General features: G+C 63.2%; 49 protein-coding genes and 1 tRNA gene (2 of these 50 only partly in view). 24 read left to right on the top strand and 26 right to left on the bottom strand.

The window, feature by feature from the left end; all coding sequences use genetic code 11:
- From AB5Y64_RS18145 to AB5Y64_RS18105, 9 genes are all read left to right on the top strand, one after another.
- Window positions 1–117, top strand: the end of a protein-coding gene (locus AB5Y64_RS18145; protein ID WP_010676060.1) for a glutamine synthetase family protein. It extends 1215 nt beyond the left edge of the window; 117 of the gene's 1332 nt are visible here — the last part of the coding sequence; its start codon lies beyond the left edge, outside the window; its stop codon occupies window positions 115–117.
- A 291-nt stretch (window positions 118–408) separates the two neighbouring features.
- A complete protein-coding gene (locus AB5Y64_RS18140) occupies window positions 409–1770 on the top strand; it encodes an aspartate aminotransferase family protein (protein ID WP_039039664.1) in 1362 nt (453 codons plus the stop codon).
- A 54-nt stretch (window positions 1771–1824) separates the two neighbouring features.
- Window positions 1825–2922, top strand: coding sequence for a polyamine ABC transporter substrate-binding protein (locus AB5Y64_RS18135; RefSeq protein ID WP_039039663.1), 1098 nt, complete (start codon window positions 1825–1827; stop codon window positions 2920–2922).
- A 117-nt stretch (window positions 2923–3039) separates the two neighbouring features.
- Window positions 3040–4125, top strand: a complete 1086-nt coding sequence (locus AB5Y64_RS18130) for a polyamine ABC transporter substrate-binding protein (RefSeq protein WP_029314871.1) — start codon at window positions 3040–3042, stop codon at window positions 4123–4125.
- A 76-nt stretch (window positions 4126–4201) separates the two neighbouring features.
- Window positions 4202–5356 carry a polyamine ABC transporter ATP-binding protein gene (gene potA, locus AB5Y64_RS18125; protein ID WP_010676056.1) on the top strand — a complete coding sequence of 385 codons (1155 nt, stop codon included), beginning with the start codon at window positions 4202–4204 and terminating at the stop codon, window positions 5354–5356.
- Window positions 5353–6258 carry an ABC transporter permease subunit gene (locus AB5Y64_RS18120; protein ID WP_010676055.1) on the top strand — a complete coding sequence of 302 codons (906 nt, stop codon included), beginning with the start codon at window positions 5353–5355 and terminating at the stop codon, window positions 6256–6258. Before potA ends, AB5Y64_RS18120 begins: the two co-directional genes overlap by 4 nt.
- Complete coding sequence (locus tag AB5Y64_RS18115; RefSeq protein WP_010676054.1) at window positions 6255–7097, top strand: ABC transporter permease subunit; 843 nt, start codon at window positions 6255–6257, stop codon at window positions 7095–7097. The genes AB5Y64_RS18120 and AB5Y64_RS18115 overlap by 4 nt, the downstream gene beginning before the upstream one ends.
- 48 nt (window positions 7098–7145) lie before the next feature.
- Entirely contained in the window at window positions 7146–7871 is a 726-nt protein-coding gene (locus tag AB5Y64_RS18110) for an MOSC domain-containing protein (RefSeq protein WP_039039662.1), read from the top strand.
- A gap of 140 nt (window positions 7872–8011) precedes the next feature.
- Window positions 8012–8088, top strand: a tRNA-Pro gene (locus AB5Y64_RS18105).
- Window positions 8089–8335: 247 nt separating this feature from the next.
- Here AB5Y64_RS18105 and AB5Y64_RS18100 read toward each other — a convergent pair.
- Window positions 8336–8863: a hypothetical protein gene (locus AB5Y64_RS18100; RefSeq protein WP_010676052.1), complete on the bottom strand. Its 528-nt coding sequence runs from the start codon at window positions 8861–8863 to the stop codon at window positions 8336–8338.
- A gap of 123 nt (window positions 8864–8986) precedes the next feature.
- Window positions 8987–9451, bottom strand: a complete 465-nt coding sequence (locus AB5Y64_RS18095) for a thioesterase family protein (RefSeq protein ID WP_039039661.1) — start codon at window positions 9449–9451, stop codon at window positions 8987–8989.
- Between the two features lie 131 nt (window positions 9452–9582).
- Between AB5Y64_RS18095 and recQ the strand changes: the two genes are divergently transcribed.
- A complete protein-coding gene (gene recQ, locus AB5Y64_RS18090) occupies window positions 9583–11418 on the top strand; it encodes an ATP-dependent DNA helicase RecQ (RefSeq protein WP_039039660.1) in 1836 nt (611 codons plus the stop codon).
- 48 nt (window positions 11419–11466) lie between these two features.
- Here recQ and AB5Y64_RS18085 read toward each other — a convergent pair whose 3' ends face one another.
- Window positions 11467–11769, bottom strand: coding sequence for a cytochrome c (locus tag AB5Y64_RS18085; RefSeq protein WP_039039659.1), 303 nt, complete (start codon window positions 11767–11769; stop codon window positions 11467–11469).
- A gap of 104 nt (window positions 11770–11873) precedes the next feature.
- Here AB5Y64_RS18085 and AB5Y64_RS18080 point away from each other — a divergent pair, with 104 nt between their 5' ends.
- The 3 genes from AB5Y64_RS18080 to AB5Y64_RS18070 all read left to right on the top strand — a co-directional run bounded on the left by AB5Y64_RS18080 (window position 11874) and on the right by AB5Y64_RS18070 (window position 14418).
- On the top strand, window positions 11874–13301 hold the full coding sequence (locus tag AB5Y64_RS18080; protein ID WP_039039658.1) for a YdiU family protein: 1428 nt from the start codon (window positions 11874–11876) through the stop codon (window positions 13299–13301).
- A 10-nt stretch (window positions 13302–13311) separates the two neighbouring features.
- The gene (locus AB5Y64_RS18075; protein ID WP_039039657.1) at window positions 13312–13599 is read left to right on the top strand and encodes a DUF3630 family protein; all 288 of its coding nucleotides are present in this window, start codon (window positions 13312–13314) and stop codon (window positions 13597–13599) included.
- Between the two features lie 144 nt (window positions 13600–13743).
- On the top strand, window positions 13744–14418 hold the full coding sequence (locus tag AB5Y64_RS18070; RefSeq protein WP_039039656.1) for a 7-cyano-7-deazaguanine/7-aminomethyl-7-deazaguanine transporter: 675 nt from the start codon (window positions 13744–13746) through the stop codon (window positions 14416–14418).
- A 272-nt stretch (window positions 14419–14690) separates the two neighbouring features.
- Here the strand turns inward: AB5Y64_RS18070 and rraA are convergent, their stop codons facing one another.
- The 12 genes from rraA to AB5Y64_RS18010 all read right to left on the bottom strand — a co-directional run bounded on the left by rraA (window position 14691) and on the right by AB5Y64_RS18010 (window position 29298).
- On the bottom strand, window positions 14691–15176 hold the full coding sequence (gene rraA, locus AB5Y64_RS18065; protein ID WP_010676045.1) for a ribonuclease E activity regulator RraA: 486 nt from the start codon (window positions 15174–15176) through the stop codon (window positions 14691–14693).
- Window positions 15177–15330: 154 nt separating this feature from the next.
- Window positions 15331–16755: a magnesium transporter gene (mgtE, locus tag AB5Y64_RS18060; protein WP_039039655.1), complete on the bottom strand. Its 1425-nt coding sequence runs from the start codon at window positions 16753–16755 to the stop codon at window positions 15331–15333.
- Window positions 16756–16886: 131 nt separating this feature from the next.
- Window positions 16887–18293 (bottom strand): siroheme synthase CysG, encoded by a 1407-nt coding sequence (cysG, locus tag AB5Y64_RS18055; protein WP_039039654.1) that lies wholly within the window; start codon window positions 18291–18293, stop codon window positions 16887–16889.
- Window positions 18294–18305: 12 nt separating this feature from the next.
- Window positions 18306–19118, bottom strand: coding sequence for a nitrite transporter NirC (gene nirC / locus AB5Y64_RS18050; protein WP_039039653.1), 813 nt, complete (start codon window positions 19116–19118; stop codon window positions 18306–18308).
- A 136-nt stretch (window positions 19119–19254) separates the two neighbouring features.
- Window positions 19255–19572, bottom strand: a complete 318-nt coding sequence (gene nirD, locus AB5Y64_RS18045) for a nitrite reductase small subunit NirD (protein WP_039039697.1) — start codon at window positions 19570–19572, stop codon at window positions 19255–19257.
- Window positions 19572–22118, bottom strand: coding sequence for a nitrite reductase large subunit NirB (gene nirB / locus AB5Y64_RS18040; RefSeq protein ID WP_039039652.1), 2547 nt, complete (start codon window positions 22116–22118; stop codon window positions 19572–19574). The genes nirD and nirB overlap by 1 nt, the downstream gene beginning before the upstream one ends.
- Before the next feature lie 306 nt (window positions 22119–22424).
- Window positions 22425–23525 carry an ABC transporter permease gene (locus tag AB5Y64_RS18035; protein WP_039039651.1) on the bottom strand — a complete coding sequence of 367 codons (1101 nt, stop codon included), beginning with the start codon at window positions 23523–23525 and terminating at the stop codon, window positions 22425–22427.
- 3 nt (window positions 23526–23528) lie between these two features.
- Window positions 23529–24638 carry an ABC transporter permease gene (locus AB5Y64_RS18030; RefSeq protein WP_039039650.1) on the bottom strand — a complete coding sequence of 370 codons (1110 nt, stop codon included), beginning with the start codon at window positions 24636–24638 and terminating at the stop codon, window positions 23529–23531.
- Window positions 24635–26404, bottom strand: coding sequence for an ATP-binding cassette domain-containing protein (locus AB5Y64_RS18025; RefSeq protein ID WP_039039649.1), 1770 nt, complete (start codon window positions 26402–26404; stop codon window positions 24635–24637). Before AB5Y64_RS18025 ends, AB5Y64_RS18030 begins: the two co-directional genes overlap by 4 nt.
- Window positions 26401–27369: a secretion protein HlyD gene (gene hlyD, locus AB5Y64_RS18020; RefSeq protein WP_039039648.1), complete on the bottom strand. Its 969-nt coding sequence runs from the start codon at window positions 27367–27369 to the stop codon at window positions 26401–26403. The genes AB5Y64_RS18025 and hlyD overlap by 4 nt, the downstream gene beginning before the upstream one ends.
- 94 nt (window positions 27370–27463) lie before the next feature.
- Window positions 27464–28105, bottom strand: a complete 642-nt coding sequence (locus AB5Y64_RS18015) for a TetR/AcrR family transcriptional regulator (RefSeq protein ID WP_039039647.1) — start codon at window positions 28103–28105, stop codon at window positions 27464–27466.
- Window positions 28106–28377: 272 nt separating this feature from the next.
- On the bottom strand, window positions 28378–29298 hold the full coding sequence (locus tag AB5Y64_RS18010; RefSeq protein WP_039039646.1) for a LysR family transcriptional regulator: 921 nt from the start codon (window positions 29296–29298) through the stop codon (window positions 28378–28380).
- Window positions 29299–29466: 168 nt separating this feature from the next.
- Here AB5Y64_RS18010 and AB5Y64_RS18005 point away from each other — a divergent pair, with 168 nt between their 5' ends.
- Window positions 29467–30891 carry an MFS transporter gene (locus tag AB5Y64_RS18005; RefSeq protein WP_039039645.1) on the top strand — a complete coding sequence of 475 codons (1425 nt, stop codon included), beginning with the start codon at window positions 29467–29469 and terminating at the stop codon, window positions 30889–30891.
- Window positions 30892–30979: 88 nt separating this feature from the next.
- Here AB5Y64_RS18005 and hslU read toward each other — a convergent pair whose 3' ends face one another.
- From hslU to argS, 4 genes are all read right to left on the bottom strand, one after another.
- Window positions 30980–32308, bottom strand: coding sequence for an HslU--HslV peptidase ATPase subunit (gene hslU, locus AB5Y64_RS18000; RefSeq protein WP_010676031.1), 1329 nt, complete (start codon window positions 32306–32308; stop codon window positions 30980–30982).
- A 92-nt stretch (window positions 32309–32400) separates the two neighbouring features.
- A complete protein-coding gene (hslV, locus tag AB5Y64_RS17995) occupies window positions 32401–32934 on the bottom strand; it encodes an ATP-dependent protease subunit HslV (protein WP_005306539.1) in 534 nt (177 codons plus the stop codon).
- 186 nt (window positions 32935–33120) lie between these two features.
- On the bottom strand, window positions 33121–33969 hold the full coding sequence (locus tag AB5Y64_RS17990) for an SPOR domain-containing protein (protein WP_010676029.1): 849 nt from the start codon (window positions 33967–33969) through the stop codon (window positions 33121–33123).
- 3 nt (window positions 33970–33972) lie between these two features.
- Window positions 33973–35718, bottom strand: coding sequence for an arginine--tRNA ligase (argS, locus tag AB5Y64_RS17985; RefSeq protein WP_039039644.1), 1746 nt, complete (start codon window positions 35716–35718; stop codon window positions 33973–33975).
- 314 nt (window positions 35719–36032) lie between these two features.
- Between argS and AB5Y64_RS17980 the strand changes: the two genes are divergently transcribed.
- From AB5Y64_RS17980 to AB5Y64_RS17970, 3 genes are all read left to right on the top strand, one after another.
- Window positions 36033–36599, top strand: coding sequence for an LON peptidase substrate-binding domain-containing protein (locus AB5Y64_RS17980; RefSeq protein WP_039039643.1), 567 nt, complete (start codon window positions 36033–36035; stop codon window positions 36597–36599).
- Window positions 36600–36723: 124 nt separating this feature from the next.
- The gene (locus tag AB5Y64_RS17975) at window positions 36724–37293 is read left to right on the top strand and encodes a sigma-70 family RNA polymerase sigma factor (protein WP_010676026.1); all 570 of its coding nucleotides are present in this window, start codon (window positions 36724–36726) and stop codon (window positions 37291–37293) included.
- A complete protein-coding gene (locus tag AB5Y64_RS17970; RefSeq protein ID WP_039039642.1) occupies window positions 37286–37951 on the top strand; it encodes a ChrR family anti-sigma-E factor in 666 nt (221 codons plus the stop codon). The genes AB5Y64_RS17975 and AB5Y64_RS17970 overlap by 8 nt, the downstream gene beginning before the upstream one ends.
- Before the next feature lie 111 nt (window positions 37952–38062).
- Here the strand turns inward: AB5Y64_RS17970 and bacA are convergent, their stop codons facing one another.
- From bacA to galE, 6 genes are all read right to left on the bottom strand, one after another.
- On the bottom strand, window positions 38063–38878 hold the full coding sequence (gene bacA, locus AB5Y64_RS17965) for an undecaprenyl-diphosphate phosphatase (RefSeq protein WP_010676024.1): 816 nt from the start codon (window positions 38876–38878) through the stop codon (window positions 38063–38065).
- A 254-nt stretch (window positions 38879–39132) separates the two neighbouring features.
- Window positions 39133–40128 (bottom strand): aldo/keto reductase, encoded by a 996-nt coding sequence (locus AB5Y64_RS17960; protein ID WP_039039641.1) that lies wholly within the window; start codon window positions 40126–40128, stop codon window positions 39133–39135.
- Between the two features lie 148 nt (window positions 40129–40276).
- Window positions 40277–41344 (bottom strand): galactose-1-epimerase, encoded by a 1068-nt coding sequence (locus AB5Y64_RS17955; protein WP_267882643.1) that lies wholly within the window; start codon window positions 41342–41344, stop codon window positions 40277–40279.
- A gap of 27 nt (window positions 41345–41371) precedes the next feature.
- Window positions 41372–42520, bottom strand: a complete 1149-nt coding sequence (gene galK, locus AB5Y64_RS17950; protein WP_039039639.1) for a galactokinase — start codon at window positions 42518–42520, stop codon at window positions 41372–41374.
- The gene (locus AB5Y64_RS17945; RefSeq protein WP_039039638.1) at window positions 42517–43575 is read right to left on the bottom strand and encodes a UDP-glucose--hexose-1-phosphate uridylyltransferase; all 1059 of its coding nucleotides are present in this window, start codon (window positions 43573–43575) and stop codon (window positions 42517–42519) included. The genes galK and AB5Y64_RS17945 overlap by 4 nt, the downstream gene beginning before the upstream one ends.
- Window positions 43576–43624: 49 nt before the next feature.
- Window positions 43625–44638 (bottom strand): UDP-glucose 4-epimerase GalE, encoded by a 1014-nt coding sequence (gene galE / locus AB5Y64_RS17940; RefSeq protein WP_039039637.1) that lies wholly within the window; start codon window positions 44636–44638, stop codon window positions 43625–43627.
- 216 nt (window positions 44639–44854) lie between these two features.
- Here galE and AB5Y64_RS17935 point away from each other — a divergent pair, with 216 nt between their 5' ends.
- From AB5Y64_RS17935 to AB5Y64_RS17910, 6 genes are all read left to right on the top strand, one after another.
- Window positions 44855–45859: a substrate-binding domain-containing protein gene (locus tag AB5Y64_RS17935; RefSeq protein ID WP_010676018.1), complete on the top strand. Its 1005-nt coding sequence runs from the start codon at window positions 44855–44857 to the stop codon at window positions 45857–45859.
- A gap of 623 nt (window positions 45860–46482) precedes the next feature.
- Complete coding sequence (locus tag AB5Y64_RS17930) at window positions 46483–49557, top strand: beta-galactosidase (RefSeq protein ID WP_039039636.1); 3075 nt, start codon at window positions 46483–46485, stop codon at window positions 49555–49557.
- Between the two features lie 219 nt (window positions 49558–49776).
- Entirely contained in the window at window positions 49777–50763 is a 987-nt protein-coding gene (gene mglB / locus AB5Y64_RS17925; RefSeq protein WP_010676016.1) for a galactose/glucose ABC transporter substrate-binding protein MglB, read from the top strand.
- Between the two features lie 53 nt (window positions 50764–50816).
- Window positions 50817–52337 carry a galactose/methyl galactoside ABC transporter ATP-binding protein MglA gene (gene mglA, locus AB5Y64_RS17920; RefSeq protein ID WP_010676015.1) on the top strand — a complete coding sequence of 507 codons (1521 nt, stop codon included), beginning with the start codon at window positions 50817–50819 and terminating at the stop codon, window positions 52335–52337.
- 15 nt (window positions 52338–52352) lie between these two features.
- Entirely contained in the window at window positions 52353–53363 is a 1011-nt protein-coding gene (gene mglC, locus AB5Y64_RS17915) for a galactose/methyl galactoside ABC transporter permease MglC (protein WP_010676014.1), read from the top strand.
- Window positions 53364–53420: 57 nt separating this feature from the next.
- Window positions 53421–55154, top strand: coding sequence for a methyl-accepting chemotaxis protein (locus tag AB5Y64_RS17910; protein WP_368204310.1), 1734 nt, complete (start codon window positions 53421–53423; stop codon window positions 55152–55154).
- A 742-nt stretch (window positions 55155–55896) separates the two neighbouring features.
- Here the strand turns inward: AB5Y64_RS17910 and AB5Y64_RS17905 are convergent.
- A complete protein-coding gene (locus AB5Y64_RS17905) occupies window positions 55897–56073 on the bottom strand; it encodes a hypothetical protein (RefSeq protein ID WP_102983722.1) in 177 nt (58 codons plus the stop codon).
- A gap of 746 nt (window positions 56074–56819) precedes the next feature.
- Between AB5Y64_RS17905 and arcA the strand changes: the two genes are divergently transcribed.
- Window positions 56820–57289, top strand: the 5' end (the start) of a protein-coding gene (gene arcA / locus AB5Y64_RS17900) for an arginine deiminase (RefSeq protein ID WP_010676011.1). 751 nt of this gene lie beyond the right edge of the window; 470 of the gene's 1221 nt are visible here — the first part of the coding sequence; it begins with the start codon at window positions 56820–56822; its stop codon lies off the right edge, out of view.

The raw sequence follows: 57289 nt of genomic DNA, 5'->3' as shown, positions 1-57289 counted from the left end.
GACATGCTGGGGGAGCGTTTCATCCGCGCCTTCGTGGCCGTCAAACGCAAGGAGTACGAGACCTATTTCGGCGTGATCAGCCGCTGGGAACGGGAATTCCTGCTGCTGAACGTCTGATCTGTCCCCGGGGGAGGCGAGGTCTCTCCCCGTCATATCGCAAGCAAGGGGCCGAAGGCCCGTCTCGCGGCGGCGCCCGCGACCCGGAAGGCACCGAGTAAAGGTGAGGCCCGCTCCCGCAATGGAGAGGGGCGTCACCTGCAATCAACTGGCGACGATGTTCGCCCCATGGAAAGGCATCGAGCAGGCAAGAGAGTGCCAGCCCCGTGAATGGCAGTGACCGGGCAGGCCATCCGAGCCCTCATGAATGGCGACAAGATTCGCCGAATCGAAGGAACCGAGGAGCAAGCAATGCAGCACACCACCCGTGAGTGGCAGCAACTGGAAGCCAGCCATCATCTGCATCCGTTTACCGATTTTCAGGCCCTGAACAAGAAGGGCAGTCGCATCATCACCAAGGCCGAAGGCGTCTATCTGGAAGACTCCGAAGGCAAGCGCATTCTGGACGGGATGGCGGGTCTGTGGTGCGTCAACATGGGCTACGGCCGTCAGGAGCTGGTGGATGCCGCCACTCGCCAGATGCAGCAACTGCCCTACTACAACCTCTTCTTCCAGACCAGCCACCCCCCTGCTGCCGAGCTGGCCACCCTACTGGCCGAGATCACCCCTTCCCACCTCAACCACGTCTTCTTCACCGGCTCGGGTTCCGAGTGCAACGACACCGTGCTGCGCATGGTGCGCCACTACTGGGCCAGCAAGGGACAACCTGACAAGCAGGTGATCATCAGCCGCCACAATGCCTATCACGGCTCCACCGTGGCGGGGGCCAGTCTGGGCGGCATGAAGGGGATGCACGCCCAGGGCGGCTTGCCCATTCCCGGCATAGTACACATCGACCAGCCCTATCACTTCGGTGAGGGAGAGGGCATGAGCGCCCACGAGTTCGGTCTGGCCCGGGCCCGCCAGCTGGAAGAGAAGATCCTGGCACTGGGGGTGGACAAGGTAGCCGCCTTCATCGGCGAGCCTATCCAGGGTGCGGGGGGGGTCATCATTCCGCCCGAGAGCTACTGGCCCGAGATCCAGCGCATCTGCGACCACTACGGCATCCTGCTCATCGCCGACGAGGTGATCTGCGGCTTTGGCCGCACCGGCCACTGGTTTGCCAGTGAAGGTTTTGGCATCAAACCGGACCTCATGTGCCTGGCCAAGGGCATTACCTCCGGCTATCTGCCGATGGGCGCCGTGATGGTGGGGGACAGGGTAGCCAGGGTGCTGGTGGAAGAGGGGGGGGAGTTCAACCATGGCTTCACCTATTCCGGCCATCCTGTCGCCTGCGCCGTGGCCATTGCCAACATCCAGCTTATGCAAAGGGAGAGCATAGTTAAGCGAGTTCATGATAGTATCGGCCCCTATTTGCAGCGCCGCTGGGCTGAGCTGGCGGACCATCCGCTGGTGGGGGAAACCCGTGGAAAAGGCCTGGTCGCCGCGCTGGAAATAGTGCAGGACAAGCAGACGAAACGTCGCTTCCCGGCCGAGCTCCATGCCGGGATGACCTGTCGGGAGTTCTGTTTTAACAATGGCTTGGTGATGAGGGCTGTCGGCGATACCATGATCATATCGCCCCCCTTGGTGATCACCGAGGAACAGGTGGATGAATTGGTCAAACTGGCCAGGCTCAGTCTGGACCTGACGGCTGCAAAGCTGCGGGAATAGGCGGGAACCGGGCAGGTTGGCTTACGCATACAATTTGCTTAGGAGACAAGGACTATGTCTTTTAAAAAGGGAATGATGGCTGCTTCCGTGGCGCTGGTCATGATGAGTACCGGGGCGATGGCCGACGAGAAGGTGCTGCACGTCTACAACTGGAGCGACTATATCGCGCCGGATACGCTGGAAAACTTCCAGAAGGAGACGGGCATCAAGGTGGTCTACGACGTGTTCGACAGCAACGAAGTGCTGGAAGCCAAGTTGCTGGCAGGCAAGTCGGGCTATGACATCGTCGTACCGTCCAACCCCTTCCTGGCCAAGCAGATCAAGGCAGGTGTCTTCCAGAAGCTGGACAAGTCCAAACTCTCCAACTGGCAGAACCTGGACGTCGACCTGCTCAAGGCGCTCGAACCGAGCGATCCGGGCAACCAATACTCCATCCCTTACCTGTGGGGCACCATCGGCTATGCCTACAACGCCGAGAAGGTGAAGGCCGTGCTGGGGGCCGATGCCCCGGTGGACTCCTGGGATCTGGTGTTCAAGCCGGAGAACATGGCCAAGCTGAAGGAGTGCGGTGTCTCCTTCCTCGACTCGCCGACCGAAATGCTGCCGGCCGCCCTGCAATACCTGGGCTTCAAGCCGGACAGCCAGAAGCCGGACGAGCTGAAGAAGGCAGAGGAGCTGTTCCTCTCCATCCGTCCCTATACCGCCTATTTCCACTCCTCCAAGTACATTTCGGATCTGGCCAACGGCAACCTGTGCGTGGCAGTGGGTTACTCCGGTGACCTGCAGCAGTCCAAGGCGCGTGCCGCCGAGGCCAAGAACGGTGTCAGCCTGACTTACACCATTCCGAAAGAGGGGGCAGGCAGCTTCTTCGACATGATCGCCATCCCGGCGGATGCCAAGAACGTCGAGGCGGCCCACACCTTCATCAATTACCTGATGAAGCCGGACGTGATCGCGAACATCACCAACGTGGTGCAGTTCCCGAACGGCAACAAGGCGGCCACGCCGCTGGTGGACGAGGCGATCCGTACCGACCCGGGTATCTACCCGACGCCGGATACCCTCAAGAAGATCTACACCTTCCCGGATCTGCCGGCCAAGGTGCAGCGTCTGATGACCCGCAGCTGGACCAAGATCAAGTCAGGCAAGTAAGAGTGACGAGTACCCCTCCCGGTCCGCAGTTCGGCCGGGAGGGTGGTGACCACCCGACAGGTTGGACGGCGCGTATGGATGCGCGACTGGCAAAATCACACAAATGAGGACTGATAAGTGCACATGACCAAGATGGCAACGCTGGCCCTGACCCTGGGGTTTGCAAATCTGACCCAGGCAGCCCCTGTGGTTCATTTTTACAACTGGTCCGATTATATCGGCGAGACCACCCTCAGTGACTTTCAGCAGAAGACCGGGATCAAGACCGTCTACGACGTGTTTGACTCCAACGAGACGCTGGAAGGCAAGCTGCTGACCGGACGCACCGGCTACGATCTGGTCGTGCCCTCCAACAATTTCCTGGCCAAGCAGATCAAGGCGGGGGCCTTCCAGAAGCTGGACCTCACCCTGCTGCCAAACCTGAGCAACCTGGATCCCTTGCTGCTCAAGCAGCTCGAGAAGGTGGATCCGGGCCATCAGTACGCCGTGCCCTACCTCTGGGGCACCAACGGCATCGGTTACAACGTCGACAAGATCAAGGAAGTACTGGGTGTCGACAAGATTGACTCCTGGGCGACCATTTTCGAGCCGGAAAACATGAAGAAGCTCTCCCATTGCGGCGTAGCCTTCCTCGATTCGGCGGATGAGATGATCCCGGCTGCCCTCAACTACCTGGGGCTTAACCCCAACAGCCATGAGCCGGCGGACATCAAGCGGGCCGAAGAGCAGCTGCTCAAGGTGCGCCCCTATGTGGCCTACTTCCACTCCTCCAAGTACATTGGTGACCTCGCCAACGGCAACATCTGCGTGGCGGCCGGGTTCTCCGGCGACATCCTGCAGGCGGCGTCCCGGGCCGAGGAGGCGGGCAAGGGGATCAAGATTGCCTACAGCATCCCCAAGGAGGGTGGCAATCTCTGGTTCGACATGATGGCGATCCCGGCCGATGCCACCAACGTGAAAGAGGCTCACGCCCTGATCAACTACATTCTCGAACCGCAGGTCATCGCCAAGGTGAGCGACTATGTGGGTTACGCGAACCCGAACATCAAGGCGGGAGAGTTCATGGACAAGGCCGTGCGCGAGGACGAGTCAGTCTATCCCCCCCAGGCGGTGCTTGAGCGTCTGTATGTGCAGGAAGCACATCCCCGCTCAGTGCAGCGCCTGATCACCCGGAGTTGGACCAAGATCAAATCCGGAACCTAACCTTGGCGCCCATCCCGGGGCGCCAGATTGTATTGATGGATCGGCCCAGGCCGGAATCACCTTTGGGAGTTTGGTAATGGCGATAGCCTCCAGTGCCTACAAGAAAGCCCTCGAGGGCAGCCAGCAGCGTAAAGAAGTGCTGGTCAAAATAGACAGGGTAAGCAAGCAGTTCGACGAAACGCTGGCGGTCGACAACGTGTCTCTCAACATCCACAAGGGCGAGATCTTCGCCCTGCTGGGTGGGTCCGGCTCCGGCAAGTCCACCTTGCTGCGGATGCTGGCCGGGTTCGAGCGACCCACGGAAGGACGGCTGTTCCTCGACGGCGTCGACATTACCGACATGCCGCCCTATGAACGCCCCATCAACATGATGTTCCAGTCCTACGCCCTGTTCCCCCACATGACGGTGGCCCAGAACATCGCCTTCGGCCTCAAGCAGGATGGCCTGCCCAAGGCGGAGATCGATGCCCGGGTGGAAGAGATGCTCAAGCTGGTGCAGATGACCCAGTACGCCCGCCGCAAGCCGCACCAGCTCTCCGGTGGTCAGCGTCAGCGGGTGGCCCTGGCCCGTTCCCTGGCCAAGCGTCCCAAGCTGCTGTTGCTGGACGAGCCCATGGGGGCGCTGGACAAGAAGCTGCGCTCCACCATGCAGCTCGAGCTGGTCGAGATCATCGAGCGGGTCGGCGTGACCTGCGTCATGGTGACCCACGATCAGGAAGAAGCCATGACCATGGCCGAGCGGATCGCCATCATGCACCTCGGTTGCATCGAGCAGATCGGCAGCCCGATGGACATCTACGAAACCCCGGCCAGCCGGCTGGTGTGCGAGTTCATCGGCAACGTCAACCTGTTTGACGGCCTGCTGGTGGAGGATGAGCAGGACCACGCCATCATCGCCTGTGCGGATCTGGAGCAGCCCATCTATGTGGGTCACGGCATCAGCTCCCGGGCGGAGAACAAGAAGGTCACCTATGCCCTGCGTCCGGAAAAACTGCTGATGAGCCTGCAAAAGCCGGAAGAGATCGAGCATCCGGACTTCAACTGGACCAAGGGCGAGGTTTATGACATCGCCTATCTGGGCGGCCATTCCGTGTATCACATCCAGTTGCCCTCGGGCAAAATCGTTCAGGCTTTCATCGCCAATGCCGAACGCCACGGCAAACGGCCGACCTGGGATGACCAGGTGTTCCTCTACTGGGAAGATGACAGCGGCGTGGTGCTGCAATCATGAAGGCATTGAGACGACTCAAACAGGTGGGAGGGCGGCAGCTGGTCATCGGCATCCCCTTCTTCTGGCTGTTCCTCTTCTTCCTGCTGCCCTTCATCATCGTCGTGAAGATCAGCTTCGCCGAAGCGGACGTGGCCATCCCGCCCTACACGGACGTGGTGAGCTGGGCAGACAATCAGCTCACCATACTGCTCAACCTGGGCAACTACCTGCTGCTGCAGGAGGATGAGCTCTACATCGCGGCTTATCTGGGGTCCCTCAAGATAGCCCTGGTCAGCACCCTGCTCTGCCTGCTGATCGGCTATCCCATGGCTTACGCCATTTCGCGGGCCAACAAGGAGACCCAGACCGTTCTGCTGCTGCTCATCATGATGCCGACCTGGACGGCGATCCTGATCCGGGTATACGCCTGGATGGGGATCCTCAGCAACAACGGCCTGCTCAACAGTGTCCTGCTAGGCATCGGGGTGATCGACGAACCGCTGCAGATCCTCAATACCAACCTGGCGGTCTATATCGGCATCGTTTACTCCTACCTGCCGTTCATGGTGCTGCCGCTCTACGCCAACCTGGTCAAGCACGACCAGAGCCTGCTGGAGGCGGCCTCCGATCTGGGTGCCCGCAACCTGACCCGGTTCTGGCAGATCACGGTGCCACTCTCCAAGAACGGCATCATCGCCGGTTGCATGCTGGTCTTCATCCCGGTGGTGGGCGAGTTCGTCATCCCCGAGATGCTGGGTGGTCCGGAGACCCTGATGATCGGCAAGGTGTTGTGGCAGGAGTTCTTCAACAACCGTGACTGGCCGGTGGCCTCCGCCCTGGCGGTGGTGATGCTGGCGGTGCTGATCATTCCCATCATCCTGTTCAACCGCAACCAGGCCAAAGAGCTGGAGGGCAAGGCATGAGACGTTTCGGTTTTGCCAAGCTGATGCTGTGGCTGGGTCTGCTGTTCATCTACCTGCCCATGATCATCATGGTCATCTACTCCTTCAACGCCTCCAAGCTGGTGACGGTGTGGGGAGGCTGGTCGCTCAAGTGGTACTTCGGCCTGCTCGACAACAAACAGTTGATCGGGTCCGTGTTCCGCTCCCTGGAGATCGCCTTCTACACCGCCATCGCGGCGGTGGCGCTGGGGACGGTGGCGGCCTTCGTGCTGACCCGGATCCCTCACTTCCGTGGCCGGACCCTGTTCGGCGGCATGGTGACGGCGCCGCTGGTGATGCCCGAGGTGATCACCGGTCTTTCCCTGCTGCTGCTGTTCGTGGCCATGGCCCAGCTGGTGGGTTGGCCCGCAGAGCGGGGCATGCTGACCATCTGGATAGCACATACCACCTTCTGTACCGCCTATGTGGCGATCGTGGTGTCGGCGCGGCTGCGGGAGCTGGATCTCTCCATCGAGGAGGCGGCCATGGACCTGGGAGCCAAGCCCTGGAAGGTGTTCTTCCTGATCACCATCCCGATGATCGCCCCGTCGCTGGCGGCGGGCGGCATGATGTCGTTTGCCCTGTCGCTGGATGATCTGGTGCTGGCGAGCTTCGTCTCCGGCCCGGGTTCGACCACCTTGCCGATGGAAGTGTTCTCGGCGGTGCGTCTCGGCGTGAAGCCCGAGATCAACGCCATCGCGAGTCTGATCCTGCTGTCGGTATCCCTGTTCACCTTCGGTAGCTGGTATCTGATGGCCCGGGCGGAGAAACGCCGTCGCGCCGAGATCGCCATGACCACCCAGATGCAGGCAGTTGCCTGACCTGCCCCGTGATAAGATCCGCATTCCCCCATCCGTCAGGAGAATGGAATGCGGATCTCCCTCTTCATCGGCCAGAGCGCCGAACTGAACCCAGAGCAGGCCCCCGGCCTCATCAGTGCCATCCACAAGCAGCCTGCCGACGCCCCTCTGTGGTGCGATTTCTTCGGCCTTCGCGGGGATGAGCAGAGCGACAGACGCCATCATGGCGGCCCGGATCGGGCCCTGCACCATTACCCTGCGGAGCACTACGCCTGGTGGAAAACCTGGCAAACCGCGCTGGGACTACCTGTACCACGCACACCCTGGCAGCCTGCCGCCTTTGGCGAGAATCTCTCTGGTTCGGGGCTGACGGAGGCGCAGGCCTGCATCGGCGATGTCTATCGACTTGGGGAGGCGCTGATCCAGATAAGCCAGCCCAGATCCCCCTGTTTCAAGCTCAACCAGCGCTTTGGCTATGGCCAGCTCTCCCAGGTGATGCAGCTGAATGGCCGCTGTGGCTGGCTGCTGCGGGTGCTGGAAGAGGGAAGGGTGGATCCGCAGGGGGAGCTGACACTGGTGGACAGACCCTACCCTGAGCTGACGGTGAAGCGCACCGCCGACATCCTGTTCAACCAGGCCCGCAACGAGGAAGAGCTGCAACTGCTGCTGGAGAACCCGGCGCTCTCTCCCAACTGGCGCCAGCATGCGGCCCATTGGCTGGAACATGGAGTGGTGGCGGATTGGAGCCGGCGTTTGCTGGGGCCGACCGAGTTCAGGTTGCCTCGACAGGACTGAAGGCAGGCGGAAAGATACCTTGTGGCGATTTTTGCTGCGACTCGCTGAATTATTGAGCGTAAAGCCATTTTTTTAGAGTGAATGCAAAAAAAGGCTTGTGTCGGGTCGGGGCTTTCGGTAAATTCTCGCCCCGCAGACATCGGTGTGTAGCGCAGCTTGGTAGCGCACTTCGTTCGGGACGAAGGGGTCGGAGGTTCGAATCCTCTCACACCGACCACATTTGAAAAGGCCGCTCAATGAGCGGCCTTTTCGCATTTGGTCTGTTGAAGAAAAACTGACATTTCCATTGTCGATTGCTGCTCCTGCTCCTGCTCCTGCTCCGATCCCCCTCATTTGCCCAACTAAAAGGGCCACCGCTCGGTGGCCCCACTGGTGGAGTCTGATCCTGACTCCGGCACTCTAGATTGTGACAATCTCGTTATGGGTCTTGTCGATGGTGCCCTCCTTGCGCCCCAGGCGCTCATTCAGATATGCCAGTGTTGATGCCGCAATGCCTTGAAACCGTGTTGGGTTTGCAGGGCCGCATGCTTGGGGTACTCACTAATGAAATGTGCTATTCCCTCCATCAGTTGTGAACGCAGCGAAGACACGGGCTCATGCCAGGCTTGCAGGCAGAGATGACCAGGGATCAGCTGCTCTCGATACGCTTCCAGCAGTGATTCCGGCCAGGGCTCGATATGGGAATCGTGACGCAGTAAATAGTGGGCGGCGGGTTCACGGGCATAGATGAACTGAACTTGGGCCAGGTCGCGTTGGCTTAGCGTTTGGCTGCCGATATGGCAAGTCAGATATTTCCCCGTCTTCAGATTCAGGAAGTGACCGCGTTGCCGACAGGCAATGATGCGATACCAGGGCAGGGGTGAACAGAGAGAATACCCCTCCAGCTCCTGTTCCAACCAGTGACGGCACTCTGGGGTCTGCACTTCTTCGCGCATGGCCTCAAGTCGTGTCAGCAAGGCTCTGGATGGTTGGGTAGCCAGTATCGCGCTCATCGTCTGCAATCCTCCCTCTGCACAGAATCCCGACTTTCAGTATGGACCCTGAGCGGAAGAGGGGGTGAGAATTCTAATGATTAAAATCAGCTTAGAAGCGCACTTTTTATGCAATAAAAACCATTAGCCGACGAGGTAGGTCCCCGTGCCGAAGGCGATGTGAGTGCCCTCTTCGTTGTGCAGCTCCATGCGGGCGACTGCGACCTTGCTGCCTGCCCGGATGATGTGGGCGGTGGCGATGAACTCGTTGCCGCGACCGGGACGAAGATAGTCCACCCGCAGATCGATGGTGCCAAGTCGCGAGAAGCGCTCCTTGAGATAGCTGGGGGAGAAGTCCTCCAGCTCGTCGATGCAGGAGGCTGCGACTATCATGCCGCCCGCCACGTCGAGCAGGCTGGCGGTGACGCCGCCGTGCAGTATGTTGTGGAAAGGGTTGCCGATGAGCTTCTGTTCCATCTTGATGCGCAGCTCCACTTTATCGAAGTCGTAGTGGGTGACTTGCATGCCGATCAGCTTGTTGAAGGGCATCTTTTCGGCGAACAGGTTGGCTATGCCACTGAGCGCCATCTTCTTGAGCATCTGTTTCATTCCTTGAGTCCGCCCTGTCATCAAAGCCGAGTAAAAACTCCAGCCAGTCTGCAACACTTCCTTAACACTCGCAATGGCAGGTTTATTGTGGGCGGCGGCTGCTTTAGAATGGCGACCCCAAAGGAGAGCCCATGACCGTCATTGCCGAAACCCTGCCTGACCCTCAGCCAGAGAATCCCCTTGCCCTGTTGCAGGCGGTGTTTGGCTATCAGCAGTTTCGGCCGGGCCAGCTCGAGATCATCGAGCAGATAGTGGCGGGGCGCGATGCCTTGGTGCTCAAACCCACCGGCGGCGGCAAGTCGCTCTGCTACCAGATCCCGGCGCTGCTGCGACCCGGGCTCGGGGTGGTGGTCTCCCCCCTCATCTCGCTGATGAAGGATCAGGTCGACACCCTGCGTGCCAACGGCGTGGCGGCGGTCTACATCAACTCGGCTCTGAGCCGGGAAGAGATGATCCAGAACTTTGCCGCCATGCGCCGGGGCGAGATCAAGCTGGTTTATGTTTCCCCCGAGCGTTTGCTGCAGCACGAGTTCATGGACCGGTTGGCGGAGCTGCCCCTCGGCCTGTTCGCCATCGACGAGGCGCACTGCGTCTCCCAGTGGGGGCACGATTTTCGGCCGGAATATGCGGCGCTGGGACGGCTCAAGCAGTGGTTCCCCCAGGTGCCCGTGGTGGCGCTCACCGCCACCGCCGACGAGGCGACCCGCAGCGACATGCTGCACCGGCTGGAACTGAACGATCCCTTCATCCACACCGCCAGCTTCGATCGGCCCAATATCCGCTACAGCCTGGTGGAAAAGTTCAAGGCGGCCGAGCAGCTGCTGCGCTACGTGCAGAGCCAGAAGGGCAACTGCGGTATCGTCTACTGCTCCAGCCGCAACCGGGTGGAGGAGGTGGCCGAGCGGCTCTCCCGCCACGGCTGCAAGGCGGCACCCTATCATGCAGGGCTGCCGCTGGAGCTGCGCCAGCAGACCCAGGAAGCCTTCCTCAAGGATGACATCGAGATCGTGGTGGCGACGGTGGCGTTTGGCATGGGCATCGACAAGCCCAACGTGCGCTTCGTGGTGCACTACGACATCCCGAAGAACATCGAATCCTACTATCAGGAAACCGGCCGCGCCGGGCGTGACGGCACTCCCGCTGAGGCGCTGCTGCTCTACGATCCCGCCGACATCGGTAGGGTGCGCCGGCTGCTCGACAACATCGAAAACCCCCAGCAGTTGCAGGTGGAGCAGTACAAGCTCAACGTGATGGCGGCCTTCGCCGAGGCGCAGACCTGCCGCCGTCAGGTGCTGCTCAACTACTTCGGCGAGTACAACGACAAGCCGTGCGGCAACTGCGACATCTGCCTCGATCCACCCCAGAGTTATGACGGCACCGAAGACGCCCAGAAGGCGCTCTCCTGTGTCTGGCGGGTGGGACAGAATTTCGGGGTGGGTTATGTGGTGGAGGTGCTGCGCGGATCGCTGAACCAGCGCATCAAGGATCACGGTCACGACAAGCTGTCGACCTACGGCATCGGCAAGGATCAGAGCCACGAATACTGGATGAGCGTCATCCGCCAGCTGATCCACAAGGGGTTGCTGACCCAGAACATCACCCGCAATCTGGTGTTGCAGCTGACCGAAGCGGCTCGACCCGTGCTGCGTGGCGAGATGAAGCTGGAACTGGCAGTCCCCCGCCTGCAGCCCATCTCCAGCCGCAAGGAGAAGCGCAACGGGCTGCTCGACAACGCCAACTACGACAAGCGGCTGTTCAAGGAGCTGCGCGCCCTGCGCAAGCAGATCGCCGAGGATGAAGAGGTGCCGCCCTATGTGGTGTTCAACGACGCCACCCTGGTGGAGATGGCGCAGCTCATGCCGATGACCGAGGAGGAAATGCTAGCGGTCAACGGTGTCGGTCACCGCAAGCTGGAGCGCTTCGGTGAGGCCTTTATGGACCTGATCATCGACTACTGCCGCCGGTAGGCTGGCACAACAAACAGTGGAAAGGCGCCCGTTGGTCGGCGCCATGCATTATTTCAGGCTGGCGTAATAGGCCGCCAGATTCTCCATGTCCGCCTCGGTCAGCATCGCCATGAAGGGAACCATCAGTGGCTCGGTACGGGAACCCCCCTTGAACGCCTTCATCTGCTTGAGCAGATAGGCCTGGTTCTGGCCCGCGAGGTGGGGGTAGGTCGGGACGCTCGCCTTGCCATCCGCGCCATGACAGGCGGCACAGACCACGGATTTGGCCTTGCCTGCGTCTATGTCGGCCGCCTTGGCCTGATGGCCCCAGGCAAGCGCCAGCAGGGGCAGGGTATAGACCCACTTTGGCATCGTCTTCTCCTTGAAATGAATAATCGTGATCGCCTGTTAGCCTCGACGAGCCGACGGCGGTATAAAGAGTGACACGAGCATACGCAGGGACAACCCCCATCACCATGAAGTTGATCAACACTTTTGCCACCGAACTCCCCTGGGCTTGCGAGCCTGTTGCCCCGCAACCGCTGCATGGCCCCAGATTGCTGCATCTGAACCGTGCGCTTCTTGGTGAGCTGGGGCTCGGGGAGGTGAGCGAGGCGCAGTGGCTCGCCTGTTGCGGCCAGGGGCAGCCCCTGCCGGGCATGCAGCCGGTGGCCCAGGTCTATGCGGGCCACCAGTTCGGTGGTTACAGCCCGCGCCTCGGGGATGGCCGCGCTGTGCTGCTGGGGGAGCAGCTGGCGCCTGATGGCAGCCGCTGGGACCTGCACCTCAAAGGGGCGGGCAAGACGCCATTCTCCCGCTTCGGCGACGGCCGTGCCGTGCTGCGATCCAGCATTCGCGAGTACCTGGCTTCCGAGGCGCTGCATGCCCTCGGCATTCCCTCCACCCGGGCTCTGGTGCTGCTGGGCAGTGACGAGCCTGTCTACCGGGAGCAGGTGGAGAGCGGGGCGACCGTGCTGCGCACCGCGCCGAGCCATCTGCGCTTCGGTCACTTCGAGTATTTCGCCTGGAGCGGGCAGGGGGAAAAGATCCCCGCCCTCATCGACTATGCGCGGCGTTACCACTTCCCCGAGCTGGCCGATGGCGCCGAGCTGTTTGCCGAAGTAGTGCGCCGCACCGCGCGGCTCATCGCCAAGTGGCAGGCGGCGGGGTTCTGTCACGGGGTGATGAACACCGACAACATGTCCCTGCTCGGGCTGACCCTGGATTACGGCCCCTACGGTTTCATCGACGCCTATGTGCCGGACTTCGTCTGCAACCACTCGGATCCGGATGGTCGCTATGCGCTGGATCAGCAGCCTGCGGTCGGCTACTGGAACCTGCAGAAGCTGGCACAGGCGCTGGCCGGCCATATGGATGGTGACGCGCTCGCGTCGGCCCTGGCCCAGTACGAGCATCAGCTGATGTTGCACTACTCCGAGCTGATGCGCGCCAAGCTGGGGCTGGCGGTGTGGGAAGAGGAGGATCCGGCGCTGTTCCGCGAGTTGTTCCGGCTGCTGGCGGCGCACAAGGTGGATTACCACATCTTCCTGCGACGGCTGGGGGAATTGACCGCTCAGGGTGACTGGCCCGCCAGCCTGCTGGCCCTGTTGCCCGATCCTGCCGTCTGGCAGGGGTGGCTTGAGGCCTATCGGGCACGCCTCGCCCGGGAAGGGAGCGTGGATGGTGTGCGCAAGGGGCAGATGGACGCGGTCAATCCCAAGTATGTGCTGCGCAACGCCCTGGCCCAGCAGGTGATAGAGGCGGCAGAACAGGGCGACATGGCGCCGTTCGAGCGGCTGTTTGCGGCCCTGCAGCACCCCTATGATGACCAACCCGAATACGAGGATCTCGCCACCCCGCATCCGGGCTGGTATTGCGGGGGCGAGCTCTCGTGCAGCAGTTGAGGAGCAACGGATGAACTGGCGTATCACGCAGACAGACAGGGAAGCCGGGGTGGTGATGCTGACCTGCCCGGGCCTTGACTGGGACAGCTTCCCGACTCTGGCCGAGGCCCTGTTGCAGGAGTGGGAGCTGGCGGCACTCGAGCGGGAGTGGGGGGCGGATCGCCACAGCTGGCTGCTGGAGTTTGAAGGCAGCTGCTTTCGGCTCGAGTACGAACATTACAGCGGCTGCTGGCTGGCGGCGGTGCAGCCGGACGACGCGGAGGCGCTGCTCTGGCTGGCTCGGCAGTCCCGGGAGTGAGCTTGGCGTGCGATGCGAGTCAATCCCTTGAGATAACCGCATAAAGATTGAACTATCAATTTGGGGGCGTATAATCTCGCCCCTTGATTATCGCCATGGTGGCGATATGGGTTCCCTAACCCCATTAACCAAAAAGGTCACAATATGAACCTGACTCCGGCTCAGTACCAGACGGCACTGATGCGTCTCTCATTGTTCCACATCCTGATCATTGCCAGCAGCAACTACCTGGTGCAGCTGCCGATCACCATCTTTGGCTTCCACACCACCTGGGGTGCCTTCAGCTTCCCGTTCATTTTCCTGGCCACCGATCTGACGGTGCGGATCTTCGGCGCAGGCCTGGCGCGCAAGATCATCCAGACCGTGATGCTGCCGGCATTGACCGTGTCCTACGTGCTCTCGGTGCTCTTCTTCGAAGGGAGCTTCCAGGGGGTGGGCAATCTGGCCGAGTTCAATCTCTTTGTTGCCCGGATCGCGTTAGCCAGCTTTATGGCCTATCTGGTGGGCCAGTTCATGGATGTGGTGGTGTTCAACCGCCTGCGCCTGCTGAAAGCCTGGTGGGTGGCACCGGCGGCCTCCACCCTGTTCGGCAATCTGGTGGATACCATCGCCTTCTTCAGCATCGCCTTCTGGCGCAGCACGGATCTCTTCATGGCCGAGCACTGGGTCGAGATCGCGACCGTAGATTACGTATTCAAGTTGCTGATAAGTCTGGGGTTGTTTGTGCCGCTTTACGGTGTGCTGCTGCGCTATCTCAGCCGCAAGCTGGTGGGGGAGGCCGGATTGGCTGGCCTGCAAGCTGCTACGCGACAAGCCTGATGAGATTGACCACCCCCATGGGTGGTCAATTTTTTTGCGATCTTCGCAAATAAGGCTTGCATAGTTAAATGAGAATGATTATTGTTAACTTGTTTTCCGGGAAAGACTTCATTTGTTCCAACGTGATGGACTTCTTGTGAAGGCACGACATTGCTCACATTGCTTCCAGTTAAGGGGCCAGTAGTTTACTGGCCCTCTTTTTTTTGCGTCTTTTCCGCCATCAGCGGGCATAAAAAATGGGAGCCAGGGCTCCCATTTTCACTCAGCGCTGTTTACTCGATGTCGAGGGCATCGGGGGAGAGGATCACCCCTGTGGTATCAGCATAGAGGTGGTCATCCGGCAGGAAGGTGACGCCGCCGAAGTTGACCGGCAGATCGGTTTCCCCGATATCCTTGCTGTCGGCGCCCACCGGAATGGCCGCCAGGGCCTGAATACCGATGTCGAGGTCTTCCAGGATATCGACCTCACGGACGCAACCGTAGCAGACGATCCCTTCCCACTCATTTTCCGCCGCCGTGGTGGCGATCTCGCTATCGATCAGGGCACGACGCATGGAGCCGCCACCGTCGATCAACAGCACGCGACCAACGCCGTTCTCTTTGACGAGTTCACGGATTAGGCCGTTTGATTCGAAGCATTTGACTGTGGTGATGACGCCGCCGAAAGAGGCGCGGCCGCCGAAGGAGCAGAGCATGGGTTCGAGCACATCCACCATGTCCTGATAGATGTCGCACAGTTCTGAAGTGTTGTATTCCATTGTGTCAGATCCACCGCTGGAAACAGGTGGATCCAGTATAAGGAGTGGGGTTGGCATTTCAACGACTATTCCTTGCCCAGTGGCGGGAAATGCCGTTTTTGCGCGAAAGCGGCCCCGCGTCATGGCAGGAGCCGCAGACGGTCAGCCTGGGGCCCTAGAGCAGGAACAGGGTCGCCAGCCCCAGGAAGATGAAGAAGCCGCCGGTGTCGGTGATGGCGGTGATCATCACGCTGGCCCCCACCGCCGGGTCGCGCCCCAGCCGGCTCATGGTCATGGGGATGATGACCCCCATCAGTGCCGCCACCAGCAGGTTGAGCATCATGGCGAGCGTCATCACCGCGCCCAGCGCCGCATCCTGATAGAGGATGTAGGTGGCCACCCCCATGGTGCCGCCCCACACCAGGCCGTTGATCAGGGCCACCCCCAGCTCGCGCCACAGCAGGAAGGAGACGTTGCCGGTCTGGATATGCTGCAGCGCCAGCGCCCGCACTATCATGGTGATGGTCTGGTTGCCGGTGTTGCCGCCGATGCCGGCGACGATGGGCATCAGCGCCGCCAGCGCCACCAGCTGGGAGATGGTGTGCTCGAACAGGCCGATCACCCGCGATGCCACGAAGGCGGTGCAGAGGTTGATGGCGAGCCAGGCCCAGCGGGTCTTGACCGCCTTGGAGACGGGGGCGAACACGTCTTCTTCCTCACTGATCCCCCCCATGCGGCGCAGGTCGGTGTCGCTCTCCTCATAGACCAGGTCTACCACCTCGGCGACGGTGAGCCGTCCCATCAGCTTGCCCCTGGCATCCACCACGGCGGCGGAGACCAGGTCGTCCCGCTCGAAGGTGCGGGCGGCGGCCTCGTCGTTGTCTTCCGGATCGAAGGTGACCGGATCCTTCTCCATCGCGTCGCTCACCAGGGTTTCGGGCTTGTGCAGCAGCACGACGGTGAGGGGCAGCTCCCCCTGCAGCCGGTTGCGCCGATCGGTGACGAACAGCTTGTCGGTGTTCTCGGGGATCTGGCCGCGTAGGCGCAGATAGCGCTGGACGGTGGCCAGGGTCACGTCGGGCCGCACCGTGATGAGCTCGAAGTCCATCATGGCGCCGACCGTGTGCTTGCCGTAGCGGATCACCTCCCGCACCTTGTCCCTGTCCACCGGCGCCATGGAGGTGAGCAGCCGCCCCATCAGGTTGCGGGGCAGGTGCTGACCCAGGTAGATCTGGTCGTCGATGTCGAGGGTGCTCAGGGCGTGCAGCAGCTCCTTGTCGCTCATGCCGCTGATGAGGCTGTCCCACACCGTCTCCGACGCTTCCACCAGGATCTGGCCGTGCTTGTCTGCATCCACCTGCTGCCACAGCACGTGGCGCTCGTCCGGCGGCAGGGACTCCAGCGCATCGGCGATATCGGCGGCGGGCAGGCTGTTGACCAACCGGGTCAGCTCGCTGGTCTGGTCCCGAAGCTCTGCGTCCTGCTCCCCTTGCGGGTCGAGCAGGCTCTCGGTGAGGGCGTCATCGGCCAGCAGCAGCGTGAGGATGCGGGCTCTGTCGTGTTCACGCTGTTTGGCGCTGTTCTTGGGGGGGAGGGACATGAAGCAGAATTCCTGAATTCGGTGGTCCGGCTGACACACCCCATAGGATACCAGACTCAAAACAAGAGGTTATGACAGTAGATGCAGAAAAGAAACGCCACCCGAGGGTGGCGTTGGAATGGATGCAGCGATCAGGCCGAGGCCAGGGCCGCGTCTGCGGCGCATCCTTGCCCGAACCAGGCAAGCTGGTCCGCCAGGGTCACTACCGAACCCACCATGATGAGGGCCGGGCTCTCGACCCCCAGCGCCAGTTCGGGCAACTGATCGAGGGTGCCGCGAATGACCCGCTGGCTTGGCTGGGTGCCGCGCTCGATCAGCGCCACCGGGGTGTCGCCCGCCTTGCCGTGGGCCAGCAGCTGCTCGCGGATGGTGGCGCAGGAGGAGAGCCCCATATAGAACACCAGTGTCTGCTTGTCCTTGGCCAGTAGCGGCCAGTCGAGATCCTGAGCGCCACCCTTGCCGTGGGCGGTGACGAAACGCACGCTCTGGGCGTGATCGCGGTGGGTCAGTGGAATACCGGCGTAGGCCGCGCAGCCGCTGGCCGCCGTGATTCCCGGCACCACCTGAAAACCGATGCCAGTACCAACAAGCGTCTCCAGCTCCTCGCCGCCACGGCCGAAGATGAAGGGGTCGCCCCCCTTCAGCCGCACCACCCGCTGGCCCTTCTTCGCCTCTTCCAGCAAGAGCTGGTTGATCCCCTCCTGCGGCACGCAGTGGTTGCCCGCCTGCTTGCCGACGAAGATGCGTTTGGCGTCGCGGCGCACCAGCGCCATCACCTCGTCCGAGACCAGCCGGTCATAGACCACCACGTCCGCCTGCTGCATCTGGCGCAGGGCGTGCAGGGTGAGCAGACCCGGATCGCCGGGGCCGGCACCGACCAGCACCACCTCGCCAGCGCTCTGGCTCTCGTCGGCAAACAGGTTGTCGGCCAGTTGGTGGGCAGAGGCGTGATCCCCCCGCGCCAGCGCCTGCCCGAGCCGGTCCGCCCCGAGCAGCCGTTCCCAGAAGCGGCGCCGCTCCCCCATGGTGGCGAAGCGGGCCTTGACCCGCTCCCGCAGGCTGCCGGCGAAGGTCGCCGCGGCGCCCAGATGCTGCGGCAGCAGGGCCTCGAGTTTTTCCCGCAGCAAGCGAGCCAGCACCGGGGCCTTGCCGCCGGAGGAGATGGCCACCATCAGGGGCGAGCGATCGATGATCGACGGCATGATGAAGCTGGAGCGTTTCGGGTCATCCACCACGTTGGCGAAGATCCGCGCCTGATTGGCGCTCTGGTAGACCAGGGCGTTCACCTCGCGCCGATCGGTGGCGGCCACCACCAGCCACTTGCCCGTCAGTTGCGCCGGCGCGAATTCACCGGCCAGCCACTCGATGCTGCCGTTGGCAGCCAGTTCCGCCAGCTCGGGGTCGAGCTCGGGCGCGACCACGGTGAGCTGGGCACCGGCATCCAGCAGCAGGCGCGCCTTGCGCTCCGCTACCTCGCCGCCGCCGACCAGCAGCACGGGTTTGTTGTCGAGTCGGCAAAAGATGGGCAAGTAGTCCATGGGGCCTCCTGATCAGGCGGTTTGGATCTGGTTGGCGGTGCTGGTGGTCTCGCTCACCGCGACCGGGCGCTCAGCCTTGGGGGTGGCATACCAGTAGCCGAGGCCCATGAAGAGGGCGCCGGAGACGGTGTTGCCCAGGGTCACCCACAGCAGGTTGTGGCCGATGCCGCCCAGGGTGTAGGCCTCGGAGTGGGCACCGAACCAGGAGAGGGCGAACAGGGTCATGTTGGCGACCGAGTGCTCGTAGCCGGAGGCGATGAAGGCCAGCAGGCACCACCAGATGGCAATGAACCTGGCGGCACCCTCGGTGCGCAGCGCCATCCAGATGGCGAGGCAGACCAGCCAGTTGCACAGCACGCCCTTCATGAACAGGGTCAGCGCCGGTGCCTGGGTCTTGGCCAGCGCGACCTTGTGCGCCAGGCTGCCCGCGTCCGGCAGCAGGCTGCCGCCGTAGGAGTAGATCAGCGCCACCGCGATGGAGCCGAGCAGGTTGCCGGCCCAGGTCTGCGGCAGGATGCGCAGCAGATCCCCCATGGAAATTTTGCCGGTCTTCACCCCGAAGGTGAGGAACATGGTGTGGCCGGTGAACAGCTCGGAGCCGGCGATGATGACGAGCGTCAGGGCGATGCCGAAGGTGGCCCCCATCACCAGCGGCCTGATGGCGGGGTCCACCAGATTGCCCAGGGTGAAGATGAGGATGATGCCGAGGCCCACATAGGCTCCCGCCATGGCGGAGCTGAGCCAGAAGCCAAGCTTGTCGCTGCGCTCGAAGCGGTTGATGCGGGCCGCGTTGGCGGCGCACTTGTTGATGGTTTCGGTATACATCTTTGTTTCCTTCAAGAGGGCCGCCCGCGGGCAGCCCTGACTGTTTTTTAACCCCCTCCCTGCCTCCCCCTTGTCAAGGGGGAGGAGCTTTTTGCTCCCTCACCTGTGAAGGGGAGGGCCGGGGTGGGGTCTGGTGTTAGACGGCGACCCAGACCTGCTGGTCGCGCACTTCAACGGGGTAGCTCTGCACCGACATCGCAGGGTTGTCGAAACAGTGGCCGTCGCTCAGGCGAAAGCGCTGCTTCTTGAGCGGGCTGGCGACCCAGAGCTCGCCGTCGTGTTCGCAGATCAGGCCCCGCGACAGCACATTGGCGGCGAAGAAGGGGTCCCGGTTGTCGATGGCGAACACCTCGGCCGCCGCGCTCGGGCGGAACAGAGCGATCTGACGACCCTCAATGAGTGCACAGACGCCGGTTCCCGGCAGGATGTCGTTGAGTTGGCAGGCGAATTTCATCATTTGGTCTCCACCTCGATCTGGTAGACGGGGATGCGCTCGGCAGGGGTCGCCGGTCGATGCTGGTCGCGCTCGGCGACGAACTGAACGTCCGGATCGCGCTTGTCGCTGTTGATGAAGTGGCTGAAGCGCTTGAGCGCCTCCTCTTCGTTGAGGGTGCGCGACCATTCGCACTCGTAGCTGTCGATGAGGGTCTGGATATCGCGCTCCAGCGTCTCGGCCAGTCCCAGCTTGTCATCGACGATCACCTCGCGCAGGTAGTCGACGCCCCCTTCCAGATTGCCGAGCCAGACCGAGGTGCGCTGCAGTTTGTCGGCGCTGGTGACGTAGAACATCATAAAGCGATCGATCAGCTTGATGAGGGTCTCGCGGTCGAGGTCAGACGCCAGCAGATCGGCGTGGCGCGGCTTCATGCCGCCGTTGCCGCCCACATAGAGGTTCCAGCCCGCGTCGGTGGCGATGATGCCGACGTCCTTGCCCTGGGCTTCCGCACATTCGCGGGTACAGCCGGAGACACCGAACTTCATCTTGTGGGGGGTGCGAATGCCCTTGTAGCGGTTCTCGAGGAAGACCCCGAGGCCGACGCTGTCCTGTACGCCGAAGCGGCACCAGGTGCTGCCGACGCAGGTCTTGGCCATGCGCAGTGCCTTGGCGTAGGCCTGACCGGTCTCGAAACCGGCCGCCAGCAGCTTGCGCCAGATGGCGGGCAGATCATCCTTCTGGGCCCCGAACAGACCGATGCGCTGGGCGCCGGTGATCTTGGTGTAGAGCTTGTAGTCGCGGGCCACTTCGGCCACCGCCAGCAGCCCTTCCGGGGTCACTTCGCCACCGGCCATACGCGGGATGACGGAGTAGCTGCCGTCCTTCTGCATGTTGCCGAGGAAGATATCGTTGGTGTCCTGCAACGGGATGTTGCGCGGGCTCAGCACATGCTCGTTCCAGCAGGAGGCGAGGATGGAGCCGACGGTCGGTTTGCACACCTCGCAGCCATAGCCTTGGCCGTGCTTGGCCAGCAGTTCGTCGAAGCTCTTGATCCCCTCCACCTTGACCAGATGGAACAGCTCTTGACGGGAGTGGGGGAAGTGGGCGCAGAGGTGGTTGTTGACCTCGATGCCCTGCTTCACCAGCTCGGCGTTGAGCACCTGACTGATGAGCGGCACGCAGCCGCCGCAGCCGGTACCGGCCTTGGTGTGCTGCTTGATGGCGGCCAGCGTGGTGTGGCCCTCGGCCACCGCCTTGGCGATGTCACCCTTGGAGACGTCGAAGCAGGAGCAGATCTGGGCGCTCTCCGGCAGGGCATCCACCCCCAGCGTCGGCTTGGCACCGGCGTAGGCGGGCAGGATCAGAGTATCCGGGTGGCTCGGCAGCGGCAGGGCGTTGAGCATCATCTGCAGCAGGTTGCCGTAATCTTCCACGTCACCCACCAGCACGGCGCCGAGCAATCGGCTGTTGTCTTCGCTCACCACGATCTTCTTGTAGACGCCGGCTTGATCGTCCTGAAACACATAGCTGTGGCTGCCCGGAGTGCGGCCGTGGGCATCACCGATGGAGCCGACGGAGACGCCGAGCAGCTTGAGCTTGGCGCTCATGTCCGCCCCTTCGAAACGGCTGTCGCCGCCGAGCAGATGGTCGACGGTGATCTGGGCCATCTTGTAGCCCGGTGCCACCAGCCCGAAGAAGCGGCCCTGCCAGGCGGCGCACTCGCCGATGGCATAGATGTCGGGGTCTGAGGTGAGGCAGTGATCGTCGATGACGATGCCGCCGCGCTCGGCGATGGCGAGATCACCGTAACGGCCCAGGGTATCTTGCGGGCGAATGCCGGTGGAGAAGACCACCACGTCCACTTCCAGTTGGCTGCCGTCAGCGAAGGCGAGGCGGTGCTTCGCCTGTTCGCCGCCATGCATCAGGATCTCGCTGGTGCTCTTGCTGGTGTGTACCTGCACGCCCATGGATTCAATCTTGCGGCGCAGCAGCTGGCCGCCCTGGCCATCGAGCTGCTCGGCCATCAGTACCGGAGCAAACTCCACCACATGGGTTTCGAGACCCAGCGCCTTGAGGGCACCGGCGGCTTCGAGGCCAAGCAGGCCGCCCCCGATCACCACGCCGCTCTTGCCACTCTTGGCCGCGCTGCGGATGGCTTTCAGATCCTCGATGGTGCGATAGACGAAGCACTCGTGGTGCTGACTTCCTTGGATGGGCGGCACCCAGGGGTAGGAGCCGGTGGCCAGCACCAGCTTGTCGTACTCGACCACAGTGCCCTTGTTGGAGTGCACTTCGCGGTTGGCCCTGTCGATTTTTTTCACCGCTTCGCCGAGCAGCAACCGGATGCCGTGCTTGTCGTAGAAGCCGGGTTTGACGAGGGAGAGATCTTCGCTGGTGTGGTGGGAGAAGTAGGAGGAGAGATGGACGCGATCGTAGGCGGGACGGGGTTCTGCACCGAAGACGGTGATCTCGTAGCGGCCCGGATCGGCCCGCTCGATCAGCTCTTCGATGAAGCGGTGCCCCACCATGCCGTTGCCCACAACGACCAGTCTGACTTTGCTCATAGTTGCCTCAAGTTTGGAGTAATAAAACATCATTCTGGGGCTAGGCTACCCAGTCGGCAGGGGTGGGCGATTGATGCAAATCAAGTGTCTATTTATATATCTCCTCAGGGGTAATTCGAGAAAATTCAACACTATACAAAAATAGGTATACCAGTTAATGATTTCTGGGCTGGCTCGGGGTGAGGGATGGTGGAGGGAAAGCCCGGTTTACCCACTGCCGGGGAGTGAAAACTTATGTCGGAAAAAGGCCGGTCTCGCACTGGGCGAGACCGGCATCAATGGGCATCAGCTGAACAAGGTGGCGCGTCAGGCGATATGGCGGCGGAACATGGCGAGCGCCAGCGACAGGGTGACGCCGGCGATGGCGAGCAGCGGCCAGAGCAGGGGCCAGGCGGCCGACCAGTCGAACCCCTTCAAAAAGACCCCCTTGAGCAGCACGATGAAGTGGGTGAGGGGGTCGATGGCCGCCAGCCACTGGAACACCTGCGGCATGTTCTCCACCGGCGAGATATAGCCCGAGAGGATCACCGCCGGCACGGTGAAGGAGAAGACCCCGAGAAACGCCTGCTGCTGGGTCGAGCAGAACGATGAGATGAAGAGCCCGATCCCGGCCAGTGCCAGGCCGTAGCAGACCATGCCCGCCAGCAGCAGACTGAGGCTCCCCGCGAAGGGGAGGTGAAAGACAAAACGGGCGGCCAGCGCGACTATGCACCCTTGTCCCACCGCCACCAGGATGCCGGGCACCGCCTTGCCCGCCATGATCCAGCCTGCGGTGAGGGGGGAAACCAGCAGCTGATCGAAGGTGCCCTCCTCCCGCTCCCGCGCGACCGAGAGGGCGGTGACAATCAGACAGCCGGTGGTGGTGATGATGGCCACCAGGGCCGGCAGGATATGCCAGTGGAACTCGATATTGGGGTTGTAGAGGTTGCGTACCGCGAGGGTCGGCGGCGCCTTGCCTGCGTTCCCTTCTTCATTCTGCCAGCGGGCGATCACCTGACTGATGTAGCCCGCCGCCACCTGACCGCCGTTGGAGCGGCGGCCGTCGATGATCAGCTGCACCTTGGCCGGTTCGCCTCGCGCCAGCCGGCGGGAGAAATCGCTCGGGATGACCAGACCGAGGAGCGCCTGCTGTCCGGTGATGGCCTCGGTCATGCCTGCCTCGCCTTGCACCGGGATGATGGTGGTAAAGGCGGGCATATGGGTGAGGCGCTCCAGCAGCTCGCGGCTCTGGGCGCCGCCATCCTGGTTGTAGATGGCCAGCGTGTTGCCGGTCACCTCCAGAGTGGCGGCGAACGGGAAGAGGGCGGTTTGCAGCAGCACCGGCATGATGAGCAGAAAGCGCCCCTGGGTGTTGCCCATCAGGGCCTGCAGCTCTTTTCGGATCAGCCACCAGAGTCGGATCAGCATGGGTTACTCCAGAGTGCGCCGCGTCTTGCGGGCGGTCAGGGCCAGCCAGAAACCGGCCAGCAACAGCAGACAGAAACCGTTGACCAGCAGGATCGAGAAGACGCTGCCCGCCTGATAGAGGGTCTGCAAGGAGCTCGCGAAGTAGCGGGCCGGAATGAGGTGGGTGATGGCCCGAAGCCAAGGCGGCATGCTGGCGATCTCGAACACGAAGCCCGACAGCATCACGGCGGGCAGAAAGGCGGCGATCAGCGCTGCCTGCGCGGCATTGAACTGGCTGCGCATCACGGTGGAGAGGAACAGGCCGAGCCCGAGGGCGCTGCCGAGAAAGACGCTGGTGACCAGAAAGAGCAGCAACAGGGAGCCGCGCCACGGCACGCCCATCACCGCCACCGAGAAGAGCAGGCAGAGCAGCATGGCGATGATGCCAAGGCCGTAGTAGGGCAGCAGCTTGGAGAGCAGCAGCTCCCCCTTGGTGACCGGGGTGGCGAGCAGCGCCTCCATGGTGCCGCGCTCCCACTCCCGCGCCACCACCAGGGAGGTGAGCAGGGCGCCTATGATGGTCATCACCACCGCAATGGAGCCCGGTACCAGAAAGTTGCGGCTCACTAGCGCCGGGTTGAACCAGGCGCGGCTCTCTATCGACACCGGCATGGCGACCCCCTCGCCAGCGAGCCATCCCTGCCAGATCCCCTGCACATAGTTGGTGACGAAGTTGGCGGTGTTGGGCTCGGAGCCGTCGGTCAGCAGCAGCGCCTGCGGCGTGCCATTACCCTGACCGGCCAGCGCGCGGGAGAAGCCGTCATCGATCACCAGCAGGCCGCGGATCTCGCCACGGGCCAGACTGGCGAGCAGGGACTCCCTGCTCGGGCCGCTGTGGATCTCCAGCGCGGTAGAGCCGCGCAGGGCCTGCTCCAGCCGCACCGCCGGGGCGCCGCTGTCGGTACGCCAGATGCCGAGGCGCAGGTGGTCCACATCCAGATTGATGGCGTAACCCATTACCACCAGCAGTACCACCGGCATGATGAAGGCGATGAGGATGCTGCTCGGGTCACGGACGATTTGCAGCGTCTCCTTGCGGCAGAGGGCCAGCAGTCGCCGACGGTTGATGCTCATGCGTCCTCCTCGCTGGCCCGCTCGACCAGGGTGATAAAGGCCTCTTCCATTGTTGGCAAAGAACAGGTCGGCAAGGAGCCGGTTTGCAAAGAGGTCGCCGCTTCTTTGGCGGCCAGCCCCTTGAGATCGTCCGGAGTGCCGAGCGCCAGCAGCTTGCCGCGATAGATGAGGGCAATGCGGTCGCAATACTCCGCCTCATCCATAAAGTGGGTGGTGACCAGCACGGTGACGCCGTGGTCGGCCAGCGCGTTGATGTGCGACCAGAACTCGCGCCGGGTCACCGGATCGACCCCGGAGGTGGGCTCGTCGAGGAACAGCAGCGGCGGCTCGTGCAGCAGGGCGCAGGCCAGCGATAAGCGCTGGCGCAGGCCGAGCGGCAGGGATTCCGCCTTCTGATCGAGCCAGGGGGCGAGGGCAAAGGCAGTCACCATGGCATCGATCCGCGTCTGCTGGTGGCGGCCGAACAAGCCGTAGATACCGGCGAAGAAGGAGAGGTTCTGGGCCACGGTGAGCTGCTTGTAGAGGGAGAACTTCTGCGCCATGTAGCCGAGGCGCTGGCGCGCTGCCGAGGGGCTGTGGGCCAGATCGATGCCGGTCACCAGCGCCTGCCCCTCGCTCGGGCGCAGCAGGCCGCACTCCATCTTGAAGGTGGTGGACTTGCCCGCCCCGTTGGGGCCGAGCAGGCCGAAGATCTCGCCGCGGCGCACCGCAAAGCTGACATCATCGGTGGCGGCAAAATCGCCGAAGCGCTTGGTGAGGTGGCGCGCCTCGATCACCGCCTCGGGGGAGACCCCCTGCGGCAGTTCCGCTTCGCGCATCCCGGCTGCCAGACTCGACTCACCGCCGGGGCCGCCGCCGAGCAGGTCGATAAAGGCATCCTCCAGCCGGGGCTGGGCCGGTTGAAAGGTGCCGTTGGCGAGATGCAGCTCTGCCAGCGGTGGGGGCGTCCTGCCCGGGTGCAGCAGCAGGCGCACCCGCTCCCCCGCCACCGCGCCATCCATCACCGCCTGGTGAGCCAGTGCCCGGCGCAGCAGGGCGCGCCGCTCGCGGCCATCCAGTTGCCCCGCCTCCAGCAGCCAGCAGCGGCTGGCCATGGCCCCCATCAGATCGGCTGGCGTGCCGCTGGTGCGCACCTCGCCATCCGCCATCAGCAGCACGTGGTCGCACAGCTCCGCCTCATCGAGATAGGCGGTACTCCAGAGCACCGTCATCCCCCCTTTTGCCAGCTCGCGCACCATCTGCCAGAGGGCGCGGCGAGAGATGGGATCGACCCCGACTCCCGGTTCGTCGAGCAGCAGCACATCCGGGGTGCCGAGCAGGGCGCAGGCCAGCCCGAGTTTCTGCTTCATCCCGCCAGAGAGCTTGCCCGCCGGTCGTGCGGTGAAGCGGGCGAGATCGGTGAAGGCGAGCAGCCGCGCGAAGGTGGGTGTGCGTTCGGGCTCCAGTACGTCGCGCAAGTCAGCGTAGAGGGTGAGGTTCTCCAGCACGCTGAGATCCTCGTAGAGGCCGAACTGCTGGGGCATGTAGCCGAGGCGCTGGCGCAGCAGATCCCCCTCGCTCACTGGATCCAGCCCCAGCACCCGGATGGTGCCCGCTTCGGGGATCAGCAGACCGGCCAGCAGGCGCAGCAAAGTGCTCTTGCCCGCGCCGTCGGGGCCGACCAGCCCGGTGATGCCGCCAGCCGGAATGGTGGCGGAGATGGCGTTGAGGGCGACCCGCTCGCCAAAGCGTTTGGTGAGCCCCTCAAGGGAGATGGCGCAGCTCATGGCGCCAGCCTGACGGTGACCGGCATCCCCTGGCGCAGGGCCGGGTCGGGGTCCTGCACCACGATGCGCAGCCGGTAGACGAGGTGAGTGCGAAGATCCGGCGTTTCCACCGATTTCGGAGTGAACTCGGCGGTGGGCGAGACAAATCCCACTACTCCGTGATAGGGCTGATCCGGCCGCGAGTCGGTGGTGAGGGTCACCTTGGCGCCGCTCGGGAAGTGGCCGAGCCAGGGCTCCTCCACATAGGCGCGCACCCAGACCGGCGCGGTCAGGGAGAGGTTGAAGGCGGTCGCTCCGCTCTGCACCATGCTGCCGTTCTCGATGGCGCGGCTGATGATGATGCCGTCGCTGGGGGTGGTCAGGCTGGCATCCGCCAGCGCCAGCTCGGCACTGGCGAGCGCCGCTTTGGCCCCTTCCAGCTGGGCATCGGACTGGGCGATTTCCTCCGGGCGGTAGCCGGTTTCGAGCTGGGCGAGCTGTTCGCGGGCGGAGCGCACCTGCGCCTGGGTCTGATCCCGCTGGGAGCGGGCAGTATCGAGCTGACCGCGGGAGATGGCGCCGGTGGCTGCCAATGCGCTCTGGCGGCGCCACTGCTGGTTGGCCTCCAGTGCAGCGGCGTCTGCGGCGGCCAGTGCGGCCCGGGCGCGGTCGGTCTCTTCGCTGCGATAGCCTTTGTGGATCAAGGCGTTGGCGGCAGTGAGCGCAGCCAGATTGGCGCGGGCGCTGTCGCGGCTGTGGGTGAGGGGAACCGGATCGAGGCGGGCCAGCAGTTGACCCGCTTTCACGCTATCCCCCTCATCGACCAGCACCTGATCGACGCGTCCGCCGACCCGAAAGGCCAGATTGACGTCGCGAATGTCGACGTTGCCGTAGAGGATGGAGCCGTCGGCCGGGCGCCCCTGCCACCAGAGGTAGCCACCGATAACGGTTAGCAGCAGGGCCACGATTGCAATGCGTTGTTTCATGCTGCTTCTCCTTGAGGATGGCTCTGCAGCCAGAGGTCACCACCGAAAACGGCCAGCAGCGGAGCTGCCATAGGGATGATGGCGATGGGTTGTTTCATGCCGTTTCTCCTTCCTTGATGCCGGTGGGGCGCAGGCCGCGCAGGGCCCATACCAGCCGCTGTCTGGCGGCCTCGGGGTTGTCTATCTGGGCGAGAAAGGGGGCGGCCTGTTCGGGCAGCCAGCCGAGCTGGCGACCGCTGCCTGCGATCACCAGCGGCAGGCCGACCGATCCCATGATGAAGATCATCAGCTGGAGCGGGTGACCCGCGACCAGCGACCCTTCCGCCTGTGCCATCCGTACCTGTTCGATCAGCAGCAGGGGGTGACGGCGCGGCAGGCTGAGTAGAAAGCGCTGGGCCGCCCCTTCACCCGCCAGGGCATCGCCAAACAGGTGGTTGATGAAGCCGCGCTGGCGCGCCACCAGCCCGATCAGCGCCTCCATGGTCGCCTCGAACATGGCGATGGCAGAGGAGTAGGAGCCTTTGGCTGCCACCGCCTTGAGCTCGTCATAGAGGGGGGCGTACCAGAGCTCCACCAACTCGTCGATAAAGGCGTCGCGGTTGCCGAAGTGGTAGACGAAGGAGCCGAGGTTCACCTCGGCCGCCGCCGCCAGCTCGCGCACCGTCAGGCCGCGCAGCCCCTTCTCGGTGGCGATGGCGAGGCCGGTATCGAGCAGTTTCTGACGGGTGGGGTGCATCTGGCTGGCGCTCCTGGTGTATGCATTTTGTACGCAATTATACGACCGTATAAAAAATGCGGAAGCGGGCGACAGGATCTTTTTGCCCGCAATGTGATCTGCCCCGCTCTGAGGGGCCGTGATCCCCGTCCGGCAGGGGGAAGGATCCACCGCTTGTGCCCAAGCCACAGGCATGTCGGTGTGACGGGGTGGTGACAGGCGCTTCAGGCCCCGGGTGCGGGTGCCCGGGCCACAAGAGGCTGGTGATGGAGCCGGGAGCTGCCTGACCCGGATCAGGGGGTGTCGGTGGCCTCGGTGTGATAGGGGGGCCGGGCACAGGTGTCCCGTATCAGGGCGCGCAGCCAGCGGTGGCCCGGATCGGCATCCTGACTGGGGTGCCAGAGCAGGGCGACCCGGATCCCTGGCAGAGCGAAGGGCAGGGGCAGGGTGACCAGATCGCCGAGCAGGCTGGCGCAGTGCAGGTGCGGCACCGTTGCCACCAGATTGCTCTCCCTGACCAGGGCCAGCGCCGTCGCAAACCCGGGAACCAGGGTGGTGATGGTGCGCCGCCTCCCCTGGCCTGCGAGGATCTCGTCGATGGGGCTGTGAGGCTGGCCCCGGCGGGAGACCAGCACGTGGCGCGCGGCGGCATAGCGCGCCACGGTCAGGGTGCCGTCGCAGAGGGGGTGGTCCGGGTGCACCACGGCGACGAAGTGGTCCTGGAACAGGGCCTGGGTGCGCAGCTCAGGGGCCGTGGTGGTGCCGATGACCCCGGTCTCGAAGTCCAGCTCGCCACGGCGCAGGGGGCCGCTCTCCTTGTCGGGTTTGGCCAGAAAGTGCAGCCGCACCCCGGGGGCCTCGACGGCGAGGCGCGCCAGCAGGGCGGGGCCCACCGCCTCCACGAAGCCGTCGCTGGATCGCAGGCGGAAGGTGCGCTCCAGGCTCGCCGGGTCTACTTCCTGCTGGGGGCGCAGCACGGCCCGGGTCTCCTGAACCAGGCGGGCGACCTCATCCCGCAGGATCTGCGCCCGGGGGGTGGGGATCAGGCCGCGTCCCGCCCGCACCAGCAGCGGATCCCCCGTGGTCTCCCGCAGCCTTGCCAGGGCCCGGCTCATGGCGGAAGCACTCAGGCCTAGCCGTCTGGCGGCGCCCACCACACTGCCCTCTTCCAGCAGGGCATCCAGGGTGATCAGCAGGTTGAAATCCGGGGTCATGGTCGTCTCCTCGCAGGCGGCGCCTGACGGGCCGACCCCTTCATGATACCCGAGTTGCCGTCTCTTCATATGGCGTCTGATGCAACTATAAGCTGCAATCCGTGCGTCTTCCGCCTTGTCATCTCCCCCGCTAGCCTGAGTGCATCATCACTTGCCGGAGAGACTGCCATGTCCACACCACTTCTTGTTTCCCCTCCTGTGACGCGCCGTCTTGGCCTCGTGGGGCTCGGGCTCGCCACCCTGCTGCCCATGCTGGCGGGCAGTATGGCCAACCTGGTGCTGCCTGCCCTGGGGCAGGACTTCGGCGTGCCCTTCGCCAGCCTGCAATGGGTGCTGGTGGCCTACCTGCTTGGGATCACCAGTCTGACGGTGGTGGCGGGCCGGCTCGGCGATCGTCTGGGGCGGCGTCGCTTGCTGCTCTGGGGGACCGGGGTCTTTGCGCTGGCTTCCCTGCTGTGCGCCCTGGCCCCTTCCATTGGCTGGCTCATTGCCGCTCGCTCCCTGCAAGGGGCCGGTGCGGCCTGCATGCTGGTGCTCTCCCTGGCCATGGCAGGAGAGCTGGTGCCGCCAGCCCGACGGGGCTGGAGCATGGGATTGCTCGGCACCCTGTCGGCCTGCGGCACGGCGCTCGGCCCCTCCTTTGGCGGCCTGTTGATCGGCGGATTTGGCTGGCAGGCTCCCTTCCTGCTGCTGCTCCCCCTGACGTTGCTGGCGCTGGGGTGTGCCTGGCGGGATCTGCCCCGGGATGAGGCTGGCTCTGCCGAGGGAGGCCTCCCGCTCACCAGTCTGTTGCTGCTGGTGACGGCGCTGCTCTGCTACGGGCTGGCACTGACCCGGGGCAGCCCACTCGGGGTCTGGCCGGGGATAGGGGCGCTCGTCGCCATGGTGCTCTTCGTGCGTGCCGACTCGGGCGCCCGTCGCCCCCTGCTGCCCCTGGCGCTGTTGGGGGCGTCCAGGCGAAGAGGCGGGATCATCGCCAGTGCGCTGGTGGCCAGTGTCATGGTGGCGACGCTGCTGATCGGTCCTTTCTACCTGCACGGCGCCTTTGCCCTCGACATGGGGACGGTGGGGCTGATGATCTCCATGGGCCCCCTGCTGGCGGCGCTGTCCGGCATGCCCGCCGGCTGGCTGGTGGACAGGGTGGGGGCGACCCCTGTGGTGCGCCTCGGCCTGGGGCTCATGGTGGTGGCCGCCGTCTTGCTGGCCTTGCTGGACAGGGCGTTCGGGCCCCTCGGCTACCTGCTGCCCATCCTGCTGCTCACCGCCGGTTATGCCCTGTTCCAGACCGCCAACAACAGCGCCGTGGTGGGGGAGGCGGAGGGGGCGAGCCGTGGCGCAGTGGCCGGGCTGCTGACCCTGTCGCGCAACCTGGGCCAGCTGACGGGGGCGGCGGGGCTGGGGGGCCTGTTCGCCGCCCTGGCGGGGCGGCCCGATCTCGCCCTCGCGACGGCGGACGAGCTGGCGTTTGCCACCCGGGCCACCTTCGCCCTGACGGCCTTGCTGCTGATGAGCGCGCTCTGGCTGGCGGGAAGGGGGGAGCGTGCCGTGCAGGGTGATGTGGCCCGGGACGGCTGCGAGTCGGGAGAACGCTGAAAACGAAGACGCCTCCACAGGGGAGGCGTCTTGCTATGGGATTGAGCAGGATAGTAAACCGCTCAGCTCCTCGTTATCGATCAACCTGTTACAGAATGAAGCGGCTCAGATCCTCGTCTTCAATCAGCTTGCCGAGGTGGGCGTTGACGTAGTCGGTGTTGATGACGAAGGTCTCGCCGGATTTCTCGGAGGCGTCGTAGGAGATGTCTTCCATCAGGCGCTCCATCACGGTGTGCAGACGGCGGGCGCCGATGTTCTCGGTGCGCTCGTTGACCTGCCAGGCCGCTTCGGCCAGACGGCGGATGCCATCCTGGGTGAACTCGATGTTGACCCCTTCGGTGGCCATCAGCGCCTTGTACTGATCGGTCAGGGAGGCGTTCGGCTCGGTCAGGATGCGCTCGAAGTCTTCGGTGGTCAGGGCGGTCAGCTCGACCCGGATCGGCAGACGGCCCTGCAGCTCGGGGATGAGGTCGGACGGCTTGGCGATCTGGAAGGCGCCGGAGGCGACAAACAGGATGTGATCGGTCTTGACCATGCCGTGCTTGGTGTTGACGGTGCAGCCCTCGACCAGCGGCAGCAGGTCGCGCTGAACCCCTTCACGGGAAACGTCCGGGCCCGAGCTCTCGCCGCGCTTGCAGATCTTGTCGATCTCGTCGAGGAAGACGATGCCATTGTTCTCGACGGAGGCGATGGCCTTCTGCTTCAGCTCTTCCGGGTTGACCAGGCGGGCTGCTTCCTCTTCGATCAGCGCCTTCATGGCCTCCTTGACCTTGATCTTGCGCTTCTTCTTCTGGTTCTGGCCCAGGTTCTGGAACAGCCCCTGCAACTGGTTGGCCATCTCTTCCATGCCCGGCGGGGTCATGATTTCGACACCCATGGGGGAGGCGGCCAGATCCAGCTCGATCTCCTTGTCATCCAGCTGACCTTCCCGCAGTTTCTTGCGGAAAATCTGGCGGGTGTTGGAGTTGTCGGCTTTCTCTTCCTCACCCCAGCTGTTGCGCGGGTTGGGCAGCAGGGCGTCGAGGATGCGCTCTTCGGCAGCCTCCTCGGCGCGGTATTTCATCTTCTCCATCTCGGTCTCGCGCACCAGCTTGATGGCGACATCGGTCAGATCGCGGATGATGCTGTCCACTTCCTTGCCCACATAGCCCACTTCGGTGAACTTGGTCGCTTCCACCTTGATGAAGGGGGCGTTGGCCAGCTTGGCCAGGCGACGGGCGATCTCGGTCTTGCCGACGCCGGTGGGGCCGATCATCAGGATGTTCTTCGGGGTCACCTCGTGGCGCATCTCCTCGGAGAGCTGCATCCGGCGCCAGCGGTTGCGCAGGGCGACGGCGACCGCGCGCTTGGCGTCGGCCTGACCAATGATGTGTCTGTCCAGCTCGTGGACGATTTCTCTCGGGGTCATCTCGGACATGATGGCGTTCCTGTATCCGGGGCGGGCAGGGCCCACCCCTTGGAAAATGGGGTTTGGCTGGCGGCCTTATTTGGCAGCCCTATTTCGCCGGCTTATTTGGCTGAATAATCCAGCACTTCGATGGTGTGGTTGCCGTTGGTGAAGACGCAGATGTCGCCCGCAATCTTGAGGGACTTCTCGACAATGCTCTTGGCGTCGAGCTCGGTGTTCTCCAGCAGGGCGATGGCGGCGGACTGGGCGAAGTTACCGCCGCTGCCGATGGCGATGAGATCGTGCTCCGGCTGCACCACGTCACCGTTGCCGGTGATGATGAAGGATTTGTGCTCGTCGGCGACGGCCAGCAGGGCCTCGAGGCGGCGCAGGGCGCGATCGGTGCGCCAGTCCTTGGCCAGCGCCACGGCGGCGCGCTCCAGGTTGCCCTGATGAGCCTGCAGTTTGGCTTCGAAGCGCTCGAGCAGGGTGAAGGCGTCGGCGGTGCCGCCGGCGAAACCAGCCAGTACCTTGCCGTTGTAGAGGCGATGAACCTTGCGGGCGTTGCCCTTCATGACGGTGTTGCCAAGAGAAACCTGGCCATCGCCACCGATGACGACCTGACCGTTGCGGCGAACTGAAACTATGGTAGTCACTTTACTTACCTCGCTTGAGCCGAATGACGGCCTGACTGTGCATGGAGGAAAAGATGGGGATGGCAAAACGGCTTTTCAAGCCTGTGCCGAGCACGGATCGCGGAGGAGGGATCGGGTGGGCGCGGGATGGCGCCAAAAGAAACAGGGCCGGGTGTTGCCACCCGGCCCTGTGCATGGACGCGGCGATCACCCCTTCTTGGGGATGCAGCCGCTGATGCCCGAGCCCTGCAGCTTGCGGTTGGCCGCATCGGCCGCCGCCTTGCCGTTGAAGGGACCGACCATCACCTTGTAGACGGCGCCACCGGCCCCGTTCACCACCTGCAGGCTGGAGGAGAGCCCGGCGGTGAAGGCGATGCGCGCCTTGAGGGATTCTGCGGAATCCTGGGAGCGCAGGGCGGCACACTGCATCATGTAGCGACCGCCGTCGGCGGCTGCGGTCTGTGCAGTCTGGGTCGCCGCCTTGGCCCTGGCGGCCTCGGCACGCTCCCGCTCCAGTTCGGCGCGGATCTCCCGCTCCATCCGCTCACGCTCGGCCTTCTGGTCGATCACCTGCTCCCGGGCGCTGGCGACCGGGGCGCCGGTGGCCGGCTTGGTCGGCTGCACCGGTTGCGGCTGATAGGGCTTCACCTGACCGATGGGGGTCCCCGGCTGGGGGATGTCGGTCGCGACCGGCTTGGGCAGCTTCTCCGGTTGCAGGGTCATGGTCTCGGCGGGCGGGGGCGGCAGCACGCCCGGCTGGGGCGGCGGCTCTATGATGTCCACCTGCTTGTTCTCCAGCCGCTCGATGTAGCTCCACTTCTCCTGGGGCAGGGTATTGCCCTGTGCCTTGGGTTTGTTGGCCTTCACCTGCTCTTCGATGGTGGGGGCATCGGCGCCCTTGCCGTTGATGAGGTAGAGGAAGGCGCCGAAACCGACGACCAGGGCCCCGGCCAGCAGTGCCGGGATAACAGGAAAGCGGCGAGGGGCCGCTTTCTTGATGTTACGGCCACCCGCCCGTCGTCTCGGGCTGTTGCCGACGTAATCCCGGGTCGCCATCTATTACATGCGCTCCAGGGTGTGGATGCCCAGCACGCCCAGGCCCAGCTTGAGCACCTTGGCGGTGGCGGCGCACAGCAGCAGACGGCTCTGGCGGGTCGCCTCGTCCACGCCGTCCTTGTTGATCGGGCAGGCTTCGTAGAAGGTCATGAAGTTGCCGGAGAGCTCATACAGATAGGTACAGAGCAGGTGCGGCATCCCCTTGTCCGCCACGCCGTTGACCGCGTCGGAGAACTGGATCAGCTTCTGGGCCAGGGTCTCTTCGGCATCTTCGCTCAGGACCACCTTGCCGCTCAGGGTATCGGCATCGACGCCGGCCTTGCGGAAGATGGACTGGATACGGGTGTAGGCGTATTGCAGGTACGGCGCCGTGTTGCCTTCAAACGACAGCATCAGATCCCAGTCGAAGATGTAGTCGGTGGTGCGGTTCTTGGAGAGATCCGCATACTTGACCGCGCCCATGGCGATGGCGTGCACCACCTGGGCCTTCTCTTCGGCAGAGAGGTCGCTGTTCCGGCTCTCCAGCAGGGCGCTGGCGCGCTCTTCCGCTTCGTTCAGCAGGTCAACCAGCTTGACGGTGCCGCCGGAGCGGGTCTTGTAGGGACGGCCGTCCTTGCCCAGCATCATGCCGAAGGCGTGGTGCTCGAGGGGCACGGACTCCGGCACATAGCCCGCCTTGCGGGTGATGGTCCAGGCCTGCATCAGGTGCTGGTGCTGACGGGAGTCGATGAAGTACATGACCCGGTCGGCGCCCAGGTTCTCGTAACGGTATTTGGCGCAGGCGATGTCGGTGGTGGTGTAGAGGAAACCGCCGTCGCTCTTCTGGATGATGACGCCCATGGGCTCGCCATCCTTGTTCTTGAACTCGTCCAGGAAGACCACGGTGGCCCCTTCGCTCTCGACTGCCAGCCCCTTGGCTTTCAGGTCGGCAACGATCTGCGGCAGCATGTCGTTGTACATGGACTCGCCCATGATGTCCTTGTTGGACAGGGAGATGTTCAGACGGTCGTAGTTGCGCTGGTTCTGCTCCATGGTCATGTCGACCAGCTTCTTCCACATGGTGCGGCAGTACTCATCGCCACCTTGCAGTTTCACCACGTAGTTGCGGGCGCGCTCGGCGAAGGCTTCGTCTTCGTCGTAGTGACGCTTGGCCTGGGTGTAGAAGGCTTCCAGGTCCTTGAGCTCCATGTCGGAGGCGTGCTCGTTGGCCATCTTCTCCAGATAGGCGATCAGCATGCCGAACTGGGTGCCCCAGTCGCCGATGTGGTTGGCACGCACCACCTTGTGGCCCAGGAATTCGAGGGCGCGGGCGGCCACGTCACCGAGCACGGTGGAGCGGATGTGGTGCACCGCCATCTCCTTGGCCACGTTGGGGGCGGAGTAGTCCACCACCACGGTCTGCGGCGCCGGCAGCTTCACGTTGGCGTTGTCGGAGGTCACCATGGCTTCCACCTGACCGGCCAGCCAGCTCGGGTCGAAGAAGAAGTTGATGAAGCCGGGGCCGGCGATCTCGACCTTGGCGATCAGATCGGAGGCGGGCAGGTGCTCGATGATGGCAGAGGCCAGCTCGCGGGGATTCTTGCGGGCCGGTTTGGCCAGCAGCATGGCCAGGTTGGTGGCCAGGTCGCCGTGAGCCTTCTCCTTGCATCGGTCTACTTGCACCCGGGCTTCCAGGTCGGCGGGCAGGACGCCTGCGGACTTGAGATTGGCTACCGTTTGTTCAAGTAGATGATGAATATGCTCTTTCATAACTGACCACCGAGGTTGCGCGTCGAAAAGTGACTGACTGGATAAGGGCGTGAATTTTACCCGCATCGGGCCGAGAAAACTATAGGAACGGCCCGCACCCGTAGGTGTGGCGGATATTTCACTGCGTTTTCCACCACATTGCAGGATATTGATTTGGATAAGTGGTGGTTATCCATTTCTACTGCATAACGAAACGGCTTGTCCAGGCTATTTTCCCCTGATTATGACAGGGTTATTTATACCGATTCGATCTGAATGATCCCGCTTCCCGTGGCGGTCGTATCCTTTGAGGACGCCGTTGGAGGATGATTCCCATGACACTGGTACTGTTTCCACTCTCCGCTCACCTGCTGCCGGGCGGCATCATGCCGCTGCGCATCTTCGAGCCCAGATACCAGCGCATGATCGCCGAGTCCCGGGAGCGGGAGTTCGCGCTCTGCATGCTGGACTCCCGCCAGCCCGACGCGCTGCGCAACATGTACCCCATCGCCACCCGGGTGCGCATCATCGATTTCGATCTGCTGCCCGATGGTTTGCTCGGCATCACGGTGCTCGGGGTGGAGCGGGTGCGCATCACGGATCTCTGGCAGGAAGAGGATGGTCTGCGGGTCGGCGAGGTGGATCCCCTGCCCCCCTGGCAGAGCGGCAGGCTCCAGGCGGATCAGCACTCCCTGGCCAAGGCGTTGCAGGATGTGTTCAACGACTATCCGGAGTACGCGGCCCTCTATCCGGAGCCGGACTGGGAGGATGCGAGCTGGGTCGCCCAGCGCTGGCTGGAGGTGCTGCCCATCCCGGTGGAGCAAAAACAGTGGCTGGTGGCGGCCAAGGACAACCAGCCCACCCTCTCCCTGCTGAGCGGTCTGCTGGTCGCGAGCCATTGAATTCCCCTTCCCGGTGATCCTTTTTCCTCGCTCACCGTATTGGGGGTGAACACCACACGCGAGGGATGGCGCAATGGCATATACTGGCCAACCACAATCGGCTCCACGCAGGACATCGCCCCCCATGGACAACCCAGACGGCGACCTCACATCTTTGCTGGTCCGGGTGGCCGAGCGTGCCGACAAGGCTGCCTTCGCCACTCTTTTCCACCACTTCGCGCCGCGCATCCGCAGCTACGGGCTGCGCCACCTCGGCAGCGAAGCCAACGCCATGGAACTGGTGCAGGAGACCATGCTGCTGGTCTGGCAGAAGGCACGGCTCTATCACCCCGACAAGGGCGCCGCCACCACCTGGATCTACACAGTGATGCGCAACCAGAGCTTTGACATGCTGCGTCGCCGCCGCGCCAGCAAGGAGGAGCTCTGCGCCGAGGAGATCTGGCCGCTGCTGGAGTTCCGGGCCGAAGAGGAGCACCTGAGCGGCGGTGAAGACGCGGTGCTGACCCGCCAGATGGCCCACTATGTCGCCACGCTGCCGGAGCCGCAGCAGCAGGTGGTGCGCGGGATCTACCTGCAGGAGCTCTCCCAGCAGGAGCTGGCCGACCGGCTCGGCGTGCCCCTTGGCACCATCAAGTCCCGGCTGCGGCTGGCACTACAGAAACTGAAGGAACAAGTGGAGCAAGGCCATGATTAAGACCCATCCGACTGAACCCATGCTGCGCGCCTTCGCCGCCGACGAGCTGCCTCTGCCGCTGGCCGTCGGTGTCTCCGCCCATTGCGAGTTCTGCCCCGAGTGCGCCGCCCGGGTGAAGGAATTTGAAGAGGCGCTGGCGTGCCAGCATCTCGCCCCTGACGTGCCGGACGAGGCGCTGCCCGCCGGATTCGATGCCATGCTGGCGGGCATACTGCAACAGCCGGTGGCGACGGAGGCGGCGCTCGCCCTTCCCGAGAGCCCGAGGCCAGAGCTCAGGGTGGCGGGTCACAGTTACCGGCTGCCGCGGGCATTGGCTCGGCATCATGCCCCCAGGTGGCGTCATCTCGGGGCCATCCGTCAGGTCAGCCTGCCCCTGGACGAGATGGGGGCGCGGGCCAACCTGCTCCACATCGAGGCGGGGGGGCGGATCCCGGAGCACACCCACAAGGGATATGAGCTGACCCTGCTGCTGGCGGGCACCATCGAGGATGGCGACACCCGCTATCAGGCGGGGGATTTCATCTGGCGTGACGCCAGCCACGCCCACAGCCCCCGTACCCCGGACGGCTGCCTCTGCTACACGGTGCAGGATGCCCCCGTGCAGTTCACCAAGGGGTTGTCACGGCTGCTCAACGGCATCAGCCAGCACCTCTATTGAGTTGGGTCACGGCTGCCCGGTGATCGCGGGCTGCCGCGCGACTGAGGCGGTATCACGGCATGAAAAAAGGGACCCTCGGGTCCCTTTTGTGTTGCTTGGCGGCGAAGCCCATCAGGCCACGAAGACCAGGTAGACGACGAAGGCCAGCAGGAAGCGGTAGATGGCGAACGGGATGAAGTCGAGACGACGGATCAGCGCCAGGAAGGTCTTGATGGCGACCATGGCCACCACGAAGGCGGTGACGAAGCCCACCGCAAACATGGGGAAGTCCGCCATGGAGAGGAAATCGCGGCTCTTGTAGAGATCCAGGCCGCTGGCCGCGATCATCATGGGTACCGCCATGATGAAGGAGAATTCTGCTGCCGCGTGGCGGCTGATGCCCATCAGCATGCCGCCGCTGATGGTGGCGCCGGAGCGGGAGAAACCGGGCCAGAGTGCCAGGCACTGGAACAGGCCGATGCCGAAGGCCTGCTTGTAGCTGATGTCGTCCAGGGTCTCCGCGGTCACGGCGGGGCGGAACTTTTCGGCGATGATGAGCAGGATGCCGCCGGCCACCAGGGCATACATCACGGTTTCCGGCCCGAACAGATTGGCCTTGATCCAGCTGTGGATAGCCAGCCCGACGACCACGGCAGGCAGCATGCCGAGGATGACGTGCACCAGGGAGAGGGTCGCGTGGCCCGGGGTCGGTTTCTGACCGAAGTGAATGCCGATGAGTCCGAACAGGCGGCGCCAGAACATGACGACCACTGCCAGGATGGAGCCGAGCTGGATCACCACCTCGAAGGTGGCGGCCTTGGGTCCTTCAAACCCGAGGAGGTGGCCGACGATGATCATGTGGCCGGTGGATGAGACGGGGAGGAACTCGGTCAGGCCTTCCACTATGCCCAGCACAAAGGCGACGAACAGGGCGTAGGATTCGGTCATGGTGCAGATCTCTTGGTTATGGGGTCTGGATAAAATCAACCCCGAATGGGTCGGGGCGGCCAATGATGGCGGAAAATCGCGCGGGCAACCAGTGAATATTGGGGATTTCAGCGCCCTGTCCCGGCCGGGAAAGGGCGCTGGCGGACCATGCAGGGCGCGGCTTGAAGCATGTTGTCAGAAGCCATGACTGTCCCGTCACGTTCTGACAGGGCAGTCACGCCTGTTGACCTCTGTTTTATGATCTCTTTGTGCTGTCAGGCTAGTATGGACAGGATTTTCTGTTGAAGATCATCGTCCAGGGGGGGCTGCCCCAGGGCGTCGACGGCGCTCCTTATCTGTTGGGGATGGCTGGCGCCGATCAGGGCGCAGCTCACCACGGGGTCGCGCAGCACCCATTGCAGTGCGAGTTGCGACAGGGACTGACCCCGTTGCAGGGCCAGTGCATGCAGGGCGCGGACGGTGGCGAGCTTCTCCTCGGTGATCTGGTCCGCCGTGAGGAAGGGGCTGGCACTGGCGGCGCGGGAATCCGCGGGAATGCCCGCCAGGTAGCGATCGCTCAGCAGCCCCCCCGCCAGGGGCGAGAAGGCGACCACCCCCATGCCGTGCTCCCGGCAGGCTGGCAGGGTGTCGGGCTCAATATCGCGCTGGAACAGGGAGTATTTGAGCTGGTTGACCAGGCAGGGGGTGCCGAGCTCTGCCAGCCGGGCGGCAGCCTTGGCCGCGAGCGGGGCCGGGTAGTTGGAGAGGCCGATGTAGAGCGCCTTGCCCTGGCGCACCATCAGGGCCAGGGCCTGGCAGGTCTCCTCGAGCGGGGTGCGGGGATCCGGCCTGTGGTGATAGAAGATGTCCACGTAGTCGAGGCCCAGACGGCGCAGGCTCTGGTGCAGGCTGGCGAAGAGGTACTTGGCGCTGCCGCCATCGCCGTAGGGGCCGTCCCACATCACGTAGCCCGCCTTGCTGGCGATGATGAGCTCGTCCCGATAGGGAGCCAGGCTCCTCTTGAGCAGCGTGCCGAAGGTCAGTTCGGCAGATCCCGGCGGCGGCCCGTAGTTGTTGGCGAGATCGAAGTGGGTGATCCCCAGATCGAACGCCTGATGCACCATGGCCTTCGCGGTGGCGGGATCGCTCCCGGCGCCGAAGTTGTGCCAAAGGCCCAGACCGATGCCGGGCAGGCGCAGGCCGTGGCGGCCCGCCGGTCGGTAGGGCTGGCGCTGGTAGCGGTCGGGGGCGGCGAGGTAGTTGTCATCCATCACGGTGCGGTTCCTTGGCTGATGTGCAATGAGGAGCGACGGGCCCTGCGGCGGGCCTCACCCCGGCTGATTCGGCGTTGCCATCGGGGCCGGGGCCGCCATGACGTGGTGGCGTGCCCGGGCCCCTTCGTCTGCCCGAGCGGGGCTGTCAGGGGGCAGGCATAAAGCGATAACGGGTCTGGTGGCGATAACGCTGCCCCGGCAGCAACCAGGGATCGCCGAGGGCGGGCCGGTTCGGGCTGTCGGGCAATTGCTGGGCCTCCAGGCAGAAGCCGTCGTAATCCCGGTAGGGTCGGCCCTGACGATCCGGTGTGCCGGTCAGCCAGTTGCCGCTGTAGAACTGCAGGGAGGGCTGGTTGGTGTAGACCGCCATCGCCAGCTTGCCATCCCCCGAGATCACCCGGGCGGCCCATGGCTGATTTGACCCACCAAACGGCTCATCATCAGGCTCAAAATCGCTGTTGTTGAGCAGAAATGCATGATCGTACCCCTTGGCCAACTGCTGCTGGGGGTGGTCCAGCCACGCCTGGCCGATGGGGCGGGGGGCGCGCAGATCGAAGGGGCCTTCCACCGGGGCGATGGCCAGCGGCAGGCTCTGGTCATCCGTGGGCAGGTAGCGGTCGGCGTCGAGGCTGATGGTGTGGTGGCGGATGTCGCCACCGCCATCCAGGTTGAAGTAGGCGTGGCTGGTGAGGCTGACCGGACTGGGGGCGTCCGTGCTGGCGCAGAAGTCGACCACCAGATCGCACTGCTCCAGCCGATACTCTAGGCTCACCCTCAGATTGCCGGGAAAGCCCTGATCCCCCGCCCGGGAGAGGAGCGCCAGCTTGACCCTGTCCGCCTCCTGCTCCTTGATCTGCCAGGTGCGGCGATGGAACCCGTCGCGCCCGCCATGCAGGCAGTTGGCCCCCTGGTTGGCGTCCAGCGTCCAGCACTGGCCTTCCCGCTCAAGGCGGGCGCCGCCGATGCGGTTGGCAAAGCGCCCCGCCACGGCCCCCAGCCATACCTGCTGGGTGAGGTAGGCCTCGTCGGCGCAGCCCAGCAACACCTCCCGCCGCTCTCCCGCCACCGGCAGGGTGAGGGAGGTGAGGGTGGCCCCGTATGCGAGACCGCGCAGCCGCAGTCCCTCCTCGTTTTCCAGCTCGAATTTCATCATGGTTTGCGGTTCCCCGTCGTGATCCCGTCGCCCCCTGCCGGCGTCGCGAGTGCCGGGCAGGGGGCGTCACCCGTTGTCAGGCGTGCGTTACAGTCTGCCGGCCCCTGCGCTGGCACGGCAGACGTAGCAGTCCGTCTTGAGGCCGAAGCGGGCCGGGTATTCCGCCTCCACCACGGCGATCACCTCGGCCACCTTCTCGGGGCGCAGCAGAGCGACCACGCAGCCACCAAAACCGCCGCCGGTCATGCGCACACCGCCTTCGCTGCCGATCCGGGCCTTGATGATCTCCACCAGGCCGTCGATGGGGGGCACGGTGATCTCGAAGTCATCGCGCATGGCGGCGTGGGACTGGCCCATCAGCTCGCCGAGGCGCACCAGATCGCCCTGTGCCAGCGCATCGGCCGCCGCCAGGGTGCGGGCGTTCTCGCCGACCACGTGGCGGGCACGGCGATAGCAGGCCTCGTCCAGCCCGGCCTTGCCCGCTTCCAGGGTCGCCAGATCCAGGTCGCGCAGGGCCTTGACCCCGTAGTGACGGGCGGCGGTTTCGCACTGCTGGCGACGGGTGTTGTATTCGCTGTCCACCAGGCCGCGGCGCACGTTGGAGTTGATGATGAGCACCGCTAGATCGGTGGGCATGGGGATGAGCCGGGTCTCCAGGGAGCGGCAATCGAGCAGCAGGGCGTGATCCTGCTTGCCGCTCGCGGAGATCATCTGATCCATGATGCCGCAGTTGCAGCCGACGAACTGGTTCTCCGCCTGCTGGCCGTTGAGGGCGATTTCCGCCTGGCTGATGGCCAGCCCCTGGGCCTCCTTGAAGGCCTGGCCGATGGCCACTTCCAGGGAAGCGGAGGAGGAGAGACCCGTCCCCTGGGGCACGTTGCCAGAGACCACCAGATTGAGGCCGCGCAGGGCGTGGCCCCGTGCCTGCAGGTGTTTCACCACGCCGCGGATGTAGTCGCTCCAGCGCTGGCTGGGGTGGTGCTCGATGGGTTGATCGAGACTGAACCGGTCGCGCTGGTTGTCGTAGTCGGCGGCGATCACTTCGACCAGGTTGTCGCCGCGCAGGCCGATGGCGACGCAGGTCTCGTAGTCGATGGCGCAGGGCAGCACGAAGCCGTCGTTGTAGTCGGTGTGCTCGCCGATGAGGTTGACGCGGCCTGGAGCCCGTACCAGCAGGTCGGGTTGTTGCTCAAACTGCTCGGCAAACACGGCGCTGACGCGCTGGCTCGGGGTCATAGGGCCTCCTCGTTGGACTGGTTCTGGTCGTTGTAGTGGATGGGACTGAGGGCGCGCAGCCGTTCGGCCGCCTGTTCCGGGGTGAGATCGCGCTGGGTTTCGGCCAGCATCTCGAAGCCCACCATGAATTTGCGCACCGTGGCGGAGCGCAGCAGGGGCGGATAGAAGTGGGCGTGCAGTTGCCACGCCTCGGGGCAGTCGGAACGGGGCGGGGCGAAGTGCCAGCCCATGGAGTAGGGGAAGCTGCACTGGAACAGGTTGTCGTAGCGGCTGGTGAGCTCCTTGAGCGCGATGGCCAGGTCCTGTTGCTGTTCCCGGGTGAGATCCAGCATGGAGGGGACATGGGCCTTGGGCAGCAGCAGGGTCTCGAACGGCCAGGCTGCCCAGAAGGGCACCACCGCCAGCCAGTGGGCCGTCTCCACCACGATGCGGGAGCGATCCGCCAGCTCCCGCTCCACATAGTCCAGCAGCAGGGGGCGGCCGTGTTCGGCCAGCCAGGCGCGCTGGTGCGCCTCTTCCCGGGCAATCTCGTTGGGCAGGAAGTCGCTGCCCCAGAGCTGGCCGTGAGGGTGCGGGTTGGAGCAGCCCATGACGGCGCCTTTGTTTTCAAAGACTTGCACCCATTCCCACTGGTCAGAGAGCTCGGCCACCTGGTCCATCCAGGTGGTGATCACCCCTTCGATGGCGGGCAGGGGCAGCTCGGGCAGGGTCTTGCCGTGATCCGGCGAGAAGCAGATGACCCGGCTGGTGCCCCGGGCGGCTTCCAGCTTCAGCAGGGGATCCGGCGCCGCGTCAGCGGCCGGGGTGTCCTGCATCAGGGCGGCGAAGTCGTTGGTAAAGACGAAGGTGCCCTGATAGTCGGGGTTGATATCGCCGGTCACCCGGGTGTTGCCCGCACAGAGGAAGCAGTCGGGATCATGGGCCTGGCTCGGCGCCAGGCTCACCTTCTCGACCTGGCCTTGCCAGGGGCGCTTGGCCCTGTGAGGGGAGACCAGCACGTACTGGCCGGTGAGCGGGTTGAAGCGGCGGTGGGGGTGATCAACGGGGTTGAACATCATCACTCCAGTGTGTGAGTTGAATACATCCGAAGGCGCAGGCCAGGGCCTACGCCTCGTAACCATTGGGGTTGGCGGACTGCCAGCGCCAGCTGTCGGCGCACATGGCGGCGAGATCCCGGCTGGCGTGCCAGTCCAGTTCCCGAGCGGCCTTGGCGGGATCGGCCCAGCACTCGGCGATGTCGCCGGGGCGCCGTGGCTCGATCCGGTAGGGAAGGGGCCGACCGCAGGCGGCCTCGAACGCCGCGACCATCTGCAACACGCTCTGGCCCTGGCCCGTGCCCAGGTTGTAGGCGTGGACACCGCCCCGTCCGGCGCAGTGTTCCAGAGCCTTGACGTGCCCTTCTGCGAGATCCATCACATGGATGTAGTCGCGCACCCCGGTGCCGTCGATGGTTGGGTAATCGTTACCAAAGACCGAGAGGCAGTCGCGCCGGCCGATGGCGACCTGGGTCAAAAACGGCATCAGATTGTTGGGGATGCCCTGGGGATCCTCCCCCAGAGTGCCGGACTCGTGGGCGCCGACGGGGTTGAAATAGCGCAGCAGGGTCATGCTCCAATGGGGCTCGGCCCGCTGCAGATCCTCGAGGATCTCCTCGATGATCAGCTTGGATCGGCCGTAGGGGTTGGTGGCGCTGCGGGGGAAATCCTCCCGGATCGGGGTGCTGGCGGGGTCGCCGTAGACGGTGGCCGACGAGCTGAACACCAGATTGCGTACCCCGGCCCGTTTCATCGCCTGCAGCAATACCAGGGTGCCGCTCAGGTTGTTCTCGTAGTAGTCCAGCGGGATGCGGGTCGACTCGCCGACCGCCTTGAGGGCGGCGAAGTGGATCACTGCGTCGATGTGCTGCTCGCTGAAGATGCGATCCAGCAGGGCCGGGTCACGGATGTCCCCTTCGTAGAAGCGGGGCTCGCGCCCGCTGATGGTGGCGACACGGGTCAGGACGCCCGCCTTGCTGTTGCAGAGGTTGTCTACCACCACGGGCTCCATGCCTGCGGCCTGCAAGGCCAGACAGGTGTGGCTGCCGATGTAGCCGCAACCGCCGGTGACCAGTACTTTCATCCGTTGTTCCACCCTCAACTCCTCGCATCAGGAAAGCCTGAGCAGGAGTCTAGCCGAGGGGCTGACGGGCAAACTGTGAGCTGCTTAACAAATATGTGTAAACGATTACACTTGTTTTCATCGACCAATGTGGCAAGTTCTGATTTTTCCCCCTGTTATCAGTGACATTGAACGGTATAATGCGGCCAGTTGCAGCGTGAAATAAGTGAAAACAGCATGAGCACCATCAAGGATGTCGCCCGTTTGGCCAATGTGTCAGTGGCAACGGTTTCACGGGTGATGAACAACTCACCCAAGGCCAGTGCCGCCTCTCGCGAGGTGGTGCTGAAGGCCATGGCCGAGCTGGGCTATACCCCCAACGCCAACGCGCGGGCCCTGGTCAGCCAGACCTGTGACACCATGGGAGTGGTGGTGGGGGACGTGGCGGATCCTTTCTTCGGCGCCCTGGTCAAAGGGGTCGCGGCGGTGGCGGTGGAGCAGGGCTTGCACCTGTTGATGGGTAATGGTTTTCACCGCGCCCAGCAGGAGCGGGAGGCCATCGAGCTGCTCATCGGCAAACGCTGCGAGGCACTGGTGGTGCACAGCAAGGCGCTCGGCGACGAGGAGCTGGTCGACTACGCCCTGCGCGCCCCTGGCATGGTGCTGATCAACCGCGACATTCCGAGTCTGAGGGGGCGCTGCATCGCCCTCAACAACCGCCAGGGTGCGGCGACCGCCACCCGTCATCTGCTGGATCTCGGCCACCGCCATATCGCCTTCCTGAGCTCGGATCACGCCATCGAGGATGCGCTGTTGCGCCACCAGGGCTATCAGGATGCCCTGGCGGAGGCGGAGGTCTTCGCCGATCCCGAGCTGGTGGAGAGCGGCATGCCCAATGAAGAGGGGGGCGAGCGCGCCATGCTCAACCTGCTGGCCAAGGGGTTGCCCATCACGGCGGTAGTGGCCTACAACGACGCCATGGCGGCAGGGGCCATCTCTGTGCTGGCGGACAACGGCCTCAAGGTGCCGGAAGAGGTGTCGGTGGTAGGCTTCGATGACATCATCTACGCCAGATACCTGAGACCCAAGCTCTCCACCATGCGCTATCCCATCGAGCTGATGGCGGCCCAGGCGGCCAAGCTGGCGCTGCAACTCGCCGCAGGGGAGAGCGAATCGGTGCAGAGCCGCATCTATACCCCCACCCTGATCAACCGCCATTCGGTCGCTCCCGTCAGGTCCTGATCGCAGCGCTTGCGCCCCGTCGGCGCAAGCGCTGCACCTGGCGAACCCGTACTGCAGCATATAAAGCGCCCCCATAGCTCAGACGATAGGTAGCTCAGAGCATGGCTAGCGCAGACCATAAAGGACTGTCTGAGGAGTGAGAACCGCCCCCTCACGCTCCCTGCCTGCCGAACTCGGCAGCTCTTCCCGCTCGTCTGTCACGAGCCCCTCTCCCCCGGCCTGCCGAGCCTCACTTCCGGCCAGATCCTGCCAGACGCCCGCCATGGCTTTTCTCTGCGCCGGGCAGGGGCTCTCGTGGCCTCTGCGCGCTCCTTCGAGAGACCGGGCTGTGTGCCCGGAACCGGGTTGAGGCGAGGGGGCGCGATGTCGGGTCTTTGCCATGGCTTGCTCCGCTGGTTCGGCCATTGCCTCCCGGTTTCACACTCCCGGGCATCTTCTGCCCTTCCGAAGGTCCGCTTTTTCCCCCATGGGGTCATTTACCCGGATTTATCCGATTTTTACTCCGTTTTACTTAACAAAATGAGTGTAATCGTTTACATCTGTGTGAGCGGGATCGCCGATCACCGGGCAAAACTCTCCTACACTGCAGTGGTTTTCAGCGTGAATGCAGGGAGAAGTGAAGCATGCTCAGGGAGATAGTGGCCCGTCAGGATTGGCAGACCCAGGGGATCACCGCCGTGAACCGGTTGCCAGCCCATACCCCCTTGTCCAGTTGGCGCAGTGAAGGGGAAGCCAGGATGGGGGGGTTGTCACCTTCCCGCCTGCTGCTGGACGGCGAGTGGCAGTTCTCCTGGTTCGAGGCCCCGGAGCGGGTGCCGGAGCAGTGGCTGGTAGAGGATCTGCCGGATGCCTGCCCCATCAAGGTGCCGGGCAACTGGCAACTGGCTGCGGCCTATCCGGGGGCGCGGCCCGTCACGGATGTGCCCATCTACACCAACATCAAGTACCCCTTTCCCTGCGACCCGCCCCGGGTGCCTGCCGAGAATCCCACCGGTTGCTACTCCCGCGAGTTCACCGTTGCTGCGGACTGGCTGGCCGAGGGGCAGACCCGGATCATCTTCGACGGAGTGGACAGCGCGTTTCACCTCTTCTGCAACGGCCGCTGGGTCGGTTACTCCCAAGACAGCCGGCTGCCGGCGGAATTCGATCTGACCCCCTTCCTTCAGGGCGGGGCCAACCGCCTCGCCGTCCTGGTGCTGCGCTGGTCTGACGGCTCCTATCTGGAAGATCAGGACATGTGGCGCATGAGCGGCATCTTCCGCTCCGTCAGCCTGCTGCACAAACCGGCCCGTCATCTGATGGATATCCGAGTGACGCCCGAGCTCGACGCCTGCTACCGGGATGCCCGCCTCAAGGTTGAATTGCAGGCGGCCAACGGAGCCGGTCTGTCGGTGGAGGCCAACCTCTATGATGGCGACGAGCGGGTGGCGACCCTGCGCCAGCAGATTGGCACCCAGGCCATCGACGAGAAAGGGGTGTATGACGATCGCGCTGAGTTGTGGCTGACGGTAACGGCGCCACACAAGTGGAGCGCCGAGAACCCGCACCTCTATCGCCTGACCCTGACCCTGCTGGACGAGCAGGGAAGCGTCCTCGAGAGCGAGGCCCATGACGTGGGCTTTCGGGCGGTGGAGATCCGTGGCGGCCTGCTGCGGGTCAACGGCCAACCCCTGCTGATTCGTGGTGCCAATCGCCATGAACACCATCCCGCCACGGGTCACGTGGTGACCCCGGCCGACATGGAGCAGGATCTGCTGCTGATGAAGCGGCACAACTTCAACGCGGTGCGCTGCTCCCACTATCCCAATCACCCCGAGCTCTATCGCCTGTGCGACCGGCTCGGCCTCTATGTGGTGGACGAGGCGAACCTGGAGACCCACGGCATGACCCCCATGGGGCGGCTGGCGCGGGATCCCGCCTGGAGCAACGCCTTCCTGGAGCGGGTCACCCGCATGGTGGCCAGGGACTTCAACCACCCCTGCATCATCATCTGGTCCCTGGGGAACGAATCCGGTTATGGTCCGGCCCACGACGCCATGTATCGCTGGGTGAAGGGGGCGGATCCCAGCCGCCCGGTGCAGTACGAAGGGGGCGGGGCCGACACCCCGGCCACCGACATCATCTGCCCCATGTATGCCCGTACCCATCAGGATCAACCCTTCCCGGCGGTGCCCAAGTGGGCGCTGGCCAAGTGGATCGGCCTGCCGGAAGAGACCCGGCCGCTGATCCTGTGCGAATACGCCCACGCCATGGGCAACAGCCTGGGGGGCTATGCCCATTACTGGCAGGCATTTCGCGATCATCCGCGGCTGCAGGGTGGGTTTGTCTGGGATTGGGTCGATCAGGGGCTGGACAAGCAGACCGACGATGGCCGCCATTTCTGGGCCTATGGTGGCGATTTTGGCGACACTCCCAACGATCGCCAGTTCTGCTGCAACGGCCTGCTGTTCCCCGATCGCACCCCCCATCCCTCCTTGTTTGAAGCCCGGCGTGCCCAGCAGCCCTTCGTTCTGACCCTGCAGGGTCGCCAGCCGCTGACGGTGGAGATCCGCAGCGAATACCTGTTCCGCGAGACGGACAACGAACGCCTGCTGTGGCGTCTGTGTGAAGACGGCGTGGTGGTGAGCCAGGGTGAATGCCCGCTCGAGCTGGCCCCCCGGGGGAGCGTGACGCTGACCCTGTTGGAGCAACTGCCGGCCTTTGCGCCGGGGGCGCTCGCCTGGCTGGATCTCGCCATCGTGCAGCCCACCGCCACGGCCTGGGCCGGAGCGGGTCACGAGGTGGCTCGCCAGCAATGCCTGTTGCCCGCGCCCCTGGCGCTGCCGTCGGCCTGCCCGGCGGTCAGCCTGACCGAGCAGCGCGATCACTGGGTGCTTGGCGCCGCAGATTCCCTGTGGCAGCTCGACAAGGCCAGTGGTCGCATCGTCAGCTGGCAGAAGCAGGGCCGCGAGCGGCTGCGCGACGCCATCGCCGATCATTTCTATCGGGCGCCGCTCGACAACGATATCGGCACCAGCGAGGCGGATCACGCCGATCCCAACGCCTGGATTGCCCGCTGGCAGGAGGCCGGACTCAATGATCTGCAGCACCGCTGTCTCGGCCTGGAGGCGAGTCCGGAGCTGGGTCTTATCACGGCGCACCACGGCTACTTCGTGGGTGACGAGCCGAAGATCCTGACCCGCTGGCATCACAGGGTGGACGGGGAGGGCGCCATGCACCTCGCCATCGAGGTGGAGGTGGCCGCCGACATGCCCTCCCTGCCGCGCATCGGTGCCCGGCTCTGGCTGGCCGATGAACCGGCCGAAGGTGCCCCGGTGAGCTGGCTGGGGCTTGGCCCCCACGAGAATTACCCGGATCGCCGGCTCGCCGCCGATCTCGGTCGCTGGCAATTGCCCATCGAGGCGTTGCACACCCCTTATGTCTTCCCCACCGACAACGGACTGCGCTGCGATACCCGCGCACTGCAACTGGGGGATCTGGCGGTGGAGGGGCACTTCCACTTCAGCGTCAGCCGCTACAGTCAGCAGCAACTGGCCGAAGCCCGTCACCAGACCGATCTGGTGGCCCTGGGGGGCACGCACCTGTGCCTCGATGGCTTCCACATGGGGGTAGGAGGCGACGACTCCTGGAGCCAGAGCGTGCGGCCCGAGTTCTGGCTGTTGCCGGGGCGTTATCACTGGCACTGCCGTCTGAGCTAGCCGGACCCGCCGTCGCGAGATGGCGAGACTCAAAGGCGGTTTCTCACGTAACTATTTAATTTTTAACAATATTACGGCTATGTAACAGAGTGTAAACGTTTTCATTTTGTTGCCAGGATCACAGACCGCCTCACAACAAACTGATTACATTAGGCTGGCGCCAGCTCAAACGGTGTACAGCATTCCCTACAAAAAACAGATAGAGATCGGAGCATAACAATGAAAAAACTCACGACAGTTGCCACCTTGCTGATGGGACTGATGGCGGGAGCCCAAGCCCAGGCCGATACCCGTATCGGGGTCACCGTCTACAAGTACGACGACAACTTCATGGCCGTGGTACGCAAGGCCATCGAGAAAGAAGCGGCGGCCACCCCGGGTGTGGAACTGCTGATGAACGACTCCCAGAACGACCAGTCCAAGCAGAACGACCAGATCGACGTGCTGCTGGCCAAGGGCGTGAAGGCTCTGGCCATCAACCTGGTTGACCCGGCGGCGGCCCCTGTCGTGATTGAGAAAGCCCGTGCGGACGAGATCCCCGTGGTCTTCTACAACAAGGAACCGAGCGCGGCCGACCTGGCCAGCTATGACAAGGCCTACTACGTTGGCACCGACTCCAAGGAGTCCGGAATCATTCAGGGCCAGCTGATCGCCAAGCACTGGAAAGCGCACCCCGAGTGGGATCTGAACAAGGATGGCGTCATCCAGTTCGTGCTGCTCAAGGGTGAGCCTGGTCACCCGGATGCGGAAGCCCGCACCACCTACGTCGTCAAGACCTTGAACGATGGCGGCATCAAGACCGAGCAGCTGCACATGGATACCGGTATGTGGGATACCGCCATGGCCAAGGACAAGATGGACGCCTGGATCTCCGGTCCGAACGCCAACAAGATCGAAGTGGTCATCGCCAACAACGACGGCATGGCGATGGGCGCCGTGGAATCCCTGAAGGCCCAGGGCAAGACCGCCATCCCGGTGTTCGGTGTTGACGCCCTGCCGGAAGCCCTGGCCATGGTCAAGAGCGGTGCCATGGCTGGTACCGTGCTGAACGATGCGGCCAACCAGGCCAAGGCCACCTTCGAGCTGACCAAGAACCTGGCCGAAGGCAAGCCGGCCGGTGAAGGCACCAACTGGAAGATCGACAACAAGGTCGTCCGCGTTGCCTACGTGGGCGTAGACAAAGACAACCTGTCCCAATTCGAGTAATTCCTCCCCTCAGGGCAAGGGAGATCCCCTTGCCCTCTTTTCAACCAGATGTGATGGCTGATATGACAACACGGCAACAATCAGAATGGCTGTTGGAGATGATTGACGTCAGTAAGAGCTTTCCTGGCGTCAAGGCACTCGATAATGTCAATTTACGGGTCCGTCCTCATTCTGTGCATGCGTTGATGGGCGAGAATGGCGCAGGGAAGTCCACGCTGCTCAAGTGCCTGTTCGGCATCTACGAGAAGGATCAGGGCAAGATCTTCTTCAAGGGACAGGAGATCAACTTCACCTCATCCAAAGAGGCGCTGGAGAATGGCGTTTCCATGGTGCACCAGGAGCTGAACCTGGTACTGCAACGCACCGTGATGGACAACATGTGGCTCGGCCGCTATCCCACCAAGGGACTGTTTGTCGACCACGGCAAGATGTATCAGGACACCAAGCATATCTTCGAGGAGCTGGACATCGACATCGACCCCAGGGTCAAGGTCGGCACCCTGTCGGTTTCCCAGATGCAGATGATCGAGATTGCCAAGGCATTCTCCTATGACGCCAAGATCGTCATCATGGACGAACCCACCTCCTCCCTGACCGAGAAAGAGGTCAATCACCTCTTCAAGATCATCAACAAGCTCAAGGAGAAGGGGTGCGGCATCGTCTACATCTCCCACAAGATGGAAGAGATCTTCCAGCTCTGTGACGAGATCACCATATTGCGGGATGGCCAGTGGGTGGCGACCCAGCCCCTCAAGGGCATGACCATGGATCAGATCATCGGCATGATGGTCGGCCGCGAGCTCACCCAGCGCTTCCCGGAAAAAACCAACCAGCCCAAAGAGGTGATCCTCGAGGTCGAGCACCTGACGGCCAAGAACCAGCCTTCCATCAAGGACGTGACCTTCAACCTGCACAAGGGGGAGATCCTCGGCATCGCCGGTCTGGTGGGGGCCAAGCGCACCGACATCGTGGAGACCCTGTTCGGCATCCGCGATCGCAGCGAAGGGACCATCAAGCTGCACGGCAAAGAGGTGGCGAACCACAACGCCCACGAGGCGATCCAGAACGGCTTCGCCCTGGTGACCGAGGAGCGCCGCTCCACCGGGATCTATTCACGCCTCGACATCGCCTTCAACTCCCTGATCGCCAACATGGACAACTACAAGGGATCCATGGGGCTGCTCAGCGACAACAAGATGAAGAGCGATACCCAGTGGGTCATCGACTCCATGCGGGTCAAGACACCGACCCAGCAGACCCAGATCGGCTCCCTCTCCGGTGGCAACCAGCAGAAGGTGATCATCGGTCGCTGGCTGCTGACCCAGCCCGAGATCCTGATGCTGGATGAACCGACCCGGGGTATCGACGTCGGCGCCAAGTTCGAGATCTACCAGCTCATCCTGGAGCTGGCGAAGAAGGACAAGGGCATCGTCATCATCTCCTCCGAAATGCCGGAACTGCTCGGCATCACGGACCGCATCATGGTCATGAGCAATGGCCGGGTCGCGGGGATCGTCAACACCAAAGAAACTGACCAGAGCGAGATCCTGCGCCTGGCATCTCTGTACCTATAAAGACAGGAAGACATTATGGAGTCGGCTAAAAATTTCAATCTGATGCAGGCGCTCAAAGAGAACGGCATCTACGTGGTGTTGCTGGTGTTGCTCATGATCATCGTGATCAAGGAGCCCTCCTTCCTCAGCCTCACCAACCTCAGCAACATCCTGACCCAGTCCTCGGTACGGGTCATCATTGCCCTCGGGGTGGCGGGCATCATCATCACCCAGGGTACTGACCTGTCGGCCGGTCGTCAGGTCGGTCTGGCGGCGCTGATCGCGGCCACCATGCTGCAGGCCCTGACCAACGTCAACAAGGTCTTCCCCACCCTGGGGGAGGTGCCCATTCCGGCGGTGATCCTGCTGGTGTGCGTGGTGGGCGCCCTGATTGGTCTGGTCAACGGCCTGATCGTCGCCTACCTGAACGTGACGCCCTTCATCACCACCCTGGGCACCATGATCATCGTCTACGGCATCAACTCCCTCTATTTTGACTCCGTGGGGGCTTCCCCGGTAGCCGGGTTTGATCCTCGTTTCTCCAACTTTGCGCAGGGCTTCATCCGGATTGGCGGGTTCAAGCTCTCGTACCTGACCTTCTATGCGGCCATCGCCAGCGTCTTCGTCTGGGTGCTGTGGAACAAGACCCGCTTTGGCAAGAACATCTTCGCCATCGGTGGCAACCCGGAAGCGGCCAAGGTGTCCGGCGTCAACGTCGCCGTCAACCTGGTGGTCATCTATGCCCTGGCCGGTGTCTTCTACGCCTTCGGCGGCATGCTGGAAGCGGGGCGGATCGGCAGTGCCACCAACAACCTCGGCTTCATGTACGAGCTGGATGCCATCGCGGCCTGCGTGGTGGGGGGCGTTTCGTTTGCCGGCGGTGTGGGAACTGTCGCGGGTGTGATCACCGGCGTACTTATCTTCACGCTGATCAACTATGGTTTGACCTACATCGGTGTCAGCCCTTACTGGCAGTTCATCATCAAGGGCGGCATCATCATCCTGGCGGTAGCCCTGGACTCCATGAAGTACGCCAAGAAGAAGTAAGCATTGGCAGGGAGGGCCGGGTCATCCCGGCCCTTTCTCTTTGGAGGGACCCATACCATGGCATTCAAAGTCAAAATCAACGTACTGTTGCTGCTCGCCATTCTGGTCACCATCGGTACCGCCTGGTTCAGCGTCAACCATTTCATCAGCGGCTACATCCGCACCCAGGCTACCCAGAACATCAACGAGCAGATCACCCTGGTCAGGGAGAAGCTGGCGGGTGACATCAACCAGAAGGTGCTGCTGGCCGCCAACCTCAACCTCGGGGTGACCAGCGTCAAGAAGGCGCTGCAGGAGACCGGCTTTCACAACATCGTCAAGCTCATTGGCGACATGGCATTCGACGCGAACGGGGTCATCGACGACAAGGCCAGGGTTGACGCCCTGCGCAAGCTGATCCCCGCCGCCAACAACCAGATCACCGTCAGCCCGCTGGAGCAGCTGGACGGCAAACCCGTCATCTCCATCCTGGTGCCGCGCGGTGCCGACTCCGCCTACCTCTACTACCTCGACATGAGCGAGTTCAAGACGCTGCTGACCAAGGCAAGCGGGGAAGGGCGTTACTTCTCCCTCACCGACAGTCAGGGACAGGTGCTCTACAGCAGCAAGCCCCAGGGAGAGAGCGAGAGCCGCCCCAACAAGCTGGATATTCGCGGCAGCGAGTGGACCCTGACCGGTTATGTGGATCTCGACTATATCCGGGCCATGACCCAGGCGCTCAACGGCAAGATCACCCTGGCCCTGCTCGGGGTGGCGGCGCTGGTACTGGCCCTCTCCATGGTGGCCCTCAATCTGGCCTATAGACCCATCCTCTCCCTGCGCGACCTGGTGCAGGAGCTCTCCCAGGGCAATGGGGATCTGACCCGCCGGCTCACGGTGACCAGCAAGGATGATCTCGGCCAGATCTCGGCGGGCATCAACCGTTTCATCGAGCAGTTGCAGGGCATGATGGGGGAGGTGAGACAAGCGAGCGGCCAGCTCAATGAAGGGATATCGGCATTGGCGAGGCAGACGGGGTCGGCCCAGGGCCTGCTGGCGGAGCATGTGCGGGAGACCGAACAGGTGGTCACCGCCATCAACGAGATGAGCCGTACTGCCGTCTCGGTATCGGAGAGCGCGGCCAATACTGCCCAGCTGACCGGCCAGAGCCAGCAACTGGCCAACCAGTCGCGTCAGGTGGTGGATCAGGCCATGGCCAGCGTCACTGCGCTGGTGACGGAGGTGGAGGCCACGGCACACTCCATCGAAGCCATGCAGCAGGATGTGCAGCAGATAGGCTCGATTCTCGGGGTCATCGGTGGCATCGCAGAGCAGACCAACCTGCTGGCCCTCAACGCCGCCATCGAGGCGGCCCGGGCTGGTGAACAGGGGCGGGGGTTTGCGGTGGTGGCGGACGAAGTGCGCTCTCTGGCGGGACGCACCCAGAAGAGCACTGCCGAGATCCAGACCATGCTGACCCGGCTGCAACGGGGCACCCAGACCGTGGTGGCCGCCATGGGCAACACCCGGCAGAGTTGCCAGGATGCGGCGGAAAACACCAGCAAGGTGAATGCGTCACTGGATCTGATGGCGGGAGAAGTGGTGGAGATCAACGATCTCATCAGCCATATCGCCACGGCCGCGGAGGAGCAAAGTGCCGTTGCCGAGGAGATCAATCGCAACATGAGTGCCATCGCCGAGGTGATCACCCAGCTCAAGGGGAATGGCGAGCGCACCGTGGACAGCTCGAATGCCATGCAGCGCACCTATGACAGGCTGCGGGAGATAGTGGGACACTTCCGGCTGGAATAGCGCCGGCTGTGCGAGTCCCGGGTACCCTGGCCAGCAACATCGTGGCCGGGATGACCCCTCAGCGGGCTGACGTGAAAAATACCCAAAAAAGATGGGGGCGACTTGCGTCGCCCCCGATAGTCTTATCGCTCATATCCTTGAACGAAGTTGCTCCCTGCAATCCCTGACTATACCTCTTCCTTTAGGTTTCCCCTTCCCAATCCTTTGGGGTGTCCTTTAGCCATCATGGCCTGACGAGTCATCCGTTCCCGTCGCACTTTCTCCGTCCTGGGAGGTGTCCTTTACCACATCCTGTGGTGAGTCCATTTGCCCAACCCTGGCAGCCAGTCTTCCTGACCGACTTCATTGCGTCCGTGCAGGAGTAACTATAAGGATTTCGCGCAGGGCGACAATGACATGCTGAAAAACGTTTTTTTCAAACTGGTTTCCCGAGAAAGGATAATGAAGTTATCTTTTTTAAAATCATGGCTTTAATGATCTATTGTGCTGTTTTTTCACGCGCATCTTCCGACTATGGCGAGAATTTTGTTGGCACTTTGCTTACGCAGTCGATGGCGAATGTCTCACAAGGTGTTTAACTGCGGTTCAGAATCCGGGGAGACCGGTCAGTGTCGATCGCAGATGAGGGTGGAGGAGGGCAACGGGCATGATGCAGGTGGCGTGGTCCGGATCCCATTCAGGAGATAAAGGAGGGAAAGCGGGGGTGACCCAAGAGGAGATCGCCTCCCCTTGGGCGAGAGGGTCAGGGGTGCTGGCTGCCACCGTACCATTGGCATAGGTAGGCGGGTACCAGCATCTGGGGTGCCTGGTCAACGTGACAGACCACCAGCGGCATGGCGGGGGCTCCCTGGGCATGCACCAGGGCCGGTGTCATGGGCAGGACCAGGGCGACGAACAGAAACAGCGACGGGATCTTCATGGTTATCTCCTTGGTGACGGGAACGAATGTGACAAGCATCACTTTTTGAGTTAAGGCGAACCCGAAATCGGCGCAAGGTGACTGAAAAAATTCAACTAATGAAAAAACTTTGAATCCCGGTTGCACCCCGGTCGGTGAAAAAGGCGCCATCAGGATGCGTGCAAAATGCATATCCATATAAAAGAGATAGTGCACACGACTTGGCGATGAGGCTCGCCATCTGGCCCGGGCGGGCCGCCATGATCTGGGACAAGAGATGGATTATTCAACGATAAAGGAGCAGGTGATTATTTATGTGAGAGCAAACGGGATGACAAGCGAGGATAAATTCAAAGGTGGGTGAAGTTTATTCAAAAAATGAGCGTTTTGATTTTAATATAATGATTTATTTGATGTTTTTTATTGGTGGCTATCCATTTTTGGATATCATGGGTGAATGGAATTGCGTTCTTTGTGGAATATATTGGGGCCTTATTGCGTATTTATGCCGGATGGAGGGTGAGGGAAATGTCAGATATGTAAACTCCATCATAAATTAACTTCTGAATTTATGCAGTCTCGGGTGAATGTGATCAATGTCCAAGTTTGGTGGAGTTGCCAGACCTAATCTCTGCGTCGAAAGGCAAGGGCAGGATAGAACACAAGCCGAGTACCCTACATAAAGAATATCCCGCCTTAGCCACGAGCCTGAATAGAAGGAATCTATTCAATCACTCGCAGGGACCACTGCTAGACGGAATATCATCATGAGCAAATTTTATGTAGGTTCTGAAGTTGGCCAGTTGCGCCGTGTCATGTTGCACCGCCCCAACCTCAGTCTGAAGCGTCTGACCCCTTCCAACTGCCAGGATCTGCTGTTTGACGACGTCCTGTCCGTGGAACGTGCCGGTCAGGAGCACGACAAATTCGCTCAGGTACTGCGCGATCAGAATGTCGAAGTCTTCCTCCTGACCAATCTGCTGGCGGAAACCCTGGACGTGCCGGAAGCCAAAGCCTGGCTGCTGCAACACCAGGTCTCCGACTATCGCCTCGGCACTGCCCTGGCCAACGACGTGCGCTGCTTCCTGGCGGACATGCCTCACCGCGAGCTGGCCCGCATCCTCTCCGGCGGCCTCACCTACTCCGAGATGCCCTACAGCGGCGTCAACATGGTGGTCGGCATGCATGCCCCGACCGATTTCATCATCGAACCGCTGCCCAACCACCTCTTCACCCG

Source organism: Aeromonas sp. R5-1 (assembly GCF_040908265.1).
GTDB classification, from domain to species: Bacteria; Pseudomonadota; Gammaproteobacteria; order Enterobacterales; family Aeromonadaceae; genus Aeromonas; species Aeromonas caviae.
This window is presented reverse-complemented; position numbering and strand designations above follow the sequence as displayed.

Bases quoted from the DNA above. Each gene is read 5' to 3' on its own strand.
- AB5Y64_RS18140 (WP_039039664.1), top strand. From the start codon at position 409: ATGCAGCACACCACCCGTGAGTGGCAGCAACTGGAAGCCAGCCATCAT.
- AB5Y64_RS18135 (WP_039039663.1), top strand. From the start codon at position 1,825: ATGTCTTTTAAAAAGGGAATGATGGCTGCTTCCGTGGCGCTGGTCATG.
- potA (WP_010676056.1), top strand. From the start codon at position 4,202: ATGGCGATAGCCTCCAGTGCCTACAAGAAAGCCCTCGAGGGCAGCCAG.
- AB5Y64_RS18120 (WP_010676055.1), top strand. From the start codon at position 5,353: ATGAAGGCATTGAGACGACTCAAACAGGTGGGAGGGCGGCAGCTGGTC.
- AB5Y64_RS18115 (WP_010676054.1), top strand. From the start codon at position 6,255: ATGAGACGTTTCGGTTTTGCCAAGCTGATGCTGTGGCTGGGTCTGCTG.
- AB5Y64_RS18110 (WP_039039662.1), top strand. From the start codon at position 7,146: ATGCGGATCTCCCTCTTCATCGGCCAGAGCGCCGAACTGAACCCAGAG.
- AB5Y64_RS18100 (WP_010676052.1), bottom strand. From the start codon at position 8,863: ATGAGCGCGATACTGGCTACCCAACCATCCAGAGCCTTGCTGACACGA.
- AB5Y64_RS18095 (WP_039039661.1), bottom strand. From the start codon at position 9,451: ATGAAACAGATGCTCAAGAAGATGGCGCTCAGTGGCATAGCCAACCTG.
- recQ (WP_039039660.1), top strand. From the start codon at position 9,583: ATGACCGTCATTGCCGAAACCCTGCCTGACCCTCAGCCAGAGAATCCC.
- AB5Y64_RS18085 (WP_039039659.1), bottom strand. From the start codon at position 11,769: ATGCCAAAGTGGGTCTATACCCTGCCCCTGCTGGCGCTTGCCTGGGGC.
- AB5Y64_RS18080 (WP_039039658.1), top strand. From the start codon at position 11,874: ATGAAGTTGATCAACACTTTTGCCACCGAACTCCCCTGGGCTTGCGAG.
- AB5Y64_RS18075 (WP_039039657.1), top strand. From the start codon at position 13,312: ATGAACTGGCGTATCACGCAGACAGACAGGGAAGCCGGGGTGGTGATG.
- AB5Y64_RS18070 (WP_039039656.1), top strand. From the start codon at position 13,744: ATGAACCTGACTCCGGCTCAGTACCAGACGGCACTGATGCGTCTCTCA.
- rraA (WP_010676045.1), bottom strand. From the start codon at position 15,176: ATGGAATACAACACTTCAGAACTGTGCGACATCTATCAGGACATGGTG.
- mgtE (WP_039039655.1), bottom strand. From the start codon at position 16,755: ATGTCCCTCCCCCCCAAGAACAGCGCCAAACAGCGTGAACACGACAGA.
- cysG (WP_039039654.1), bottom strand. From the start codon at position 18,293: ATGGACTACTTGCCCATCTTTTGCCGACTCGACAACAAACCCGTGCTG.
- nirC (WP_039039653.1), bottom strand. From the start codon at position 19,118: ATGTATACCGAAACCATCAACAAGTGCGCCGCCAACGCGGCCCGCATC.
- nirD (WP_039039697.1), bottom strand. From the start codon at position 19,572: ATGAAATTCGCCTGCCAACTCAACGACATCCTGCCGGGAACCGGCGTC.
- nirB (WP_039039652.1), bottom strand. From the start codon at position 22,118: ATGAGCAAAGTCAGACTGGTCGTTGTGGGCAACGGCATGGTGGGGCAC.
- AB5Y64_RS18035 (WP_039039651.1), bottom strand. From the start codon at position 23,525: ATGCTGATCCGACTCTGGTGGCTGATCCGAAAAGAGCTGCAGGCCCTG.
- AB5Y64_RS18030 (WP_039039650.1), bottom strand. From the start codon at position 24,638: ATGAGCATCAACCGTCGGCGACTGCTGGCCCTCTGCCGCAAGGAGACG.
- AB5Y64_RS18025 (WP_039039649.1), bottom strand. From the start codon at position 26,404: ATGAGCTGCGCCATCTCCCTTGAGGGGCTCACCAAACGCTTTGGCGAG.
- hlyD (WP_039039648.1), bottom strand. From the start codon at position 27,369: ATGAAACAACGCATTGCAATCGTGGCCCTGCTGCTAACCGTTATCGGT.
- AB5Y64_RS18015 (WP_039039647.1), bottom strand. From the start codon at position 28,105: ATGCACCCCACCCGTCAGAAACTGCTCGATACCGGCCTCGCCATCGCC.
- AB5Y64_RS18010 (WP_039039646.1), bottom strand. From the start codon at position 29,298: ATGACCCCGGATTTCAACCTGCTGATCACCCTGGATGCCCTGCTGGAA.
- AB5Y64_RS18005 (WP_039039645.1), top strand. From the start codon at position 29,467: ATGTCCACACCACTTCTTGTTTCCCCTCCTGTGACGCGCCGTCTTGGC.
- hslU (WP_010676031.1), bottom strand. From the start codon at position 32,308: ATGTCCGAGATGACCCCGAGAGAAATCGTCCACGAGCTGGACAGACAC.
- AB5Y64_RS17990 (WP_010676029.1), bottom strand. From the start codon at position 33,969: ATGGCGACCCGGGATTACGTCGGCAACAGCCCGAGACGACGGGCGGGT.
- argS (WP_039039644.1), bottom strand. From the start codon at position 35,718: ATGAAAGAGCATATTCATCATCTACTTGAACAAACGGTAGCCAATCTC.
- AB5Y64_RS17980 (WP_039039643.1), top strand. From the start codon at position 36,033: ATGACACTGGTACTGTTTCCACTCTCCGCTCACCTGCTGCCGGGCGGC.
- AB5Y64_RS17975 (WP_010676026.1), top strand. From the start codon at position 36,724: ATGGACAACCCAGACGGCGACCTCACATCTTTGCTGGTCCGGGTGGCC.
- AB5Y64_RS17970 (WP_039039642.1), top strand. From the start codon at position 37,286: ATGATTAAGACCCATCCGACTGAACCCATGCTGCGCGCCTTCGCCGCC.
- bacA (WP_010676024.1), bottom strand. From the start codon at position 38,878: ATGACCGAATCCTACGCCCTGTTCGTCGCCTTTGTGCTGGGCATAGTG.
- AB5Y64_RS17960 (WP_039039641.1), bottom strand. From the start codon at position 40,128: ATGGATGACAACTACCTCGCCGCCCCCGACCGCTACCAGCGCCAGCCC.
- galK (WP_039039639.1), bottom strand. From the start codon at position 42,520: ATGACCCCGAGCCAGCGCGTCAGCGCCGTGTTTGCCGAGCAGTTTGAG.
- AB5Y64_RS17945 (WP_039039638.1), bottom strand. From the start codon at position 43,575: ATGTTCAACCCCGTTGATCACCCCCACCGCCGCTTCAACCCGCTCACC.
- galE (WP_039039637.1), bottom strand. From the start codon at position 44,638: ATGAAAGTACTGGTCACCGGCGGTTGCGGCTACATCGGCAGCCACACC.
- AB5Y64_RS17935 (WP_010676018.1), top strand. From the start codon at position 44,855: ATGAGCACCATCAAGGATGTCGCCCGTTTGGCCAATGTGTCAGTGGCA.
- AB5Y64_RS17930 (WP_039039636.1), top strand. From the start codon at position 46,483: ATGCTCAGGGAGATAGTGGCCCGTCAGGATTGGCAGACCCAGGGGATC.
- mglB (WP_010676016.1), top strand. From the start codon at position 49,777: ATGAAAAAACTCACGACAGTTGCCACCTTGCTGATGGGACTGATGGCG.
- mglA (WP_010676015.1), top strand. From the start codon at position 50,817: ATGGCTGATATGACAACACGGCAACAATCAGAATGGCTGTTGGAGATG.
- mglC (WP_010676014.1), top strand. From the start codon at position 52,353: ATGGAGTCGGCTAAAAATTTCAATCTGATGCAGGCGCTCAAAGAGAAC.
- AB5Y64_RS17910 (WP_368204310.1), top strand. From the start codon at position 53,421: ATGGCATTCAAAGTCAAAATCAACGTACTGTTGCTGCTCGCCATTCTG.
- AB5Y64_RS17905 (WP_102983722.1), bottom strand. From the start codon at position 56,073: ATGAAGATCCCGTCGCTGTTTCTGTTCGTCGCCCTGGTCCTGCCCATG.